General features: G+C 51.9%; 59 protein-coding genes and 8 pseudogenes (2 of these 67 cut by a window edge). 25 read left to right on the top strand and 42 right to left on the bottom strand.

Features of this window, described 5'->3' with window-relative positions; all coding sequences use genetic code 11:
- Both betB and betA read left to right on the top strand, forming a co-directional pair.
- On the top strand, window positions 1–655 hold the end of the coding sequence (betB, locus tag SP99_RS05685; RefSeq protein ID WP_047957977.1) for a betaine-aldehyde dehydrogenase. The gene continues 818 nt to the left of window position 1, outside the view; only the last 655 of its 1,473 coding nucleotides appear in the window; its start codon lies beyond the left edge, outside the window; the stop codon is at window positions 653–655.
- 13 nt (window positions 656–668) lie between these two features.
- Window positions 669–2,333, top strand: coding sequence for a choline dehydrogenase (betA, locus tag SP99_RS05680; RefSeq protein ID WP_045286420.1), 1,665 nt, complete (start codon window positions 669–671; stop codon window positions 2,331–2,333).
- Window positions 2,334–2,849: 516 nt separating this feature from the next.
- Here the strand turns inward: betA and SP99_RS05675 are convergent.
- Entirely contained in the window at window positions 2,850–3,548 is a 699-nt protein-coding gene (locus SP99_RS05675) for a GNAT family N-acetyltransferase (RefSeq protein WP_047957976.1), read from the bottom strand.
- Window positions 3,549–3,747: 199 nt separating this feature from the next.
- Between SP99_RS05675 and SP99_RS05670 the strand changes: the two genes are divergently transcribed.
- The 5 genes from SP99_RS05670 to SP99_RS05650 all read left to right on the top strand — a co-directional run bounded on the left by SP99_RS05670 (window position 3,748) and on the right by SP99_RS05650 (window position 8,781).
- The gene (locus SP99_RS05670) at window positions 3,748–5,316 is read left to right on the top strand and encodes an ABC transporter substrate-binding protein (protein WP_047957975.1); all 1,569 of its coding nucleotides are present in this window, start codon (window positions 3,748–3,750) and stop codon (window positions 5,314–5,316) included.
- Between the two features lie 98 nt (window positions 5,317–5,414).
- A complete protein-coding gene (locus SP99_RS05665; RefSeq protein WP_047957974.1) occupies window positions 5,415–6,428 on the top strand; it encodes an ABC transporter permease in 1,014 nt (337 codons plus the stop codon).
- Complete coding sequence (locus tag SP99_RS05660; RefSeq protein ID WP_047957973.1) at window positions 6,428–7,261, top strand: ABC transporter permease; 834 nt, start codon at window positions 6,428–6,430, stop codon at window positions 7,259–7,261. The genes SP99_RS05665 and SP99_RS05660 overlap by 1 nt, the downstream gene beginning before the upstream one ends.
- Window positions 7,254–8,090 carry an ABC transporter ATP-binding protein gene (locus SP99_RS05655; protein WP_047957972.1) on the top strand — a complete coding sequence of 279 codons (837 nt, stop codon included), beginning with the start codon at window positions 7,254–7,256 and terminating at the stop codon, window positions 8,088–8,090. The genes SP99_RS05660 and SP99_RS05655 overlap by 8 nt, the downstream gene beginning before the upstream one ends.
- Window positions 8,077–8,781, top strand: a complete 705-nt coding sequence (locus SP99_RS05650) for an ABC transporter ATP-binding protein (protein WP_047957971.1) — start codon at window positions 8,077–8,079, stop codon at window positions 8,779–8,781. The genes SP99_RS05655 and SP99_RS05650 overlap by 14 nt, the downstream gene beginning before the upstream one ends.
- A 69-nt stretch (window positions 8,782–8,850) precedes the next feature.
- Here SP99_RS05650 and SP99_RS05645 read toward each other — a convergent pair whose 3' ends face one another.
- The 4 genes from SP99_RS05645 to budA all read right to left on the bottom strand — a co-directional run bounded on the left by SP99_RS05645 (window position 8,851) and on the right by budA (window position 12,726).
- On the bottom strand, window positions 8,851–9,324 hold the full coding sequence (locus tag SP99_RS05645; RefSeq protein WP_008499407.1) for a cold-shock protein: 474 nt from the start codon (window positions 9,322–9,324) through the stop codon (window positions 8,851–8,853).
- Window positions 9,325–9,462: 138 nt separating this feature from the next.
- Entirely contained in the window at window positions 9,463–10,233 is a 771-nt protein-coding gene (locus SP99_RS05640) for a (S)-acetoin forming diacetyl reductase (RefSeq protein WP_023618768.1), read from the bottom strand.
- A gap of 20 nt (window positions 10,234–10,253) precedes the next feature.
- The gene (alsS, locus tag SP99_RS05635; RefSeq protein ID WP_253940393.1) at window positions 10,254–11,975 is read right to left on the bottom strand and encodes an acetolactate synthase AlsS; all 1,722 of its coding nucleotides are present in this window, start codon (window positions 11,973–11,975) and stop codon (window positions 10,254–10,256) included.
- Window positions 11,947–12,726, bottom strand: coding sequence for an acetolactate decarboxylase (gene budA, locus SP99_RS05630; RefSeq protein ID WP_156167814.1), 780 nt, complete (start codon window positions 12,724–12,726; stop codon window positions 11,947–11,949). Before budA ends, alsS begins: the two co-directional genes overlap by 29 nt.
- A 105-nt stretch (window positions 12,727–12,831) precedes the next feature.
- Between budA and SP99_RS05625 the strand changes: the two genes are divergently transcribed.
- The 11 genes from SP99_RS05625 to SP99_RS23585 all read left to right on the top strand — a co-directional run bounded on the left by SP99_RS05625 (window position 12,832) and on the right by SP99_RS23585 (window position 21,902).
- Window positions 12,832–13,713: a LysR family transcriptional regulator gene (locus tag SP99_RS05625; RefSeq protein ID WP_047957969.1), complete on the top strand. Its 882-nt coding sequence runs from the start codon at window positions 12,832–12,834 to the stop codon at window positions 13,711–13,713.
- A gap of 214 nt (window positions 13,714–13,927) precedes the next feature.
- Window positions 13,928–14,785 (top strand): MurR/RpiR family transcriptional regulator, encoded by an 858-nt coding sequence (locus tag SP99_RS05620; RefSeq protein ID WP_025759689.1) that lies wholly within the window; start codon window positions 13,928–13,930, stop codon window positions 14,783–14,785.
- Between the two features lie 127 nt (window positions 14,786–14,912).
- Window positions 14,913–16,241 (top strand): aspartate aminotransferase family protein, encoded by a 1,329-nt coding sequence (locus tag SP99_RS05615; RefSeq protein WP_047957968.1) that lies wholly within the window; start codon window positions 14,913–14,915, stop codon window positions 16,239–16,241.
- Window positions 16,238–16,792: a carboxymuconolactone decarboxylase family protein gene (locus SP99_RS05610; protein ID WP_176472018.1), complete on the top strand. Its 555-nt coding sequence runs from the start codon at window positions 16,238–16,240 to the stop codon at window positions 16,790–16,792. Before SP99_RS05615 ends, SP99_RS05610 begins: the two co-directional genes overlap by 4 nt.
- A 126-nt stretch (window positions 16,793–16,918) precedes the next feature.
- Window positions 16,919–17,671 carry a glutamine ABC transporter substrate-binding protein GlnH gene (gene glnH / locus SP99_RS05605; RefSeq protein ID WP_047957967.1) on the top strand — a complete coding sequence of 251 codons (753 nt, stop codon included), beginning with the start codon at window positions 16,919–16,921 and terminating at the stop codon, window positions 17,669–17,671.
- 51 nt (window positions 17,672–17,722) lie between these two features.
- Window positions 17,723–18,379: a glutamine ABC transporter permease GlnP gene (gene glnP / locus SP99_RS05600; RefSeq protein WP_025759694.1), complete on the top strand. Its 657-nt coding sequence runs from the start codon at window positions 17,723–17,725 to the stop codon at window positions 18,377–18,379.
- A gap of 2 nt (window positions 18,380–18,381) precedes the next feature.
- Window positions 18,382–19,104, top strand: a complete 723-nt coding sequence (gene glnQ, locus SP99_RS05595) for a glutamine ABC transporter ATP-binding protein GlnQ (protein ID WP_025759696.1) — start codon at window positions 18,382–18,384, stop codon at window positions 19,102–19,104.
- Window positions 19,105–19,125: 21 nt separating this feature from the next.
- Window positions 19,126–20,160: an acyl-CoA--6-aminopenicillanic acid acyl-transferase gene (locus tag SP99_RS05590; RefSeq protein WP_047957966.1), complete on the top strand. Its 1,035-nt coding sequence runs from the start codon at window positions 19,126–19,128 to the stop codon at window positions 20,158–20,160.
- Between the two features lie 223 nt (window positions 20,161–20,383).
- Window positions 20,384–20,839, top strand: a complete 456-nt coding sequence (locus tag SP99_RS05585) for a hypothetical protein (protein ID WP_047957965.1) — start codon at window positions 20,384–20,386, stop codon at window positions 20,837–20,839.
- A 135-nt stretch (window positions 20,840–20,974) separates the two neighbouring features.
- Entirely contained in the window at window positions 20,975–21,565 is a 591-nt protein-coding gene (locus SP99_RS05580; protein WP_047957964.1) for a hypothetical protein, read from the top strand.
- Between the two features lie 70 nt (window positions 21,566–21,635).
- Window positions 21,636–21,902 (top strand): hypothetical protein, encoded by a 267-nt coding sequence (locus SP99_RS23585; RefSeq protein WP_231584221.1) that lies wholly within the window; start codon window positions 21,636–21,638, stop codon window positions 21,900–21,902.
- A 250-nt stretch (window positions 21,903–22,152) separates the two neighbouring features.
- On the opposite strand, the gene SP99_RS05575 is transcribed toward SP99_RS23585, so the two are convergent.
- The 33 genes and pseudogenes from SP99_RS05575 to SP99_RS05445 all read right to left on the bottom strand — a co-directional run bounded on the left by SP99_RS05575 (window position 22,153) and on the right by SP99_RS05445 (window position 47,654).
- Window positions 22,153–22,539 (bottom strand): hypothetical protein, encoded by a 387-nt coding sequence (locus SP99_RS05575; protein ID WP_047957963.1) that lies wholly within the window; start codon window positions 22,537–22,539, stop codon window positions 22,153–22,155.
- 159 nt (window positions 22,540–22,698) lie between these two features.
- Entirely contained in the window at window positions 22,699–23,283 is a 585-nt protein-coding gene (locus tag SP99_RS05570; protein WP_053060140.1) for a hypothetical protein, read from the bottom strand.
- Between the two features lie 109 nt (window positions 23,284–23,392).
- Window positions 23,393–23,737, bottom strand: coding sequence for a DUF7716 domain-containing protein (locus tag SP99_RS05565; RefSeq protein ID WP_047957962.1), 345 nt, complete (start codon window positions 23,735–23,737; stop codon window positions 23,393–23,395).
- Window positions 23,738–23,887: 150 nt separating this feature from the next.
- Window positions 23,888–24,445 carry an imm11 family protein gene (locus SP99_RS23070; RefSeq protein WP_053060139.1) on the bottom strand — a complete coding sequence of 186 codons (558 nt, stop codon included), beginning with the start codon at window positions 24,443–24,445 and terminating at the stop codon, window positions 23,888–23,890.
- A 123-nt stretch (window positions 24,446–24,568) separates the two neighbouring features.
- The gene (locus SP99_RS05555) at window positions 24,569–24,925 is read right to left on the bottom strand and encodes a hypothetical protein (protein WP_047959779.1); all 357 of its coding nucleotides are present in this window, start codon (window positions 24,923–24,925) and stop codon (window positions 24,569–24,571) included.
- A 291-nt stretch (window positions 24,926–25,216) separates the two neighbouring features.
- Window positions 25,217–25,783 (bottom strand): hypothetical protein, encoded by a 567-nt coding sequence (locus SP99_RS05550; protein ID WP_047957961.1) that lies wholly within the window; start codon window positions 25,781–25,783, stop codon window positions 25,217–25,219.
- Window positions 25,784–25,969: 186 nt separating this feature from the next.
- Window positions 25,970–26,476, bottom strand: a complete 507-nt coding sequence (locus SP99_RS05545) for a hypothetical protein (RefSeq protein WP_047957960.1) — start codon at window positions 26,474–26,476, stop codon at window positions 25,970–25,972.
- Window positions 26,469–27,289 (bottom strand): annotated as a pseudogene (locus tag SP99_RS25000) (RHS repeat-associated core domain-containing protein); the annotation flags it as partial. The gene SP99_RS05545 and the pseudogene SP99_RS25000, both read right to left, overlap by 8 nt.
- Before the next feature lie 34 nt (window positions 27,290–27,323).
- Window positions 27,324–27,698, bottom strand: coding sequence for a hypothetical protein (locus tag SP99_RS05535; RefSeq protein WP_047959778.1), 375 nt, complete (start codon window positions 27,696–27,698; stop codon window positions 27,324–27,326).
- A gap of 56 nt (window positions 27,699–27,754) precedes the next feature.
- A complete protein-coding gene (locus SP99_RS05530) occupies window positions 27,755–28,276 on the bottom strand; it encodes an SMI1/KNR4 family protein (RefSeq protein ID WP_047957958.1) in 522 nt (173 codons plus the stop codon).
- 127 nt (window positions 28,277–28,403) lie between these two features.
- The gene (locus tag SP99_RS05525; protein WP_231584220.1) at window positions 28,404–28,868 is read right to left on the bottom strand and encodes an SMI1/KNR4 family protein; all 465 of its coding nucleotides are present in this window, start codon (window positions 28,866–28,868) and stop codon (window positions 28,404–28,406) included.
- A 231-nt stretch (window positions 28,869–29,099) separates the two neighbouring features.
- The gene (locus SP99_RS05520) at window positions 29,100–29,633 is read right to left on the bottom strand and encodes an SMI1/KNR4 family protein (RefSeq protein ID WP_047957956.1); all 534 of its coding nucleotides are present in this window, start codon (window positions 29,631–29,633) and stop codon (window positions 29,100–29,102) included.
- 11 nt (window positions 29,634–29,644) lie between these two features.
- Window positions 29,645–29,758 (bottom strand): hypothetical protein, encoded by a 114-nt coding sequence (locus SP99_RS24995; RefSeq protein ID WP_231584219.1) that lies wholly within the window; start codon window positions 29,756–29,758, stop codon window positions 29,645–29,647.
- Window positions 29,759–30,179: 421 nt separating this feature from the next.
- Entirely contained in the window at window positions 30,180–30,482 is a 303-nt protein-coding gene (locus tag SP99_RS05515; RefSeq protein ID WP_047957955.1) for a hypothetical protein, read from the bottom strand.
- Between the two features lie 440 nt (window positions 30,483–30,922).
- Window positions 30,923–31,300, bottom strand: coding sequence for a hypothetical protein (locus SP99_RS23580; RefSeq protein ID WP_072060259.1), 378 nt, complete (start codon window positions 31,298–31,300; stop codon window positions 30,923–30,925).
- A 214-nt stretch (window positions 31,301–31,514) separates the two neighbouring features.
- Window positions 31,515–31,997 (bottom strand): annotated as a pseudogene (locus SP99_RS23575) (immunity 26/phosphotriesterase HocA family protein).
- A complete protein-coding gene (locus SP99_RS24870; protein ID WP_197086098.1) occupies window positions 31,994–32,230 on the bottom strand; it encodes a hypothetical protein in 237 nt (78 codons plus the stop codon). The pseudogene SP99_RS23575 and the gene SP99_RS24870 overlap by 4 nt, the downstream one beginning before the upstream one ends.
- A 131-nt stretch (window positions 32,231–32,361) precedes the next feature.
- Window positions 32,362–32,500 (bottom strand): annotated as a pseudogene (locus SP99_RS25305) (RHS repeat-associated core domain-containing protein); the annotation flags it as partial.
- 160 nt (window positions 32,501–32,660) lie between these two features.
- On the bottom strand, window positions 32,661–32,981 hold the full coding sequence (locus SP99_RS05510; RefSeq protein WP_047957954.1) for a hypothetical protein: 321 nt from the start codon (window positions 32,979–32,981) through the stop codon (window positions 32,661–32,663).
- 196 nt (window positions 32,982–33,177) lie between these two features.
- Window positions 33,178–33,555, bottom strand: a complete 378-nt coding sequence (locus SP99_RS05505; protein ID WP_047957953.1) for a hypothetical protein — start codon at window positions 33,553–33,555, stop codon at window positions 33,178–33,180.
- A 256-nt stretch (window positions 33,556–33,811) separates the two neighbouring features.
- Window positions 33,812–34,357 carry an SMI1/KNR4 family protein gene (locus tag SP99_RS05500; RefSeq protein ID WP_047957952.1) on the bottom strand — a complete coding sequence of 182 codons (546 nt, stop codon included), beginning with the start codon at window positions 34,355–34,357 and terminating at the stop codon, window positions 33,812–33,814.
- Window positions 34,351–35,667, bottom strand: a pseudogene (locus SP99_RS24990) (RHS repeat-associated core domain-containing protein); the annotation flags it as partial. The gene SP99_RS05500 and the pseudogene SP99_RS24990, both read right to left, overlap by 7 nt.
- A 170-nt stretch (window positions 35,668–35,837) precedes the next feature.
- Window positions 35,838–36,170, bottom strand: a complete 333-nt coding sequence (locus SP99_RS05490) for a hypothetical protein (RefSeq protein ID WP_047957951.1) — start codon at window positions 36,168–36,170, stop codon at window positions 35,838–35,840.
- Window positions 36,163–37,884, bottom strand: a pseudogene (locus SP99_RS05485) (RHS repeat domain-containing protein); the annotation flags it as partial. The gene SP99_RS05490 and the pseudogene SP99_RS05485, both read right to left, overlap by 8 nt.
- 478 nt (window positions 37,885–38,362) lie before the next feature.
- The gene (locus tag SP99_RS05480) at window positions 38,363–38,965 is read right to left on the bottom strand and encodes a hypothetical protein (protein WP_156167786.1); all 603 of its coding nucleotides are present in this window, start codon (window positions 38,963–38,965) and stop codon (window positions 38,363–38,365) included.
- A gap of 308 nt (window positions 38,966–39,273) precedes the next feature.
- Window positions 39,274–39,672, bottom strand: coding sequence for an Imm50 family immunity protein (locus SP99_RS25300; protein ID WP_047957949.1), 399 nt, complete (start codon window positions 39,670–39,672; stop codon window positions 39,274–39,276).
- A gap of 57 nt (window positions 39,673–39,729) precedes the next feature.
- Window positions 39,730–40,542: pseudogene (locus SP99_RS25295) on the bottom strand (RHS repeat-associated core domain-containing protein); the annotation flags it as partial.
- A 361-nt stretch (window positions 40,543–40,903) separates the two neighbouring features.
- A pseudogene (locus SP99_RS25290) lies at window positions 40,904–41,182 on the bottom strand (TNT domain-containing protein); the annotation flags it as partial.
- A 78-nt stretch (window positions 41,183–41,260) separates the two neighbouring features.
- Window positions 41,261–41,584, bottom strand: a pseudogene (locus SP99_RS25285) (RHS repeat-associated core domain-containing protein); the annotation flags it as partial.
- A 60-nt stretch (window positions 41,585–41,644) separates the two neighbouring features.
- A complete protein-coding gene (locus SP99_RS05460) occupies window positions 41,645–42,019 on the bottom strand; it encodes a hypothetical protein (RefSeq protein WP_047957946.1) in 375 nt (124 codons plus the stop codon).
- A gap of 2 nt (window positions 42,020–42,021) precedes the next feature.
- Entirely contained in the window at window positions 42,022–46,191 is a 4,170-nt protein-coding gene (locus tag SP99_RS05455; RefSeq protein WP_231584218.1) for an RHS repeat-associated core domain-containing protein, read from the bottom strand.
- Between the two features lie 17 nt (window positions 46,192–46,208).
- On the bottom strand, window positions 46,209–46,646 hold the full coding sequence (locus SP99_RS05450) for a DcrB-related protein (protein WP_047957945.1): 438 nt from the start codon (window positions 46,644–46,646) through the stop codon (window positions 46,209–46,211).
- A 117-nt stretch (window positions 46,647–46,763) separates the two neighbouring features.
- Window positions 46,764–47,654: an oxidoreductase gene (locus SP99_RS05445; protein WP_047957944.1), complete on the bottom strand. Its 891-nt coding sequence runs from the start codon at window positions 47,652–47,654 to the stop codon at window positions 46,764–46,766.
- Window positions 47,655–47,759: 105 nt separating this feature from the next.
- Between SP99_RS05445 and SP99_RS05440 the strand changes: the two genes are divergently transcribed.
- Complete coding sequence (locus SP99_RS05440; RefSeq protein WP_047957943.1) at window positions 47,760–48,881, top strand: YbdK family carboxylate-amine ligase; 1,122 nt, start codon at window positions 47,760–47,762, stop codon at window positions 48,879–48,881.
- Window positions 48,882–49,002: 121 nt separating this feature from the next.
- Window positions 49,003–49,251, top strand: coding sequence for a DUF1158 domain-containing protein (locus tag SP99_RS05435; protein ID WP_025759543.1), 249 nt, complete (start codon window positions 49,003–49,005; stop codon window positions 49,249–49,251).
- Between the two features lie 50 nt (window positions 49,252–49,301).
- Here SP99_RS05435 and SP99_RS05430 read toward each other — a convergent pair whose 3' ends face one another.
- Complete coding sequence (locus tag SP99_RS05430; RefSeq protein WP_010428317.1) at window positions 49,302–49,643, bottom strand: RamA family antibiotic efflux transcriptional regulator; 342 nt, start codon at window positions 49,641–49,643, stop codon at window positions 49,302–49,304.
- 32 nt (window positions 49,644–49,675) lie between these two features.
- Window positions 49,676–50,779, bottom strand: coding sequence for an MBL fold metallo-hydrolase (locus SP99_RS05425; protein WP_047957942.1), 1,104 nt, complete (start codon window positions 50,777–50,779; stop codon window positions 49,676–49,678).
- A gap of 190 nt (window positions 50,780–50,969) precedes the next feature.
- Between SP99_RS05425 and SP99_RS05420 the strand changes: the two genes are divergently transcribed.
- From SP99_RS05420 to nfsB, 3 genes are all read left to right on the top strand, one after another.
- Window positions 50,970–51,560, top strand: a complete 591-nt coding sequence (locus SP99_RS05420) for a TetR/AcrR family transcriptional regulator (protein WP_047957941.1) — start codon at window positions 50,970–50,972, stop codon at window positions 51,558–51,560.
- Window positions 51,550–51,918 (top strand): MmcQ/YjbR family DNA-binding protein, encoded by a 369-nt coding sequence (locus tag SP99_RS05415; protein ID WP_047957940.1) that lies wholly within the window; start codon window positions 51,550–51,552, stop codon window positions 51,916–51,918. The genes SP99_RS05420 and SP99_RS05415 overlap by 11 nt, the downstream gene beginning before the upstream one ends.
- Window positions 51,919–52,038: 120 nt before the next feature.
- Window positions 52,039–52,692, top strand: coding sequence for an oxygen-insensitive NAD(P)H nitroreductase (nfsB, locus tag SP99_RS05410; protein ID WP_047957939.1), 654 nt, complete (start codon window positions 52,039–52,041; stop codon window positions 52,690–52,692).
- A 27-nt stretch (window positions 52,693–52,719) separates the two neighbouring features.
- Here nfsB and SP99_RS05405 read toward each other — a convergent pair whose 3' ends face one another.
- Entirely contained in the window at window positions 52,720–53,322 is a 603-nt protein-coding gene (locus SP99_RS05405; RefSeq protein ID WP_045286098.1) for a hypothetical protein, read from the bottom strand.
- Window positions 53,323–53,474: 152 nt separating this feature from the next.
- Entirely contained in the window at window positions 53,475–54,344 is an 870-nt protein-coding gene (locus tag SP99_RS05400; RefSeq protein ID WP_025759533.1) for a helix-turn-helix transcriptional regulator, read from the bottom strand.
- A gap of 107 nt (window positions 54,345–54,451) precedes the next feature.
- Between SP99_RS05400 and SP99_RS05395 the strand changes: the two genes are divergently transcribed.
- On the top strand, window positions 54,452–55,888 hold the full coding sequence (locus SP99_RS05395) for an MFS transporter (protein ID WP_047957938.1): 1,437 nt from the start codon (window positions 54,452–54,454) through the stop codon (window positions 55,886–55,888).
- Between the two features lie 64 nt (window positions 55,889–55,952).
- Window positions 55,953–56,454, top strand: the 5' end (the start) of a protein-coding gene (locus SP99_RS05390) for a mechanosensitive ion channel family protein (RefSeq protein WP_047957937.1). It continues 743 nt past the right edge of the window; 502 of the gene's 1,245 nt are visible here — the first part of the coding sequence; the start codon lies at window positions 55,953–55,955; its stop codon lies beyond the right edge, outside the window.

The raw sequence follows: 56,454 nt of genomic DNA, 5'->3' as shown, positions 1-56,454 counted from the left end.
CGCCATGATGGCGAACTTTTTCAGCTCCGGCCAGGTGTGCACCAACGGCACCCGCGTGTTCGTCCCCGCAAAGGCTAAGGCGGCGTTTGAGCAGAAAATCGTTGAGCGCGTGGGCCGCATCCGCGCGGGCGATCTGTTCGATGAACGCACCAACTTTGGCCCGCTGGTCAGCTTCCCGCACCGTGACAATGTGCTGCGCTACATCGCCAAAGGCAAAGCAGAAGGCGCGCGCGTGCTGTGTGGCGGCGACGTGCTGAAGGGCGAAGGTTTTGATAACGGCGCGTGGGTAGCCCCGACCGTGTTCACTGACTGCACCGACGAGATGACCATCGTGCGCGAGGAGATCTTCGGCCCGGTGATGTCCATCCTCACCTACGCGTCCGAGGAAGAAGCGATCCGCCGCGCCAACGACACCGACTACGGTCTGGCGGCGGGTATCGTCACGGCCGACCTGAACCGCGCCCACGGCGCCATTCATCAGCTCGATGCGGGCATCTGCTGGATCAACACCTGGGGGGAATCCCCGGCGGAGATGCCGGTTGGCGGCTACAAACACTCCGGCATTGGCCGCGAGAATGGGGTGATGACGCTGCAAAGCTACACCCAGGTGAAGTCCATCCAGGTTGAGATGGGTAAATTCCAGTCCATATTTTAACCGGGAGGTTTTTTTGCAATTTGACTACATCATTATCGGAGCCGGCTCTGCCGGCAACGTTCTGGCGACACGACTGACTGAAGATCCGGCTACCACCGTCCTGCTGCTTGAGGCGGGCGGCCCGGATTACCGCTTTGACTTCCGCACCCAGATGCCCGCCGCGCTGGCGTTTCCGCTGCAGGGCAAGCGCTACAACTGGGCGTACGAAACCGAACCTGAGCCGTACATGAACAACCGCCGCATGGAGTGCGGACGCGGCAAAGGGCTGGGCGGCTCGTCGCTGATCAACGGCATGTGCTACATCCGCGGTAACGCGATGGATCTGGACAACTGGGCCAAAGAGCCAGGTCTGGAACACTGGAGCTATCTCAACTGCCTGCCCTACTACCGCAAGGCAGAAACCCGCGACGTGGGGCCGAACGACTACCACGGCGGCGACGGCCCGGTGAGCGTCACCACCTCCAAACCGGGCGTGAACCCGCTGTTTGAAGCGATGGTGGAAGCGGGCGTACAGGCGGGCTATCCGCGCACCGACGACCTCAACGGCTACCAGCAGGAAGGCTTCGGCCCGATGGACCGCACGGTGACGCCGCAGGGCCGACGCGCCAGCACCGCGCGCGGCTATCTCGATCAGGCCAAACCGCGCCCGAACCTGACCATCCGCACCCACGCCATGACCGATCGCATTCTGTTTGACGGCAAACGTGCGTCAGGCGTCGAGTGGCTGGAGGGCGAAAGCACTATTCCGTCCAGAGCGACGGCGAAAAAAGAGGTGCTGCTGTGTGCAGGCGCGATTGCTTCGCCGCAGATCCTTCAGCGCTCCGGCGTGGGCAACGCGGACCTGCTGAAGCAGTTCGATATTCCGCTGGTCCACGACCTGCCCGGCGTGGGCGAAAACCTGCAGGATCACCTGGAGATGTACCTCCAGTACGAATGCAAAGAGCCGGTCTCCCTCTACCCTGCCCTGCAGTGGTGGAACCAGCCGAAGATTGGCGCCGAGTGGCTGTTTGGCGGCACCGGCGTGGGGGCGAGCAACCACTTCGAGGCGGGCGGGTTTATCCGCAGCCGCGAGGAGTTTGAATGGCCGAACATTCAGTACCACTTCCTGCCGGTAGCCATTAACTACAACGGTTCAAACGCGGTAAAAGAGCACGGCTTCCAGTGCCACGTGGGCTCCATGCGTTCGCCAAGCCGCGGGCACGTGCGTATTAAATCGCGCGATCCGCACCAGCATCCGGCGATTTTGTTCAACTATATGTCACACGAGCAGGACTGGCAGGAGTTCCGCGACGCGATCCGCATCACCCGTGAGATCATGCACCAACCGGCGCTGGACAAATACCGCGGCCGCGAAATCAGTCCCGGTATCGAATGTCAGACCGACGAGCAGTTGGACGAGTTCGTGCGTAACCACGCCGAAACCGCCTTCCACCCGTGCGGGAGCTGCAAAATGGGCTATGACGAGATGGCGGTGGTCGACGGCGAAGGCCGCGTTCACGGGCTGGAAGGGCTACGGGTGGTGGATGCGTCGATTATGCCGCAAATCATTACCGGCAACCTGAACGCCACGACCATAATGATCGGCGAGAAAATTGCCGACGCCATTCGCGGGCGCGAGCCGCTGGCGAAGAGTACGGCGGCATATTATGTGGCGAACGGGGCACCGGTTCGCCGTTGAGATGCCTGATGCCCTCACCCCGGCCCTCTCCCACAGGACTGAGGGTTCCCCACCAAATAATGTCTGCCCCGACGACCCCCTCTCCCTTGAGGGAGAGGGCTGGGGTGAGGGGGAACATACGGCTCTGGTGGACATTCCGTTCACTTTATGTTCATTGCTACTCTGTAACAACATGACCAGTGAACGTGCCAGGGCGGCTCAATCGCCACCGCCCTGGCTACCCGGGCTCCCGGCGGTAAATCGCCGCTTCGCGGTACCCTCAGCTTATTCCTCCAGGCTATCGGGTCGGGCATGAGCCTGCATCCCTGCAGGCCACGCCCTCTCGGCGCATCCCTGCGCCTCGCCCCGGCCTTACGGAAACGCCTCGGCGATTTACAGCCGGACCAGGGCATCGCTGTAATTTATTCATTTTACTGAAACAACCTTCGTCGCTTCCGGTAAAAAATTACTGGGGATCCCTCAGCCCACAGGGAGAGGGTGACAACCTATTCCCTGTGGGTGAGGGATGAGGGAAAATTACGTCCGAAACGCCTCTAACCGCGTAATCTGCCGCCCTTCCCCGTCAAAATTCTCCGCCGCCAGCCAGGCGCGCAGTTCCACGTCTCTTTGCGACCATTCGCCGTCAATAATAGAAAGCATATCGCTGTCGCGGTTACGCCCCTTGCGCACCAGCTTCTGCCGCAGCCGCCCTTCCCAGACAAACCCCAGCCGCTCCGCCGCCCTGCGCGAGGCGATGTTCATCGAATCGCACTTCCACTCCACCCGGCGGTAGCCGTGTTCGAACGCATTTTTCAGCAGCAGCCATACCGTTTCGGTGCCGATGCGGGAGCCTTTCATCTTCCGCGACCAGGTCACGTGACCGATTTCGACCGACCCCAGCAGCCGCTCGTTGGCCATATAGCTCACCAGCCCGACCGCGCGCTCCGTGCGTAAATCAATGACGGCAAACGGCACCAGCTCATCGTCCATCACCTTCGCCATGATCCAATGCGCAGTGGCTTCCACACTCATGGGCTGCGTGCTGGCAAGCCATGTCCAGTCGCTGTCGTCACCCAGCGCGTAGGCCTCGTAAAGATCGGCCGCGTGGCGATCGGCATCCAGCGGCTCCAGACGGCAATACAGGCCGAACAGCGGCGTGCGGGTCAGCACGCGCGCGCCTTTCCAGTCGGGAACAATATCGTTGACGGTTTGACCATGTTGATTAATTTCGGGCACGGCAATGACTCCCTGAAAGGTAAGGAGTTTGTTATAGCAGGTTAAAAAGCGGGCGAAAAGCAGCGTATGTTAATAGCCCGAACGCATGCATTATTCCTGGAGGGCATAAGCAAAGCAGAATTTCGACTTTGCGTATATCCTTCGCCAGCCTAACGTAGCGGAACATAAAACAAACAATATATTTTCTTCAGGGATCGCTATGACAAAAAAACTGCTGCCTTTACTGGTGCTGGCTACACTTTCCGCTGCGGCTCACGCGGCTACACCCCCCAATACGCTGGTTGTCGCCCAGGGACTTGATGACATTGTGAGCCTCGACCCGGCAGAAGCCAACGAGCTTTCCAGTATCCAGACCGTGCCCAGCCTGTATCAGCGCCTGGTGCAGCCGGACCGCAACAACCCGGAAAAAATCACCCCGATTCTGGCAGAAAGCTGGCAGGCGGACGCGGCAGCAAAAACCCTGACTATCAAACTCAGGCCCGATGCCAGATTTGCCTCCGGCAACCCGCTGCGTCCGGAAGACGTGATCTTCTCCTATACCCGCGCCGTGACGCTGAACAAATCCCCGGCCTTTATTCTCAACGTGCTGGGATGGGAGGCGGGCAACATCGCCAGCCAGCTGAAGAAAGTGGATGACCACACCGTGCAGCTGCACTGGACGGCGGACGTCAGCCCTGCCGTGGCACTCAACATTCTCTCCACGCCGATCGCCTCCATCGTCGATGAGAAGCAGGTCGCAGCGAACGTGAAGGATAACGACTTCGGCAACGCGTGGCTGAAAATGCACTCGGCGGGCAGCGGCGCGTTCAAAATGCGCGTCTACCAGCCGCATCAGGCCATTGTGCTGGAAGCCAACGACTCGGCGCCCGGTGGCGCGCCGAAGCTTAAGAGCATCATCATTAAAAACGTTCCCGATCCGGCTTCCCGCCGCCTGCTGATCCAGCAGGGCGACGCGGACGTGGCGCGCGATCTGGGTGCAGACCAGATCAGCGCGCTCGACGGCAAGCCGGGCGTGAAGGTACTGAGCATCCCGTCTGCGGAGCAGAATTACCTGGTGTTTAACACCGGCAACAGCGCCAACCCGCTGCTGAACAACCCGGCCTTCTGGGAAGCGGCGCGCTGGCTGGTGGACTATGACGGCATTACCAAAAACCTGCTGAAAGGCCAGTATTTTGTCCATCAGAGCTTCCTGCCGGTCGGTCTGCCGGGCGCGCTGGAAGATAATCCGTTTAAATTTGATCCGGCGAAAGCGAAAGCCATCCTCGCCAAAGCGGGTATTAAAGACGCCCACTTCACCCTGGACGTGGAGAACAAGCCGCCGTTTATCACCATCGCGCAGTCGATGCAGGCGAGCTTTGCGCAGGGTGGCGTGAAGGTGGATCTGTTGCCCGCCGCCGGGAGTCAGGTGTACGCCCGCGTGCGTGCGAAGCAGCATCAGGCGGCAATTCGTCTGTGGATCCCGGACTACTTTGACGCGCACTCCAACGCCAGCGCCTTCGCGTGGAACGACGGTAAATCCAGCACCGTGGCCGGACTGAACGGCTGGAAAATTCCGGAGCTGAACAAGGCCACGCTGGCGGCGGTGGCCGAGCCGGATCCGGCGAAACGTCTGGATCTGTACAAGAAAATGCAGGAACAGCTGCAGCACAACTCGCCGTACGTGTTCGTCGACCAGGGCAAAACCCAGATCGTCGTGCGCGAAAACGTGAAGGGGTATCAGCAGGGGCTGAACGCGGATATGGTCTGGTACGATCGCGTTACGAAGTAGCCCTTGTTGCCGGGTGGCGCTGCGCTTACCCGGCCTACGTTCTCGGTTTTTGTAGGCCGGGTAAGGCGAAGCCGCCACCCGGCATGAAGAGATTTCCCATGCCACATCTTTCCACCCGCGTGCTTCAGGGTCTTCTGACCCTGCTGCTGACGCTTTTCGGGCTGCTGCTCGTCACCTTTGCGCTTTCGGCGTTTTCCCCGGTCGATCGCGTGCTGCAGATCGTCGGCGATCACGCCAGCCAGTCCACGTACGATCAGGTTCGCCACCAGCTCGGGCTGGATCGGCCTCTTCCCGTGCAGTTCTGGCACTATCTGCAGAGCCTCGCCCACGGTGATTTAGGCACCGCCAGCGCCACCGGACAGCCGGTGCTGCAGGATCTGCTGCACGCCTTTCCCGCCACGCTCGAACTGGCCACCCTGGCGCTGATTATCGGCACCGTGCTCGGCGTCGTTGCCGGGATACTGTGCGCCCGCTACGCCGGTTCGCCGCTCGATTTAGCCATCAGAACGCTCACCCTGCTCGGTAACTCGGTGCCGATTTTCTGGCTCGGGCTGCTGATGCTGGCCCTGTTCTACGCGAAGCTGCAGTGGAGCGCGGGCCCCGGCAGGCTGGACGACATCTGGCAGTTTACCGTGGAGCCGCGCACCGGCTTTGCGCTGATTGATACCTGGCTTTCCGGCGACCGGGAGGCATTTCGTAATGCCGTCAGCCACCTGGTGCTGCCGGTGCTGCTGCTGGCCTACTACTCGCTGGCGAGCATTACCCGCCTGACGCGCTCCGCCTGTCTGAGCGAGATGAACAAAGAGTACATCCTGCTCGCCCGCGCCAAGGGCGCCGGGGAGATGACCATTCTGCTGCGCCACGTGCTGCCGAACATTCGCAGCACCCTGCTGACGGTGATTGCTCTGGCCTATACCAGCATGCTGGAAGGCGCGGTGTTAACGGAAACCGTCTTCTCGTGGCCGGGCATCGGGCGCTACCTCACCACCGCCCTGTTTGCCGGAGACACCACCGCGGTGATGGGCGGCACGCTGCTGATTGGTATCTGTTTTGTACTGATCAATAACCTTACCGACCTGCTTGTGCGGGCAACCGATCCCAGGGTGCGCTGATGCCGTTTTATCTTTTCTTACGCCGCCTGCGCCGCTCCCCCGCCGCCTTTTGCGGGCTGGTCGCCATCGCGCTGCTGGTGCTGACAGCCCTGTTCGCGCCGTGGCTTGCGCCGGTGGACCCGAACTGGCAGGACGCCGCCGCGCGCCTGCAGGCACCGAACGCTCAGCACTGGCTGGGCACCGACAGCTACGGGCGCGATCTGCTCTCGCGCCTGATTTACGGCACCCGCCCGGCGCTCGGGCTGGTCGCTTTAGTGACCGTTATCACCCTCCCCGCCGGTCTGCTGGTGGGCATATTATCCGGTTACTACGGCGGCTGGCTGGAGCGCATCCTGATGCGCTTTACCGACGTGGTGATGTCGATGCCGCGCCTGATCCTCGCCTTCGCGTTTGTGGCGATGCTCGGCCCGGGGCTGGTCAACGGCGCGCTGGCGCTGGCCTTAACCACCTGGCCGGCCTATGCGCGTCAGGCCCGGAGTGAAATTCAACGCCTGCGCCACAGCGATTACCTCGCCGCCGCGGAGATGATGGGTATTCGCGGCCTGCGCCTGCTGGTCGGCCATATTCTGCCCCTGTGTCTGCCCTCCGCGATTGTGCGCTTAGCGCTGGATCTGGCAGGGATTATTCTGGCTGCCGCCGGGCTGGGCTTCCTCGGCCTCGGCGCACGTCCGCCGATGGCCGAATGGGGAGCGATGATTGCTGACGGCATGCAGGTGATTTTCGACCAGTGGTGGATTGCCGCCATTCCGGGCGCGGCCATTCTGTTTGCCAGCCTGGCCTTTAACCTGCTGGGCGATGGCCTGCGCGACGTACTGGAGCCACAGCATGACTGAACACCGCGTTATCGTCGATGCGCTGAATATCGACTACCCCGCCGCCCGCGTGGTCAACGGCCTGAGCTTTACGTTAGGCAACGAGCGGCTGGCGCTGGTGGGTGAATCCGGCTCGGGGAAATCCATGTCTGCCCGCGCCCTGATGGGGCTGGTACGCCAGCCCGGCATCGTGAGCGCTAAGCAGCTTAACGTGCTGGGCAATGATGTGCTGACCCTGAACAGCCGTCGCTGGCAGGCGCTGCGCGGCAACGGCATAGCGATGGTCCTGCAGGATCCGCGCTATGCGCTTAACCCGGTGAAAAGCGTCGCCGCTCAACTGGAAGAGGCGCTGACCCTGCATCAGCGCCTGCCCCGTTCAGAACGCCTTGAACGTATTCACGACATTATCCGCGCCGTCGGGCTCAATGAGCACGTGCTTCAGCGTTACCCCGGCGAACTCTCCGGCGGCATGGGGCAGCGGGTGATGATTGCGATGGCGCTGATCAACAACCCGCAGGTGCTGATTGCCGACGAACCGACGTCGGCGCTGGACGCCCGCCTGCGTAACCAGATCCTCGAGCTGCTGGTGCAGCAGTGCGAAGCGCGACAGATGGCGATGCTGTTAATCAGCCACGACCTGCCGCTGGTGGCGGAGCACTGCGACCGGGTGCTGGTGATGTATCAGGGCGAAAAGGTCGACGAGATGGCGGCAAGCCAGCTCCCGCAGGCAACGCATCCGTACACCCGCACCCTGTGGACCTGTCGTCCGAACGCCAGTACCTATGGACAGATGCTGCCGACGCTTGACCGTTCGCAGCCGTGGAAGGAGGCCGACAATGTCGCTCGTTGAGGTGAATCAGCTCCACGTGAGCTTCGGGGAGAAAACGGCGGTATCCGCCGCCAGCTTTAGCGTCGAAAAAGGGGAAACCTTCAGCCTGATTGGCGAATCCGGCTGCGGGAAATCAACCCTTCTGCGCGTGCTGGCGGGGCTGCAGCGCGAGTGGCGCGGAAGCCTCTCGCTGCTGGGCGACGCGGTTCGGCCTGGGCAGCGTTTTACCGGCCCGCTGCGCCGCAACGTGCAGATGGTGTTTCAGGATCCGTGGGCCTCGCTGCACCCAAACCACACGATTGCACGCACCCTCTCAGAGCCGTTAACAATTCACGGCGAAACGCAGATTGCGGAAAAGGTGGCGGATGCGCTACAGCAGGTGGGGCTTTCCGCCGACGCGGGTAAACGCTACCCGCACCAGCTTTCCGGCGGCCAGCGCCAGCGCGTGGCCATTGCCCGGGCGCTGCTGCTGCGCCCGCAGCTTCTGCTGCTGGATGAACCCACCTCGGCGCTGGATATGTCGGTGCAGGCGGAAATTCTGAACCTGCTCAACCGCCTGAAGGCCGAGCACGGCATGACCTACCTGCTGGTGAGCCACGACGCGGACGTGGTTGCCCATATGTCCGACCGGGCGGCGTTTATGGCGCATGGGGAGATCCAGAAGGTGTTTGACCGGGAGGCGATGATGCGGGGCGAGCACAGAATGGGGTAAACCGTGCGGCGGCGAGTGCCACACGGATTTCGTAGGCCGGGTAAGGCGTCGCCGCCACCCGGCAACAAATCACTTGAGCAGCTTCACCGTGGCATCAATGTCGATCTCATCTTCGGTGAAGATCAGCGTCGTATTCTGGAAGGTGGTGATCGCCAGCTTCTTCACCGTGCGCATTTCGCCCGGCTTTTTGTCGGATTTCGGTTTGATGCTGTTCATCAGCAGCCCGACCGACAGCACCGCATTCTCTTTATCAATTTTGGTATCCACGGGCTCTTCTTCGCTGAACACCACGAAGGATTTGATGGAGGTGAGCTTCACGCGCTCGCCCGCAATATAGAGATGCTTGCTTTCCGGGATCACCTTCACCGCATAGGCGGAGAGACCTTTGTTGTTGGTGGTCGGCTCGAAGGTCACCGCGGCATCTTTCTTAATCAGATCAGGGTTGGCGACCTTAATCACATGAAAATAGCGGTTGTCGCCGTTTTCATCTTTGATAAATCCAAAGCCTTTATCTTTAAACCACGTCGTGATTGTTCCGTTCATCGCTGTTACCGCCTGTCAGATCGTAATGACTAAAGTTTTGCAGCGCGCAGTGTAATGCACAATGGCGGAGGAGACAAAAAAAAGCCCCTGCGCGGGGGCAGGGGAAAACTCATGTCAGAGCTTATTAGTATTGAGTATTTAGTTGAACACCATCCCACCATCAATCAACAGTGACTGGCCGGTCATGTAGTCGGAATCGGGTCCTGCCAGGTATGAGACGCAGGCAGCGACATCTTCCGGTTCGGACAGGCGGCCAAGCGTGATGCGTTTGGCAAAGGTTTCGGTCCCGTAGCCGAGCGGTTTACCCGCTGCCTCGGAGACCTGACGGTCGATCTCCGCCCACATCGGCGTTTTCACGATGCCCGGGCAGTAAGCGTTAACGGTGATCCCCAGCGGAGCGAGATCCCGTGCGGCGGTCTGGGTTAAGCCGCGCACCGCGAACTTGCTGGAACTGTAGACGGCCAGCTCCGGGTTACCGGTGTGGCCCGCCTGGGAGCAGGCGTTAATGATTTTCCCGCCGTGCCCCTCTTTACGAAACGCGTCAATCGCGGCCTGAATGCCCCAGATCACCCCTTTCACGTTAATGTTGTAGACCTTATCGACAATCTCCGGGGTGATGGATTCGATCGGGGTGGACGGCGCGATCCCGGCGTTGTTAACGATCACGTGGAAACCACCCAGCGCGGTGCGGGCTTTCTCCACCGCGGCAAATACCTGCTCGCGGTCAGAGACATCCACCTTCACGGCGACGGCGTTACCGCCGTTGCGGATGATTTCGTCGGCAACGGCTCTTGCCGTCTCAGCGTTATAGTCGGCGATGGCGACGGCAAAGCCATCTTTCACCAGGCGCAGCGCAATCGCTTTACCAATCCCCTGGCCTGAGCCTGTTACGAGAGCAACTTTTTGCATTTCTCTGTCCTTATCGTGAGTCACAAAATCTGGCTGAGATGGAGCTGGCCCATCAGCAGCGGGTTATCGCTGTAGTCGACGGGAATGGCCACCACGGCCGGGCCATTGACATCCATCGCCGCACGCAGCGTCGGCTCGAGCGCCTCGGCGCTCTCCACGGCAAAGCCCTTCGCGCCGAAGGCGTCGGCATAGGCTTTGAAATCGACCGGGCCGAACTCGACGCCGGAAAGACGCTGGTACTTTTTCTCTTCCTGAATGGCGACCATGTTGTAGCCGTTATCCACCCAGATGATGTGCAGCACGTTGGCGTTGAGACGTACCGCAGTTTCCAGCTCCATGCTCGACTGCAGGAAGCCGCCATCACCGGAGACCGAGACCACCTTGCGCCCCGGGTTGACCAGCCACGCGCCAATGGCCCACGGCAGCGCGACGCCCATGGTCTGCTGACCGTTGGAGATCATCACCTGACGCGCCCGGAAGCTGTAGAGGTAGCGGGCAATCCAGATGTGGAAGCTGCCCATATCCACGGTGAGCGTGACGTCGTTATTGACGATGTCCTGCATGGCGCGAACGATGCGCAGCGGATGCAGGGCAAACTGGTTGAGGGACGCGCCGCGGCGATCGAGCAGATCGCGCTGATGCTGGCGGTCGACCAGGATCTCTGAGGCTCGCTGGCTCAGCTCCAGCTTGTGATCGATGCGGTTTGCGAGCAGATTCAGGGTTTCGGCGATGTCCCCTACCAGCTCCAGATCCGGCACATAGTTACGCTCTTCATAGGCGGGCAGCACGTCAATGTGCACCAGCGTGGCATCACCGCTGTTCCACATCGACGGCTCGTATTCCACCGGGCTGTAGCCGATGCAGATAATCAGGTCCGCCAGATGGAGCAGCCTGTCGCCCGCCTGGTTATTGAACAGACCGACGCGTCCGGCGAAGCGGGTAAAGTGCTCCTGGTTCACCGCCCCGGCGGCCTGATAGGTGCTGGTGACCGGAATACGGCTTTTCTCCAGTAGCTTGCGCAGCGCGGCGCTGTTGGCCGGCTGGCTCGCCATCAGGCCCAGCAGGATGACCGGGTTTTTGGCCTTTTCGATAAGCTTCGCCACGTCGTTAATGGCGGATTCCGGCGCCGGGCCCATCAGCGCCGGGCCGCTGGCAGGTAAAATTGCCCCTGTAGCGGGCTGGTCGACAATATCCTGCGGCAGGCTGACGAACGCGCCCCCCGGCCTGCCGTGCTCGGCGGCGCGAAACGCGTTCGATACCACTTCGGCAATCGCATCCGGTGAACTGACTTCCACGGCGTATTTGGTGACCGGGCTGAACATGGCGACCGTATCCATGCTCTGGTGCACCAGCTTGGCTTTATCCGCCCGCTTCACCGCCCCGCCCAGCGCCACCACCGGGTCGCCTTCGCTGTTGGCGGTGGCAATGCCGGTGATCAGGTTCGAGCAGCCCGGCCCGGAGGTGACCAGTGCCACCCCGGCTTTACCGGTCAACCGCCCTACTGCCGCCGCCATAAACGCCGCGTTGGCCTCGTGACGTACGGGGATGATTTCAATGGACGAGTCCAGCAGGGAATCAAAGACTTTGTCGATTTTCGCACCCGGGATCCCGAACACCTGCTTCACGCCCTGCGCTTCCAGCTGGCCGACAACCAAATCGGCGCCGTGCGCCCACTGACGTGACTGTTTCTCACTGTTCACGGTAGTTCTCCTGTTAGTTTTCGACGGAACGGATCGCGGCATCGAGGTCGCTGGGGTGCAGGTTGGCCTGTAAAAACGCGCTGTCGGCAGGCAGGTCAATCATCAGCTTGTGAATTTCACCGAAGGTGAGCACGCCGCTCTCCAGCTGGTAGTCGAGCAGATGGCCTCCGCCCTGACGGTCATCGGTGATGAAATGTTCGTGGTAACCCGCCACGTTGATCCCCTGCATATGCTGCGGCGTGCGAAACCCGACCAGCACCCCTTCGCGCTGGTTGAAGCGGAACACCGGCTGGTCGTCCAGCACGTCGGTCATCGCGCGGTACGGCGGCGTCTGGCGCGGTACGGTGCGGGTGTGGGCGTGGCGGAAGTTGCCGTCGATGCGCAGGGCGCAGAACAGGTTGTCGGAGGGGATCTGCTGGTCAATCGCGTCGTGGATCTGCTGACGGCTGACCGGCGCATTGAAGGTTATCCGATACTGGGGCTGGAACCAGGTCATCACCGCGAACGGCGTTTTCTGCTCTGGCTTCGCGGCCCGGGCGCTGCCGTCAGCGCGCAGCTGGTACACCTGGCTGCTGAAGGCAATCATTTCGCCGTCCAGCTCGTTGAAGGTGCCCAGCCCAAAATCACCGTGCGCCAGCAGATCGGCGATGGTGGTCTCCCCCTCATACACGCCGCTTAGCAGGGCGCTCATTAGCGATGTCTGATAGATCACGCTGTCAGGATGCCGGGCGGAGAACCCGCGCAGGGTCTCGCACAAGCTGGCCTCACAGTCGCAGGCAGATGAATGCATCATCATGCTCGTCCTCTTCAACTTTATTTAGAAAGGTTAAATAAATGTTGACCCGATTCAGCAGAGAGTTCCAATATAGAATCCATGGTGGTTTGAGACGTTTTTGATATGGAACTTCGTTATCTGCGGTATTTTGTCGCGGTTGCACGAGAGCGACACTTCACCAGGGCGGCCGAAGCGCTGGGTATTTCACAGCCTCCTCTGAGTCAGCAGATCAAACGGCTCGAAGAGGAAGTGGGCACGCCGCTGTTCAGACGCCTGACGCGGGGCGTGGAGCTGACCGAGGCGGGAGAAGCCTTCTACGAGGACGCCTGTAAGATTCTGGCGCTGAGCGACGCCGCGCTGGAGAAAGCCCGCGGCATCGCCCGCGGGCTGAACGGCAATCTGTCGATTGGCATCACCAGCTCCGACGCTTTTCATCCCAAAATTTTTGCCCTGATTCGCCAGTATCAGGTGCAGAACATGGCGGTGCAGGTTCACCAGGTGGAAGCCAATATGTCGTCGCTGACGACGATGCTGGCGGAGGGTGAACTGGATATCGCCTTCGTGCGCCTGCCGTGCGAGAGCAGCAAGGCGTTCGAGTTAAAAATCCTCGACCGGGAGCCGATGGTGGTGGCGCTGCATCGCGACCATCCGCTGGCGACGTGCGGCGATCTGGCGCTGGAGCAACTCCGGGATACGCCGGTGGTGCTGTTCCCGCAGGAGGTCGCGCCCGGCCTGTACGACCGGGTTCACGGCTGCTGCGAGCGGGCCGGGATTGACGTGCAGCACGCGCTGCAGTCGTCACAGCTTTCATCCTCCCTGAGCATGGTTTCCGCGGGTGGCGGCTTCGCGCTGGTGCCGAAATCCATGGCGGCCATTTCTCCGCCGAATGTCACCTACCACGCGCTGAGCTCGCCGGAGCTTTATACCGATATCGCGCTCTGCTGGCGTCGCTTTGAACGCTCGCGGACGGTGAAGCGGTTTCTGGCGATGATGAGCGAGGGATAGCGGCCGGTTTGGTTGGTGGTTTTTGTAGACCGGGTAAGGCGTAGCCGCCACCCGGCAATGCCCTTCAGGGAGCACAACAACAGGGTTACAATACGGTTATCGAATGCTAAGGTAGATTCCCTTCTGTCTTTCGAAACCCCTGATGTAATGGAAAAGCCCCTGTCCCGTCCACTGACGCCAGCAACGCTAACCGTAAAGAGCGTAAATAGTAGCTATGAATCCAAGGGAAAATATTGTTAATACATTCAGAGAATTGTCTGCCGAATTACAGCGCGCTGCCGAGTTCTCACTACAGAATACCAATCAACTGGTCGTGCTATCGATGCGCGCCTTCGCCGCTGAAGCCGGTGTAAAACCCGCTACGTTGTTACGACTGGCGCAGCGATTAGGGTACAACGGCTGGGGGGAACTTAAGGACGCTTTCATTGATGAGCTTGGACTGCGTAATGATACATATGTCTCCAAAGCCGAGAAACTGATCGCCAAAGGCACTCAACCCCAGCTGTATGAAGAGGTGTTTCAGGCACATCAGGCCAATCTGGCGTTTACACAAAATGAAAACCATCAGGCCATGGAGCAAGCGGTATCGCTGCTGGACGCGGCGGAGAATGTCTACATTTGCGGCTTCCGTGCCAGCTTTCCTATTGCCTGGTCGCTGTTTTATGTCTATCGATTGTTCAATCGGCAGGTGTCGCTCATTGATGGTCTGGCGAGCAACATCGAGGTGTTCACCCGCGAATTAACAGCACAGGATTGCCTGTTACTCACCAGTTTTGCGCCCTATTCGCGTGAGTCGCTGGATGTTTTACGCGCGGCCCAGCAGGCGGGCGCGACCATCGTTGCCATCACGGATTCCCCCGTCTCACCATTAGCACAGGCTGCCGATTGCACGCTGCTGTTCTCCACAGACAGCCCGTCGTTTTTCCCTTCCGTGGTTTCGGGCATGGGGCTGGCCGAGTGTTTACTGGCGATGCTGGTGGCTCGCCATGGTCGGGATGCGGTGAGTAAAATCGAAAATGCTGAACGCTATCTCATCGACTCGGGTGCCTATGTCGTACCCCGGAAACCCTGAAAAATGATTCATTTGCCTCCGGCATAAGAAAAGAGAATGCATTTGAATCCAAATTGCATTGACGTGATACAAATGAATCCTGCAAGATGCGCTTTATTAACACAGCGTATTCAGGAGCAGGACCAGCATGAGTCATATTATTCACCGCAGCCTACGCAGCACGCCCGCCGTCGCGGCGCGTGCGCAAGGGGCGTACATTTTTGATGCACAGGGAAAGCAGTATCTGGATGCCTGCGGTGGCGCCGCCGTTTCCTGTTTAGGTCATGCGCATCCTGATGTGCTGGCGGCAATGCATCGCCAGATCGATCAACTGGCCTATGCCCACACCAGTTTTTTTACCAGTGACACCGTTGAACAACTTGCTGAACAGCTGACGCGCACGGCGCCTGGCGATCTTAACTACGCCTATTTCGTTTCGGGCGGTTCGGAAGCGGTCGAAACCGCACTCAAGCTGGCGCGTCAGTATTTTGTTGAGCTCGGCCAGCCGTCGCGCACCAAATTTATCGCCCGTAAACAGAGCTATCATGGCAATACCCTTGGGGCACTCGCGGTGGGAGGCAATGAATGGCGTCGCCGTCAGTTTGCTCCCCTGTTAATCGACGTTATCCGTGTTTCGGCCTGCAATGAGTATCGCGACCGCCGCGCAGACGAAACCCAGCAGCAATACACCACGCGTCTGCTCAACGAGCTGGAGCAGGCCATTATTGAGGCCGGTCCCGACACCATTATTGGTTTCTGTGCAGAAACCGTGGTGGGAGCCACCACCGGCGCCACTCCCCCTACTCCCGGCTATCTTAAAGGGGTACGCAACCTGTGCGATAAATACGGCATTCTCTACATCGCGGATGAAGTCATGTGTGGCATGGGACGCACCGGTACGCTGCATGCGTTTGAACAGGATGATGTGGTGCCGGATTTGGTGACCATCGCGAAGGGACTGGGGGGCGGCTATCAGCCGATTGGTGCAGTACTAGCAAGCGAGAAGATTGTCTCAGCGCTGCAAACCGGCAGCGGTCTGTTCCAGCACGGACACACCTACATTTGTCACGCGACTGCCGCTTCCGCAGCCCTGGCGGTGCAGCAGGTGATTGCGCGCGATAATTTGCTCCAGGCGGTCAGGCAACAGGGTGATTACCTGCACAACGCATTGCGTGAAGTGCTGGGGGAATTACCCCACGTCGGTGATACGCGTGGACGCGGCTTGTTTGCGGGTGTTGAGCTGGTCCGTGATAAAGGCAATAAAACCCCCTTCGATCCTGCTCTGAAACTGCATGCGACGATCAAAGCAAACTGTATGTCACGCGGACTGATGGTCTATCCGATGGGGGGAACCATTGACGGGCAGTATGGCGACCATATTTTGATCGCCCCACCGTTTATTATCACCCCAGCCCAGCTTGATTTTGTGGTGGACACGCTGAACACCGTGATTCGCGAAGAGACGAGTAAATTATGATCAATCGTTTACCGCCCCTGGCGGAGCATGAGTGGGACGATCGGCAGCGTTCCTTAGCCGAAGAGATCATCAATGGGCCACGCGGTGCCCTGCTGCCTCCCTTCGAGCCGCTGCTGCGCAGTCCTGAGCTGATGGCGCATGCACAACGCATGGGGGAATACCTGCGTTATCGCAGTGCCCTGGGACAGCGTTTGTCGGAGCTGGCGATTTTAATGACCGCACGGCACTGGTCGCAGCCTGTGGAATGGGCAATTCATGCGCCAATAGCTCGCGAGAAAGGCATCTCTGCGGCAGCGGTGCAGGCGATTAATGAAAAACGTCTACCTGAAGATCTGCAACCGGATGAATGGGTAATTTATCACTTCTGCAAGGAGTTACAGGAGGAGCAGAAGGTCAGCGATGCCACCTGGCAGCAGGCTGTCGCGCTGTGGGGTGAAAAAGGCGTGGTGGATCTGATCGGAATCACGGGTTATTACAGTTTTCTCTCAATGGTAATGAACGGCGCGCAGACGCCGGTACCCGACACGCGGGATGAGATTATTCCCGCATAAGCTATCGTTTTAACGTTGGCGCATGAAAGTGCGCCCTGCCTGTCACTATTTTTATTTCCCACTCCGTCGATTTTATTTCGCCGGATGATATTCATGCACGCTGTTTCACTGACGCCGAGGGTTATTATGTCTGGATTACTGACCAAATTAAAAGTTACGTTAGCGCTGGTCGCTTGTTCCGCCAGTTTTGTGGCAGGCGCACAGGATAAATTAACGGTTGGAGTTGATACCGCTTTTGTACCCTTTGAATTTAAACAAGGCGATAAATATGTCGGTTTTGATATAGATTTGTGGGATGCCATTGCCAAAAAGATGAATGTCAGCTACGAATTGCGCCCAATGGATTTCGGCGGACTGATTCCCGGTTTGCAATCACGTAATCTCGATGTTGCAATGGCGGGGATTACTATAACCGACGCGCGTAAACAGGTCGTTGATTTCAGCGAGGGTTATTATGATGCTGATTTATTAATGGCGGTTAAAAGCAGCGATAATACCATTACTAAATTCAGCGATTTAGCGGGTAAGAAAGTGGGACTGAAGCAGGGAACTGCGGCGGCCAGTTTTATGAAAAGCAAATATAAGGCGAATTATGTCGAGTTCCCGAATATCGATAACGCCTATCTTGATTTGCAGGCAGGTAATCTTGATGCCGTGGTACATGACTCACCCAACGTGCTCTATTACGTCAAAACGGCAGGTGATGGCAAAGTGAAATCTACCGGCGAGACCGACAGCATTCTGCCGCAGCACTACGGCTTTGCGATGCAGAAAAACAGCCCCCTGACGCCAAAGATCAACGCTGCACTGGAGGCCTTACGCGCGGATGGAACCTACAGCAAGATCTACGTGAAGTGGTTTGCGAAACAGCCAAAATAATCCCGCCAGGTCGGAGCGATCCGACCTCGTTGCATCTTAACGGGTAGAATGATGAATTTCGACAGTAAATATATTTGGGAGTCCCTGCCGCTGTTGTTGCAAGGACTACAGCTGACGCTGATTATTTCTTTATCAGGTTTATTGGGTGGTTTTGTTATTGGCCTGCTGGCAGGAACCTGCCGTGCGCTTGGAGGAAAGATATCAAAAACCGTCTCGTTAGTCTTTGTCGAGTTAATCCGCGGCACGCCGATTATGGTGCAAGTGATGTTTATTTACTTCGCACTTCCCATGGTGTTACCAGTTCATATTGATCCGGTAACGGCAGCCATTACGACAATTGTGATTAACTCGGGTGCTTATATTGCAGAAATCACCCGCGGGGCGATTCTCTCAATTAATAAAGGATTCAGAGAGGCCAGCCTGGCGATGGGATTATCACAACGCAGCACGCTATGGCATGTCATTATGCCACTGGCATTACGCCGTATGATCCCTGCGTTAGGTAATCAGTGGATTATTAGTATAAAAGACACCTCGCTGTTTATTGTGATTGGAGTGGCGGAATTGACGCGTCAGGGGCAGGAAATTATTGCCGGTAATTTCCGCGCGCTGGAAGTCTGGACCGCAGTGGCAATGATTTACCTGCTGGTAACGCTGTGTCTGAGTTTCCTCCTGAAGCAACTGGAGAAAAGGATCCATATTTTATGAGCATGGTTGAATTTAGCGCAGTGTCGAAGAACTTCGGTTCCACTCAGGTGCTGCACGACATCAATTTAAAAATTGAAGCCGGTGAAGTGGTGGTGATCATTGGTCCTTCCGGTTCGGGTAAATCGACGCTGCTACGCTGCATTAATAAGCTGGAGGAGATTTCCTCCGGCACGCTGCTGGTAGCGGGAATGCATATTACCGATCCTCACGCGAATGAGTGCGATATCCGCCGCGAAGCCGGGATGGTGTTTCAGCAGTTCCATCTCTTCCCCCATCTGACGGCGCTGGAGAATGTGATGTTTGGTCCGGTTCGCGTGCGCAAACAGAGCAAAGCTGCCGCGCGTGAACAGGCACTGGCGCTACTGGACCGTGTGGGCTTACGCGAACGCGCTCATCACTACCCATCAGAGCTCTCGGGCGGTCAGCAGCAGCGCGTGGCCATTGCCAGAGCTCTGGCAGTGAAACCGAAAATGATGCTGTTCGATGAGCCGACCTCAGCGCTGGATCCCGAATTACGGCATGAGGTCCTGAAAGTGATGCGCTCGCTGGCCGAAGAAGGCATGACCATGGTGATAGTGACCCATGAAATCGGCTTCGCCCGCGATGTGGCATCACGGCTCATCTTTATTGATGGCGGCACCATTGCCGAAGATGGTCCACCTGATATGCTGCTGAACAGCAGCGCTAATCCTCGCCTGAAAGAATTTTTGCAGCATGTATCCTGAACAGAAGTGAATGATAACACCATGAAAAAATTAGAAATTAGTGGTTCCGCTTTTGCGGTGGGTCAGGAACTTGGCGCATTCGGCCGCGAGGCCTGGCATGCAAAACTGACGCAAACGGCGTTGTGGCAAACCGTTACCGCCATGAAAGACGCAGAACAGACCCGGCGAATGCGCTCTCGCGTCCAGTCTCAGTTTCCCCTGATTTGGCAGGAGCTGGAGGGACTCGCCAGGGGGCTGGAGGCACCGCTTGATGAGGTGTTTGCCTGGAACTGTCGCGGCGATTTGGTGCGCTCTACCTCTGACGGTTGTACCACCGTAGCGGGAAGCACTGCGGAGGGGGAGCTGATTATTGCGCATAACGAAGACGGTTTCCCTCAGCTTCGCAGTGACTGCGCCATCGTCAGTATCACCCCTGATGACGGCCTGGCGTTCACCAGTTTTGCCTATCCGGGATCGATTTGCGGACATACCTTTGCCGTAAACGAAAAAGGTGTGGTGAATACGGTGAATAACATTCGCGCTGTACACCGTCCGGACGGAATGCCGCGCCAGATACTCGCCCGCGCAGCGCTGAATGCCGCCACCCTGGATGAAGCCATCACCATACTGACCTCAGAGCCACGCGCCGGAGCCTTTCATCACACGCTGGGGCAACGGGGAGACCGTCGTCTGTTTAGCGTAGAAGCCACGGGAACAGGCTGTTCCATCATGCCGTCGCGGGAGGTTTTCGCCCATGCTAATCACCTTATCCACCCTCAGCTTGCTGCGGTTGAGCAGGTGATCACGGACAGTTCCCGTTCACGGCAAACACGGCTAAACGCCTGGCTTGAGACGCAATCTCAGCTTGATGGTGCGGCGGCACTGGATATTCTTTCTGACCAGCACGACTCCGCGCTCCCGATTTATCGTCTCTCGCCACACGATCCGGATGAAGAGAACACGCTAGCCACGGCCATTTTTACCCTGAGTACGTCGGCAATAAAATGGCAGATATTCACCCACGATCGGCAAAAAACCGTTTTACAGTCTTGTTCTGTCGGCCATAAATGTGGATGACCCAATCTGCAGTTTTCGTAGGCCGGGTAAGGCGTAACCGCCACCCGGCAATGGCCTTCTGGAAGCCGCCTCGCAAACCTGCAAGCAACCTTATGTAATTCAGGGGCATCCCTTTTCATCCCTTCATCACGGCCGTAAAGTGCCTGCGTTGCGGCATATTCGTAACCGGGCGTAGGAACCCGTTAGCATAACATGTCATTTTTTTGCCCGAAGAGGATGCTAAATGGCGACTATCCCTGCATTTTCTTACCCGCTCTCTGAAGAAAGCGCTGTTCATCACCTTATTAACCTTCAGCTCCCCGATTCTGCGGATCTTTTCGAGCTGGCTGATACCTGCGCAGCCTATGTCAGCGTGCTGGTGGAAACTGACGATGCAGTAACGTTTGCCACACTCTGCAGACGATTGCTGGCCGTGCTCAAACGGCTGCGGGAGTGCTGTGACGCCGAGCTTCCGCCGTATCTGGTTGAACAGCTGATTGCGGGAGAAAAGCTGACCTCCTGCGTACCGGACTGCTGGCAGGAGACGGCGTTTCAGGTGGATTATGCTGTCGCGTTGACGCTGGCGGTAATGGGCGGGACACTGCCTGCAAGCGTGGCGAGAGAGCTCACCGGGCTATTGCATGATATGGTCTGGCTGTTGGCGGAATTTGTGAAGGAGCCGTATCTCACAGCACACTGAGGCCGGCGAAGAGAGGCCGGAATGCTACCGAAGCAAGGTACGGTTTCGGCCAGATACCCCTCTCTTTTCCTGGTAATTGTCTGCGGCAAGCCATCTGTTACTCTGGCTGAGCTCAAAGGATGACAAGGAAGAGAGATGCTAAACCCAGGATTCGTTACCCGCAAAGCGCTTGCTCACTGGCGGGACGTACCCGCTTTTCTACCCCAGTTTCAATTCCATGAGAAACATCGAACGGTTATACATACTGCTCATCCAGAAACTATTCTGCCGTTGATTGCACATTTTGACGTCCGGCAAGACCCCGTGATTCGGCGACTAATGTCTTTGCGCCAAATACCGCAGAAATTACTGCGCAACACTGAGTCTAACGCGATCGGCAACTTTGGTTTGCACAGCTTTACCCTGTTGAAAAGTTCACCCTCTGAGCTGTGCTATGGCTTAAGAGGGCAATTCTGGCGTACGGATTTCGGTCTGGAAAACGTGCCGGACGCGAATACTTTTCAGACGCCCGCTGCGCCGGGCAGCGCGAAACTGCTGCTGCGCTATCAGGTAACGGAACTGGCGCCAGGCCAACATGAGCTCTCTACGGAAACCTTCGTCTATTGTCCGGACAGAAGCACCAGGATAAGGATGACAGCTTACTGGCTGGTAATACGGGCGGGCAGCGGCTGGATCCGTAAGAGGACGCTGGAGGCTGTTAAAGTGAATATTGAAAGTCAGGAGTGAGGTTCGCCTGTGAAATGTTCCGCATGGGACCCTCGCGGGAATATTTTCCCGCACGTAAATGGATTGAACAATGGAGATTTTAATGAATAAGCGCACTATTGCCTGTTTGCTTTTACTCAGTGCATTTGCCGTAAATGCTGCTGATGGCGGTAAGGGTGGTGATGGAGGAAATGGGTCTGATGGCGGAAACGGTTCTGATGGCACCGTCTCATCTGATGGCCGGGCGGGTTGTCCGGGCGGAACAGATCCGGACCCATCAGGGAATTTTTATCTTCCCGGAACAAAACAGCAATGCAACCCGGGGAAGCAGGATGCAATGAAAAACGCCAGGCAATAAGATAAAGCGTGGCAATACGCTTACTCATCCTGATTCCATTTCCTCACCAGCCCCCTGCTCCCGGAAAAAAATTTAGCAAGGAAACAGACAGGCATCCGCCAAACTGAACGAAGACACAGACAGATAAGCGTTTATTGAAAGCTTCTCACGAAAAATCAATTTGAACTCTTCGGGTTGCATGAGGTTGAAAAGCGCTATCGGCCCAGTGTGATTTTAAAAATAAAATTGGCCTTATCTGGGATCGGTATATTCATCCTTTGTTTATGCGCCTGTTCACGATGTCATTCACATAATGTTCAATCGAAATATTGTGCTCCCGATTAATCTGAGAAATGAATGCGCTGAGATGCTCTTGCGATGCATGAAGGACAGTGGCAATAAGGTTATCAAAATCGTTCTGCGTAAATCTGTTATGTCCCTTCAACGTCGAACGCTGGAGCAAAGTGTGAGCGGTCACTTCCAGGACGGCCCGCCGGTAATGATCGGAAAGCAGGACGTCAAGATCGGTCTGACGAATATCAAACTCAAAATGAAAGCTGACAAATCCCGATTCGACAGGTATTGAATAAATCAGTTTGTCACCTAATTGCTCAACGTACGGTTCATATCCCTCGCCCATTACTCGCGTCGTCTGCATGTAATCCCTCTCCTTTCATGTATTAGATTAATTCCACCTGAATAAATACACAGCATTACTCTTTTAAATCTTGCTTAAGATACCTGTAAAAATCACAGAGAACATCTCCTCGTTAAAAATAACATTTTCGCCATACTGGTTTACATTGAAAGAAAACACTTACCCATAAAAATAATTATAAAACGCATTGAAATTTTCATTACCGATAAGTGGTACAATCCTTTTCCGCAACTCATCAATGAAATTATCTTTTACTTCGTCATTATCATCTGCTATATCAAAGATATCGTAGTGACCATATACCAAATCAATTAGCTCAGCTAGAGAAAATATGAACCCAGAGAGACTACTGGCTATCTGAAACGGTTCAATTACATCATAACTTGCATAAACAGAGGAATTCCCTTCATCGATAACCGCAATTATAGGTTTACCTCCACCTAAATCATCACCAATAACAAGATAATTATCTGGTAAGTATTCATAACCACTTTGAGCCTTCGTGAGCTCACTGACAGAGTGAATTTTAATTGGTGTGAAACCTGTTTCAATCTTTAACTTTTCAGGATTAAAATTTTTATATAAGAAATCGATATCTGTTGAACGAGGTAAGTTGGACGGGAATGTATTATCCAGGTCACTGACGGTGCTGAAACTCCCTGACAGCGAGTATTTATTGCAAATAATAATAAATTGTTTTAATGCTTTTTCAATCTCATTCACCATGATCTCAGACTCATCCATAAATATAGCCCTCAGTAATAACCCATTAATTTAGCACAACATTTGCAGAATGCATTATCTTCTGACAAGCTAAGTAAAACAATTTTCGATTACTCTCTCGTTCTTTAAATCAAAGCTCTATGAAGTTATCGTTCTCGAGGTAAAAATTCAAACCTGATACGAAATCCTCAACAGATGGTTTTTCTCTTTGGACAGAGATGTTATGTAATACATCTATAAATTGGTCTCCATAGAAAAAAAGCTCTAGCGAATTTGCGATAACAAAATCGGGGTATACTTCCTCATCGTCATCACTAATGACAGGATAGTTATCTAAATAACAAACAAGATCTTCTTTCGCAGAGGATTCATATTCTTTTGTATACACACAAAAATTATCCAATGCGTACCCATTCATAATCCCAAATATTAAATCATATAAACTATAAGCTTCTCTGTATTCTAAATGATTCATACACATAATCGTTACTTGTCTATCTTTTAAGATTTGTAAAGAAAGTTGATAATGACAGGATAATAAACCCATTGAATTATACTTTAAACAATTTTTATAATCTGGAAATCATTTCATGGACCATATTTACTTACTTAAATCATAGTTATATTAATAAAGAGGGTCAACAAACTCTATTCCTTTCATGTTATTCTCAAAAAGGAACTCTTTAAATTCATTTGAAATAATTGTGCAAGCTTTATACTCACTACATCTTGCCATACTAAAATTTTCAATAACATTTTCTTTGAAGACTATTTTACTAAACTTCCTTGGACCATTAGGCAAATAACTTAATATAGGTTGACTTTCCGAAGCTTCCATATCGATGCATGAAACCTCTCTTAGTATATTAATTATTTTATACCCTTGGTGTTTGTTTTCATTTACAGATACAGTTGCATCAATAAGTTGAACATCAGTCCGAAAAACATCGTGACAAGAAATTAGCGATGCTAGTCTGGGGGATATGAATATAGGCCCATCACTATAATAAAAATCATATGCAAGCAGTGCCTTCTCACTCACCTTTGATTTTAATGTAAAAAAATGCCCCTCGTAAGTTTCAATTAATTTACATTGAGAAAAATCACTTCCAGATATGTCAGGGTGCTGGTATTCAAACCAATAATTATTGGGATAATCACAAGCAATTCTTAACCAATACATATTTAACGCCCTCTATTTCAAAACATATTTATGAATGCTATATTCATTTTTTTAATTCTAGCTGTATAGCTTTTATACTCATTTTACTAACCGGGGTGAGTACGATACACCCCGTAACTTTATTTAAAGATAATTAATCTCACATTTTCCAATAATATCGAAAACGTGGTCGTATGTGCATAGAACTACTCGTTGCAGATCATCTTCCCTTTCAGTTTCGATTAAATCAAAGCTCGACTGTAAATTCCCATCATAAGGATAATCATCTATTTTATACACAGACATCATTTCGATGTCACTGAATAAAAACTCAATACGAACATCAGGAGCATCTTTTATACATGGCTTACAAGAAGATAAACTTAAAGAAGCTTTCACCAAAAAATTAAAGGGGTAAAGTTTTAGCTCGGTGCCAGATACTATCAAAGCATCACGACCGTAAATCAAACCATACTTTGTTTCTATTGCCTTTATATTCATATCAACGATACTCTGTTGTTCATATCGAATTAAATTCTTAACCATTTGAAACTATGTAGCTTTAAATACTAACATTTAGGCGGAGTTAGTATTTAAAACACGGGTGCGTAATCATTTTTAAATTATATAAAAAATTCTTCCCCTGATGCCTGATATTAACACCATTATTAATTAGAGGAATTTTATAGACGTAAGTAAAAAATCAAAAAAATCATTCCGCATAAAAATATCATCTGTATTATAAAAGTCGGAATAATTAATATTAATCCAGATTTTATTAATCAGTTATCTTTACGAGTACTGCCAAAAACCAGCTATAATATTTCCGCCGGATATTTTTTTATACAAATACAAAGCACCGTAACCAAAGATATAATCACCATCAAGCAATGCATCTGGATAATAGTCTTCATCTATCTGCATGAAAAATTTATAACCATCCTTTTGTAAAGCATCAAAATAATAATCTTCAGATTGTATTAACCTTGCTTCTTCGGTTTTAGTGATAAAATCAAACTCTTCACTTTCAACTTTATCATACCCAACAATAGCTGCCTTATTAATGTGTTTTATCGTAAATGCATCATTATTGCTTTCATCAGAAAAAATATGCGTAAAAACTTTTACCGAACAATTAGGGTAGATATTGTTATCAATCATATCGTCATATCTTTCCGGAATAATTATCGTAATATACTCATGTCCATCATCAGGATTCTGAACTGTCAAATAAAACTTATACCCCTGAATCTCATCTAGTTTATCTAAAAAGAATTCAGGGATATTTCCACCTATCCGCCCAATGACATTACTATCAGAAAAGATACTGATTTTAGAAATTAGATTACATTTAATCATTTCTTAAACTCACTCCCATAAAAGGTACATTCTCTCTATCCTAATTCACATAAACATTTCTGCGAACAAATTCTTCGCATCTTTAAGTCACATTATGATTAACTACAATGCACGTCTCTTCATGTATGATTAAAAAATAAACTAATAAAAGCCAGAAAAATTTATTTTCTTTGCCAACTAATAGATTTAATAAAGCCTGGAGTCTGAGCGTGGTTCAACATCTCTTGTGCCAAGTTGATTCGTTTTTTCAAGAATCAAATCATAGCAATAGATAGTCTCTTCCCCCTTTAATAAATGAACACCTTCAAGGCTCACTTTATATATTCCTTTAGGAACATCAGCGTTAACCCAACCAGTATAATCTTCCCACTCCCAAAATACTGCCATATCAGCAACATATAAATCACCAGTTACATTAAGATAGAAATATTTATCCGTGAATATAACCTCTCTGTCTTCATTGTCGGGGAATTCATTTAAAAAGAGCCTAACAACATAGCCACCATCATCAAGGCCCATAATAGGTAAGGCAATACCTTCATTAAGCCCAAGCTCCCCTTTGTCTGTGGTGGTGAATTCCTGGAGAATGTTTTCTCCATCATCTATCTTCCCACCAAATGGGGCCAGTATTCCTGGATAATCGAAAATTATTATCCCGTTAAAATCCACATCAATGTCAATTGTTTTAACCACATCTGCCTCCTGATGCCTTACCTGCTTGTTTATTATTGAACCACTCCAACAGTTTTGAATGTGCTTCTTTAGGAGTGACATTTCTTGCTAAGATTTCACCCGTCGAAGAAATCTTTAAATCGCCTCTTATATGTGAAACGGAATCTAAATTACGGCTAGACGCATTGAATAAATCTTCCGCGGCCCCCTGCCACGGCCACTGAATTTTTCCAATATCGTTTTTAATAGCTCTATGTAGTTCTTCATGCATTCCAGCACTATAAGGATCCGGGAAAAACGTTGGCGTATTTTTCATAGTACCAGGATCGGTTAGCCAAATGCTGTTGGCCTTGTTTCGTGGGATTAAATGGTGTCCCATTCCATTTGGGTTCCATGCCCATGGCATTAACCCTAATGGATCTATCCAGGTAAGTGGATTAGGAACGTATGAATATGAATTAAAAACGCCATTCAACCCAATCGGATCCTGCACAATAAACCGCCCGACCTGCGGGTCGTAGTAGCGGAACAGGTTATAGTGCAGCCCCGTTTCACCGTCAGCGTACTGCCCGGTATAGCGAAGCGGCTGGTGTGCCATCGCCGTCCGGTTCACAAGCCTTGAGAACCCTTCGCTCTGGTGGCGCACCGCGCCACGCTCGTCGGTCACTTCCAGCGGCGCGCCGTTCAGGTCGTTGTTGAACCAGTGAATGTCGCAGCTGCTTTGGTCATGAAGATGATCCCCTGTGCCTGCGGGATCCAGGTTTCATTCAGGCCGTAAATATAAGTACGGCACAGGCCGGCATCCTGCAGCAGGCGGTAACCCTGCCACAGGAATGGATCTACCCAATCGGATAGACATAATTAAATTTTATAAGAATGCTGTTTCGCCACTACCAATTTTCTTCACTGCAAGCCCTTTAAATTTGATACCAATCCCATGTTCCTCATCTAAATCGGTCGAGAACATGAACCCATATTCATTGTCTTCATCTGGAGAAAGATAAACTTTCAGCAAAATCAAGTCTTTTGCATCCGTACCGTAAATACGCTTGCTATATGCCTGGGTTTCAATTGCGATTTTCTCGGAAAATTTTTTCTGTTTCTTAATAAGAAAATCGATGTCTTTTTTCATTTTTTCATCGACCGAATCAGATTCAAGGTTTATACACTGGACGATTGAAGGCCCAAATACTGTTAAGATTAAATCGACTGAAACACCTTCATCATCTTCATAAAATCCCATATTCACTGACCTCGAAACCTCTTTTATTATGAACTCTATGATTTTTAAAATAAAAATCATAGATCAACATTTACTTTCACTCCTGCATCAAGGGTAGACTCACAAATTCTCTCGTAAAATTCAGTAAAGCTATTACTAATTTTAAAGATATTGCCGCACTCATTTTTCTCAGCAATGTCAAACTTTTGGATATCATCCTCGGCATGTAGATGAGTTCTATCCCAATAATACACACCCTGGTTTTTACTTCCATTTAATATAAGATAAAAGTTACCTCCAGGATCACCGCCAATGATTAATTTATCATCAATAAAATCAAGTTCATTTAAAAAACACTCATTTTGGCGAAAAATGTCGTGATTAGGATTTTTCATGTTTATTCCAAAAAGGGCATAAAAAGCTATAACCCCTTCATCTACACCTTCGTACTCCAGCTCACAAAAATCTGGAGCTTTTACAACAAAACCATTTTTCAACCTGAGGAATTCTTTATAATCTTCTGGAAAACCGACTTTAAATTTTTCCTCCAAAATTCTAAGTTCATCTTTTGTTTTGGGTTTACCGCATGAAATAGGCATAAGCTATCCTTAGTATATAACTCCTTAATGTTAGATAATCCACCTCAAAAAAACAAACTACAATTAATTTTTACATACACAATTAATTGTAGTAATAAAGTCGGGAAAACTATCCCGACGTCTTATTTCAAATGCTTTCGAACTTGATAACAGGTGGGGGAAAATCATCAGGAAATGATTTACATCTAATTTTATTTTTTAATAATCCTTCAAGAAAATCAGTTAATCCGCCATCAAAATACTCAACTTCTGGTGATCTTGCTGCAATAATAGCAACAGTCCATAACTCGCTATTATCTTTAGAATTTACGACCCAGAATAGATAATCCCCATTATCGGTAACTCCTAACGGAATCAACCCATTATCCTTGGGATGCAGTTGATAATTATAATAGTCTTTATCTGACTCAATCAGATAATTAATGTCTTCCAAAATAAATTTACACTGTTTAAAAAAATTGACATTTTCATTTTTACTAAATGGGTTAAAAATAACAATAAAGTCCGCAATACGACCTGAACCATACTCATTTATAATTTCAATATAATCAGAGGGGAAAGGTAAACCATCCTCAATCAGTGGCCATTTCATTCCGTTCCCCGAATCCGAAGGGGCTACAGGTGTTGCTAATATTGTAATCAGTTTATTTATCAACATAGCATGCGTTCCAATATTGATATGAGCAGCATTTAATCGGGCCTGAACGTCTACCAAAATAACCAATTTAGAAATTAATTTTCATTCCAAAGTATTTTTATTACTACATGCTGTTTATGAATGAAAATAGGGAAATATCCAAGAGATAGTCCCCTTAAAAATAGATTATATGCTATTCCAGAAAGAAATATCATTTGTCCCTGTTGAATTTATAATTTCCGTTAGCGGGCATGCTTTTAAAAAATGCGAACCAACACCTCTGATAAATAGCTCAAAAGTATCAGCTATCGATTCCCACCCATCCATCGTTTGTTCACTTGTAATAGCATAAACTTTGTCATCGTGAGTATTAAGCAAGATAGTATAAGGGTCTGATATTGCAATACATATCACACCATCTGGTCTATGCTCGCCAATCCACCAATGGTTAAACTCATCACTGTTAATCCTGACTACTTTCTCCAAATAATCATCATCATGACCGAAAGATATATTCCCCAAAGAGAAGTTATCAATATCATAATTATTGACGATCTCAATAAAATCCTTTGGGAAATCTACACCAAGTCTTTCCTCCGACTGCTTAATATTATTTACAGGCGCCATTCTTTTTTTCAAAATCAAATCATCCATCTCTCCATCAAAAGGAGAGAACTTCTCATGCAACTTAACTTCAATTTCATTTATTGTTAATAACATAATTATTACCCTCATTCCGTATACCAAACACCGCCACTGCCAACATGAGTACGTCCAGGTGCGGATATAGCATATGATCCAAAATCGACTTGATAATGTATTATTGCATCTCCTTTACAATTCACATATTCAGGAAATACTTTAATCTAGGCGTCATCTATTTTCGGTAACTGTCTCATTTCTTTTATTGTATATAACTTGCTTTTACTTAAGGAACCCGATGCATATTAGACTATTAACTCCCAAATTCTTAGTATTTTCTTATATCGCAGTTTGAAGTAAGTATTCCTGATATTAATGTTCTGGTATCTATTGAGAATGCATGCTGAGGTCTTACGGGGTAATGAGGAGCGAGCAGCATCTGGTATGGATTGTTACCTCTGACTTCATATCCCCTACATAACCCAAGCGGATTCTGCACAATAAACCGCACGATCTGCGAGTCGTAGTAGAGGATGGATTATTAAGTATATCTTTGTTAATGGTTCAAGAAAGGGTTATATCATATCAAAACCGGGCGAATTTCTCACCCGGCCTTCACTTTTTTTAGCTTAAACAGTTTATTACTAACGAGTCTAACTCTATCCATGCATCTTCTAATTTAAAAGCCAAATCTGGTTTGTTTTCCACTTTATCAAAACTAGCATATGCATTTCTAATCATTTGAGGTATTGTATATAAATACAAAGCTAATTCTTTATCTATGGACTGATTATTTTTCAATAGGTTAGCAAGCTCATCTAAACCAGAAACCAAGTCATTATACTGTTCATCATTGAAAATAAAATTAATTCTAACATTATTAACAAAATCATTATCAATTATTTTTCTCTTGACATCACTTAACATAAATCACCTATTTAAATATTATGGCTTCGTGAGGAACCTCACCAAAAATTAATACTTCCTTATGCGCCGCAGCAGCATATCGATTAAACGGTGTTTATAAATTCTCTGCTGATGCCTGGCTTCTGGTGGAGGAAATCCAAGAGTCATGCGAATGCGGAGCACCTGCAATATGTTAGGCCGGTGTTATTTTATGCTAAAATATTGTTCTTATTGTTCTTATTGTTCTTATCCGCTCACATACACTCCCGTTTCCAGACGTCACCTCTCTTATGACAGTATTACTATTAGATAACCCCACGGAGCAAATCACCCCAGCGGATTCAGCGCATTCTGATAAAGATTCCACCCAGCATTCAACCCAAGCGGATCCTGCACGACTAACTGTCCAACCAGTGTGTGGGTCGTAGTAACGGAACAGGTAAGGTCTTCTTAGTTTCCATCTACACTACAAAAGGATACAGTGAGATATTTTTTATAGCTGTTGAAAACGAAACATATTTACAACCACCTGGGTAGGCCTCAACATCTAAAAAAATAATCTGACCACCTAATGAAACAGTTAAAACCCCGTCACTCTCATAAGAGATGACCTGAGAAACAAATAATATTCCTTCATCATCCATCTTGATTTCAGGTGTCTCCTGACAAACATCATTAATATTCAAGCCCCATTTAAAAATGTCATCCACATCAAATTCGACATTATAACAACTATTTACTTTCGGTGGTTCACCACACCAAACAGCCACTCCATTGCCTAAAACTGAGGTGAACTCAACTTTATTTCCATCAAATTTAGATACTGTTATTTTTGGCATTTTAGTGTCGGTATACTCACCACAATATTATTGACATTCATTACATTGCTTACAGGATCGCGCATTATTCTTTTTCATGGCAATTATGCATTCAATGCTATTAAAGACCAATAGAGTTTTGTATTTCTCTCATTCCTGCATATCTCATTTACTAAACCATCAGGTAATTATTAATCATAAACCAACTGGGAGTTTTTTTATCCCGGCTTCACACCTAAACTTTACTTAATAAATTCTTTATATCAAAATCACTTTTAGGTGATAGTTTAGGAAGAGCATTCTATTCACTTTCATCGATTGGGAAAACATTTCCATAAAAATCTTTCTTTTTGCAAGAATCACCAATACCGAATGCAAAATAAATCTCATCAACATTTTCAGGAGAATAATTATCCTGATGCCCAATTATTCTCCAGTCACTTTCTGGCTCAATTTTTTTATCCATTAGAGAATAGGTATCTATAATCAGTGGAGGAATAATTCTTTTAGCATTCTCAATACCAGCCTCGGTTATTTTAGGTGCATCAGATAAAATATCAAAAATTTAAGCTATATGCCCTACCGACATTAATGACATAATACGACCAAAACGATATCTTCCTCCATCAACCTTAAAGCAAAATATATCGCCAGGCTTAACATAGCAAAGCATGGTTCTTGGTTTTTTCTCCCATGCCCAAAATTTAAAGTTACTCATCCGCACCTCTTTCCTTTTCCGCCTGAACCATTTTTCTTGATGCTGTATTCTGCTTCAAAAGCCTGTCTTCTTCCGTCAGTACGTTTATGGTCAAATGAATTGTTTTTATTCCCGCGATTAGTAGCTGAAATATCTTCACCTATTGTTCCGGTACGAGTTTTATATTCCTCTATGTAATATTGTTCGTAACCTCTAGCTTGTGCATAGGTCACATTCTCATCTAAAGGAAGCAACTGAGCACCCGGAGTTAATCACCCAGAGCCTCTATGTTCTCCCGCTCTCCTGAGAAGATCATCAGTTATACCAACGTAATAAGATTTTGTTTCTCCCGGATCAAATAATCCATAAACATTGTATCCTGTAGTATCTAGGGCGGTTAATCCAAGAGGATCAATCCATAACAACGGATTCGGCGCATAATGATAAAGGTTCCACCCGCCATTCAGCCCAATCGGATCCTGCACAATAAACCGCCCGACCTGTGAGTCGTAGTTGCGGAATAATGGACATACTGAATTATTGGATAGAACATGTATTAAATAATAAGGAGTCAGGAGAGCTGAATATCATCCTGACATCTATTATCCAATGAATTAAATATTATTCATTTCAAAACCAGTCGCAATAACCACCCAGTGAAAAATTTAAATATCCATCACTAGGTTAATTCTTACTGTTTTTCAACATCTCTAATATCTCTCCTTCACTTTTATCATAAGGGGGCTTCCATAAAGATGAATCGTTTTCTATCCATTCATCAAATTCCTCTGCAGATATTTTTGACTCTAACTCACGATAAAGATACTTTCTAGTTTTAGATAATTTTTCTAAAACATTGCATTGATTAAAAAAAAGCAGAAGGGCTGATGCTGTTCTATTTGCTTCAATAAACCCAGATCCGATCTTATCTATTACGATAACAATTTCCTCCATAGAGGTCAGGATCTCTTTTAATTCATCTATATTTTGTGTGTCTTTATTCATAATTTCAGCATCCCTTATTAAACTTAGTGGTCCTTTTATCTAGTACAACATCCCCTTTAATTTTATATTCTTCGATACCTAAATCATTTTCCCTGAATTCTACACGACTTTCATCAATATCTAAGTCGATATAAAATGGCACGCCTGAATCATTTTAAAGAACGGGTGCTAAGATAGCTATGTAGTGGCTAAAACCTTACGGCAATTGTAGCGGTACATCACTGCCATCAAACATTTCCCTCAAATACTGTCCAAGCGTTTTAGAATCTTTTGCTGTAGGAATGACCACGTGATATTCCCTGATGCCATTTTTTTTTGCGGCATCATCATTAAGCACAATCACAAGTTTGTCTTCAGTGAGCTGAACAGAACGAATAGAGTCTGTTAACTCATATTCCGTTGACTCACTCTGGAATCCAATGCATTCATTAACGGGTAATTCATCTTCGTCGAATCGTCCGATAATGATAAAATTTTTTGGATCATGATTGTCATCCCCTATTCCGATGGTGAAGACATCATTTTCTTCATAGCAGTTAATACACGCTGCAATAAGATTTTTAACATTACTCATCAGTTCTCCTTATCTTGCACCATTTTGCTCCTGACAGATTTTATCGGAAGTCTGGCGTTCATTAAGATGGCTTGTATCCTAAGAGTAACCTAAGATAGTACCCGCACCAATTTTTTATAGATTGCTACTTTTAAAAGGCAAAGTATATATTTCCGGCATAGCGAAGCGGCTGTTGATGCTGTGATATGCCGCACCAGCTACACCCACCTTACGGCAATAGATGGGCTTCGCCAGGATCACTGCAAGTACACTTTTATTAAAAATCAAGATCGACTTTAACTACCCCTGATGCATCTATTTTATCATCCTGAGCGGTAAGCATATCAACAAACTCGTCGAAGGAGTTTGCTATTTTCGTAAACCCGGAGGTCACTACCGAATCATTGAATATTGGATCAGACTCGTGATCCCAAAACCAGATCTCTCCCGACATACCTCCCTTGAGGCAAAGACAGATTTGATTATCACCAGACGAGGCTCCTATCGGTAACCATTGATCGCGAAAATCATTCCGGTATGTATCAGCCATTTCAAAGACAGTATATTCTTTACCCGATTCTGCAAGGCCGTACAAAGACTCAAGCGTATCGTTTCCTTGCTCATCAGACCACGGAGATGGTTGTAACGCCTTGAAAACAACATTTACATCAAAAAGAACAGAAACGCCAAAATGAAGTAAATAGGCACGATAACTTTCAGGAATTGGCCCTATTGATGTTTCTAATGTATTTAAACTCTTTTTCAGTTCATCTAATGGTAATGGTGTCGGTTTCGCTCCAAAGCGCTCTAATTTTTTCAACATTTTCCTTTCCTCCTCATATCTGATGCGGAGCCAATATGTGGCACATTGCCATGAAGATCTCTTGGGACAAGAATTATAGTATTCGCACTCAGATGATGTGGAGTAAGCATTTTTTCCCTTAACAAATTCTGAGCCGCTTTCTGTGTAATGCCTTTTTTCTCTGCAATGGCACTATATACTTTTGAAAAATCTTTATCCGTCCCATTCAGCACACCATCTTCGAAAGTAAGTGTACCTTTTGACCACGCAGAAAAATCAGGCCTTCCTTCATTGAAAGGTATAGGCTGGTTCGATGTAACTGCATTAACTTTGTCATTATATGAATACCAGTTACTTTCTCCTGGTATTCCGTCCCAATGGCCATTATTTCTTGGGAGCCTTACACCTGCTAACCCCCACGGATCAATCCACCCCAACGGATTCGGCGCATACTGATAAAGGTTCCACCCGCCATTCAGCCCAATCGGATCCTGCACAATAAACCGCCCGACCTGCGGGTCGTAGTAGCGGAACAGGTTATAGTGCAGCCCCGTTTCCCCGTCAGCGTACTGCCCGGCATAGCGAAGCGGTTGGTGTGCCATTGCCGTGCGATTCACAACCCGTGAGAACCCTTCGCTCTGATGGCGCACTTCGCCAAAGCTGCCGTACTGGCCGCTCCAGCGCACCGCGCCACGCTCGTCGGTCACTTCCAGCGGCGCGCCATTCAGGTCGGTGTTGAACCAGTAAATCTCACCGCTGCTCTGGTCACGAAGGTGATCCACCCGAGCCAGCGGGCTCCAGGCTTCATTCGGGTCGTATACATACGTGCTGCACAGCCCGCTCTCCTGCTGCTCCTGCAGCAGGCGGTAGCCCTGCCACAGGAAGCGGGTGTCGGTTGTGCCGTGCGTCGTGGTGACGATTTTGCGCGTGCGGCGGCCCAGCGCGTCATAGTGATAGCGCGCCTCAAAGCGCCCTTCCGGCCCGGTTCCCCGGGCGGACACCAGCCGGTTCTCGGCATCATAGGCATAATGCTGTTCATACACCCCGTTGCGGCGGTTGACCAGGTTGCCCCAGTGGTCGTATTTCATAAACAGCGCCTGCCAGTGCTGCAGACGGTTATCCGTGACCAGTACCGCATCGTCATTGGCCGCGAGGTTATCCGCGGCGTCGTAGCTGAACTGCGCGCGGCTGTGTCCCTGTCGGGCCTCGTAGTGCTTCAGCAGACGCCCTTCGGCGTCGTAGCCGTAGTCCACCTCACCGCGCAGGGTGTCGCTGACGCCGGAAAGCTCACCGCGCGCGGTGTAGCGATACAGGCGTTCCAGTAGCGCCTTAAAGAGAATAACACTTAACCCATTGATATATTTCGAATTAACTTATATAACCTCAGAAAAAGACACAACGAAGTGCAGTAATTTTGACTCCAATGGAACATTCACCATTAGCGGATTAAAAGAAGAGCCGGTAAGGAGTATTTCCCAACCGACCGTTTACAATACGGAAGTTACTTTCTTGAGAACGGAAAAAGGCATTCCCTAAAAGAACTTTCCTTCACTTCGCTTTGAAATTGCCGACCATTTTCAATTTCCAACTTATCTAATTTAGCCAAAACAAATCTTTCGTTCTCAGCATGACCTTTATTATAAAAATCAATAGATTGTTGCCCTAAATCATCAATCTCTATTAGTTTAGAAAAAATTGAATTAATTAGAGGACTACCTGCGTACATTACAGATTCGGTTTCCTCACAAGAAAATTTCAAATACATTATCGCTTTTTTCAAGGCGACTATCTCACTTTGACTTAAAGTCAAAGATTTTTCTTGGTAATCAGCCACACCTACCTCCTCTAGACTTTATTTGCTCCTGATTCATCTTCAGTCGTTGCTCATAAGGCAAATGGGATACAATATCATAAGGATTTTTACCTGCATGAAGTACCTCACCTAATTTCAACCGGCCTGAATGAATGTATTCTAATTCGGAACTCTGGATAATGTTACCCATTTGAGAATTATCAGCTTTGAATATAATTGAATAGTCACCACGCCCTGTATGTAATGGATCGTTAATGAAAATATCTCTCATTGCATCCTGAGGTGACATTAATATATCAGTAACATAAACCTTACCTTTTGAGTTAGGTTCAATAACTCCGGTATTCATTATGCGTTCTAATCCAGCCTTATCCGTATAATGGATAAATACATCTTCCCCGCTTAAGCCCCACGGATCGATCCAAGATAGTGGATTCGGCGCATACTGATAAAGGTTCCACCCGCCATTCAGCCCAATCGGATCCTGCACAATAAACCGCCCGACCTGCGGGTCGTAGTAGCGGAACAGGTTATAATGCAACCCCGTTTCACCATCAGCGTACTGCCCGGCATAGCGAAGCGGCTGGCGCGCCATCGCCGTGCGATTCACAACCCGTGAGAACCCTTCGCTCTGATGGCGTACCTCGCCAAAGCTGCCGTACTGGCCGCTCCAGCTCACCGCGCCGCGCTCGTCGGTCACTTCCAGCGGCGCGCCGTTCAGATCGGTATTGAACCAGTAAATCTCACCGCTGCGCTGGTCACGAAGGTGATCCACCCGCGCCAGCGGGCTCCAGGCCTCATTCGGGTCGTATACATAGGTGCTGCACAACCCGCTCTCCTGCTGCTCCTGCAGCAGGCGGTAGCCCTGCCACAGGAAGCGCGTTTCTGTGGTGCCGTGCGTCGTGGTGACGGTTTTGCGCGTGCGGCGGCCCAGTGCGTCGTAGTGATAGCGCGCCTCAAACCGCCCTTCCGGGCCGGTTCCCCGGGCGGACACCAGCCGGTTCTCGGCATCATAGGCATAATGCTGTTCATACAGCCCGTTGCGGCGGCTGACCAGGTTGCCCCAGTGGTCGTATTTCATGAAAAGCGCCTGCCAGTGCTGCAGGCGGTTATCCGTGACCGGTACCGGATCGTCACTGGCGGCGAGGTTATCCGCGGCGTCGTAGCTGAACTGCGCGCGGCTGTGCCCCTGGCGGGCCTCGTAGTGCTTCAGCAGACGCCCTTCAGCGTCGTAGCCGTAGTCCACCTCACCGCGCAGGGTGTCGCTGACGCCGGAAAGCTCGCCGCGTGCGGTGTAGCGATACAGGCGTTCCAGTAGCGCCTGCTCCGGCAGGGTCACGTCCGTGCTCAGCTCGCTGCGCTGCAGGGTGCGTCTGCCGAGGCTGTCATACTGGCGGAGCTGCTCGCGCGCGCCCTGGGTGCGGCGCACCTCGCGGTGCAGGCGGTCGCGGGTGAACTCGGTCACCAGCTGCTGTCCGAAGCGGATGGCGCTGACGTGGCCGGAGCCGTAGTGCAGCCAGGCCAGCGTTTGCTCGCCGGGCAGGGTCAGACCGGTCAGGTTGCTCAGGGCATCCCATTCGTAGCCCACCTCGCCGTTAATGCCGGACTCGCTCAGCACGCGCCCGGCGGCGTCGTGACGGTAAGCGATCTCATCGCTTTCGATACCCAGGGCAACGCCTTCGGCCGTCGGCGTGCAGCGGATGCGGGTAATCTGGCCGCTCAGATCGCGGGCGTAGCGGTTTGCATAAGACAATCATGCTACCGCCACACCCTGATAAATTAAGCTATCTGCACGATGCTTATTTTACTTTCTAAAAAGTAGGTTAAATAGAAAAAACTTATTCAAAGTATCCTGCTCTTTAAGGTCGACTTGGTCGGCATTACTTATTCCAACCGTAAACCAAAATCTCTGCCGGACATACACGCAATCCCAACTTGCCCCCTCATGAGAAACTGACTCGCAGAGAAGGGATTTGAGACCGGGCGCAGCGTCACCATGAATATTTCGAACAGCTATATTTTTCTGATGGCGGATAATTATGTTGCGCAGGAGCTATCCAAGTAACATTATCTGGCTAGACATATGGACAATGGAATTAAGTGTACGCCTATGTAGCACTTCCCCAAAATGAGAATAATAAAAAAGCCGGAAAGATAAGAAGATCTTTCCAGTCCTTTTTATTAATAAGTTAGCTAATTTATAAAAAACAACCTTACCATTCTTTCAGATTATCAACTGAATCAACCTCTTGAAAATCAATTCCATTTTTTTTACAATATTCAACAACTCTATCCCATAAATTACCATCAAAAACAATTACACTCCCCCCAGCGACAGGAGTCAAAAACCAGTAAAAAAGAAATTGATAACCTTTTTTTATTAAAGAATTTATTACACTTACATCAACACCACCATAATCATCATAAAGATTAAGTAGTTTAGGTTTCTCAGGAAAAACCTCTTCAGGCAATCCTTTATTAGTTCTTAACTTATTTTTCAGAAGCATCTTGCGATACTCCGCCAGTTGCTTATTCACTTTTTCATTATTGTTGCCATAAAAATAAAGCCCATTTCTACTTAGGGCTGAGCAAGCATCAAGACTTTGTCCCTCTTTATTAAAACACATAAGATTAGTAAATAAAAAGGACAATAGCCCCTCCGATTTTTCAGTTAAAAAACCATAAGGACCATATCCATTACTATCTATATTGTATTGATAACAAATACAATAAGCCTCCGATGGTAAATCAGTTTTGAAATGACCTGATTGAACTATCCATTCGGAAATAGGAAATTTAATTAATTTCTCAGGCATATAATTTACCATGTAAAAATTACCTCATTACCTTTAGGGTCAACCGCATGCACATTACCACTAGAATCATGCTCGGGAATAACAGTTTGACCAGCATCCGGGTGGCCGTCGGGATGCTCAAACCAATGATTTTTCCCATTAGGATTACGCCTACCTAGTGATTGCTTACCATTGGCTTTCATTTTCCCCCAATTTGCACCACGACTGGTTACATTTAAATCATCCAGACTAATATTTTCACCACCTCGCGAAATTCGAGGTACTTGCGCATGTTGTTGAGGGAGGATTTATTACCCTCCCATTCTTTATTATTTTAAAATTGTATAAGCTGTTATTGAAGAAATATCAATAAATTTTGCTTTTATTGAGAGAGAGAATATATCATCTTGAGCTAAAATGATGATAAACCCATTTTCTTTAGATATGTTAATATCTAAAGAAAAGTGTGTTTTATTCCAGCCAAATAAGCTAACTTCCGCTATATCAATAGCAGTCAATTGCAATTGTACGACATTACACTTCTGCATTATCCATTTTTTTGGTGGTTGCGAAGGATAACTTTTAATATCGAATCTTAGTGTGATTTTTGGCCCATCCCTATGGAAAATCACATCATGAAGTTCAACATTACGTAATGAAGGTTCTTCATCGGTGAAGATAGAAGAAATGCTTCTTTTATCAATTAATAAATCAACCCATGAGTTCATTTTCCCTCCTTGAAATGGATTATGTTCTAGCGCTCCAGATATAGTACCATTTTGGGTATCACTGATCGGTCTAACATTTAAATGTGGCCCTTGGTTACCAGGTGTTCCTGGAGGTCCATAGATATGCCCTGGTGAATAGTCCTGGATTACAATGGATTCACCATCTGGACGAGAGAAAGTATATTCTCGTGTCTTTATAGGTAAATGATCGTCTCCTAAAATAGATTTCCCGTTTCGATCTGTTAAAGGTACTAGCTCAACTTTTGATGGTTGCTGGCTCACTGGTATCCCGACATCTCTTTTCGCTGCCCTAAATGCTGCATTTCTCGATTTAAATTTAGTAGTACAGCTAGCAAGACCCAGCGGATCAATCCACCCCCAACGGATTCGGCGCATACTGACAAAGATCCCACCCAGCATTCAACCCAATCGGATCCTGCACGATAAACCGCCCGACCTGCGGGTCGTAGTAGCGGAACAGGTTATAGTGCAGCCCCGTTTCACCGTCAGCGTACTGCCCGGTATAGCGAAGCGGCTGGTGTGCCATCGCCGAGCGATTCACAAGCCGTGAGAACTCTTCGCTCTGATGGCGCACTTCGCCAAAGCTGCCGTACTGGCCGCTCCAGCGCACAGCGCCGCGCTCGTCGGTCACCTCAAGCGGCGCGCCGTTCAGGTCGGTATTGACCAGTAAATCTCACAGCTCTTCTGGTCACGAAGGTGATCCACCCGCGCCAGCGGGCTCCAGGCTTCATTCGGGTCGTAAATATAGGTGCTGTACAGCCCGCTAGTCTCCTGCTCCAGCAGCAGGCGGTAGCCCTGCCACAAGAAGCGGGTGTTGGTGGTGCCGTGCGACGTGGTGACGATTTTCCGATTAGAAAACAGTACTTACCAGACTAAAAAAGGTTGATGCGGCAGAATTACACTCACATTCTTTGATTATTATTACCAAAGCATGAAAATTAGTACCAGCCTAAGAAACACCAAAAACTGGCACCTAATTTTACATACTTTTTGAAACTAGAACCATTTGGTGATTCTGGCAAGGAAGGATTGACAGGCATCACTTTCAGTTGCAAAAAACTCAACCTCTGTGCGTTTTCCATGTTCACTATAAAAAACACACCATAGCCCTCCATCGAGGATCAAACATAATGTCTCATCCTTAACACCATCAATAGAGTAGCTATTTCTGGGTATGTTTAATTTATTTAACTCACTTTGTAACTCTACTCTATCCACAGGTTTTGCCTTCTGTTTGCTTAATTACTTTCAAATGTCCGGAATCAATATAACTCTGTACAGACTGTTGGAGCTTATATTGAGTGCCCATACCCATTTCACCAAACCAAGGGGCAATTTTACTTTCCTGTACGTTTGGTATTGGCTTCATAACTTCATAAATAGTATAAGGTTTTGCATCAGTTCCTGGAGGCAAAGCACGCATCGGATATGGGGTTCCGACAGGTGATGTATAAGTACCACCCGGATATCCATAACGATCAATTTGTGTTCCTGGTTTCAATAAAGTTATCTTGGTTTCACCATAGGCACCATCATTTGGAGGCCAATAAGTGACCAGGTCTGTGCCACTTAAGCCCCAAGGATCAATCCACCCCAACGGATTCGGCGCATACTGATAAAGATTCCACCCACCATTCAGCCCAATCGGATCCTGCACAATAAACCGCCCGACCTGCGGGTCGTAGTAGCGGAACAGGTTATAGTGCAGCCCCGTTTCCCCGTCAGCGTACTGCCCGGCATAGCGAAGCGGTTGGTGTGCCATTGCCGTGCGATTCACAACCCGTGAGAACCCTTCGCTCTGATGGCGTACCTCGCCAAAGCTGCCGTACTGGCCGCTCCAGCGCACCGCGCCGCGCTCGTCGGTCACTTCCAGCGGCGCACCGTTCAGGTCAGGTCAGGTTTGATAATAAAGCCGGGAAGATTTAATTTCTTATCCGGCTTTTTTATTAACTTAAAGAAATGAAACACTAATTCTATCAGGTTTTATTAAGACATATTCATGATTGATATAACCATACTCTTGAATATATAAACCATCACTGAAAACTAGTCCATTGGTGATTATTTTATCGTCAATCTTAAATCCTCTAATTTCATATGAAAAATCATCTCCTTGCCTGATTATTGATAAATCGCTTTCAGATTGCGGTTCGATAATTTCAGAATCTAAAAAGGAAAGTTCCACTTCAACAAGATAGACATTCCCTTTAATAATTTCATATGGACAAGAAGCAATAAAACAATAAATATCATTTTCACCAAAAGATAACAAAACCTCTTCATCTATATCGTCATTGATTTCAATGACTTTAGCATAATATTTCATATCTACAACCCATCCTCATCTCTTAGAACTAATTTAATAGTTGTATCTTTGGCGTCCCCATTAAGTGTTTTCCAGATATCTTTGCCACTCTTCGTGTGAATAGTTGTTATATTTCCACTAGAGTTTGTTCCAACGAAACCTACCTTTGTTGCTCCTTTGGATGTATTTCCCATATACATTACATAGCCAGTCCTTATTTCTCCTTTATAGAGATACTGGACTTTATGACCATTTTTTATAATATCATCCCCGATAGCCAGATATTCAGCCTCAGATTTTGCTCTAAACTCCCCACCATGTTTTTTAAAATGTGAAGTTAATTTTTCATTATCAGCAAATTCTAAACACTTAAGGCCTAACGGATCGATCCATGTGAGGGGGTTTGGACCGTAAGCATAGAGGTTGATACCTCCATTCAGCCCAATCGGATCCTGCACAATAAACCGCCCGACCTGCGGGTCGTAGTACCGGAACAGGTTATAGTGCAGCCCAGTTTCACCGTCAGCGTACTGCCCGGCATAGCGAAGCGGCTGGTGTGCCATCGCCGTGCGATTCACAAGCCGTGAGAACCCTTCGCTCTGATGGCGCACCTCGCCAAAGCTGCCGTACTGACCGCTCCAGCGCACCGCGCCACGCTCGTCGGTCACTTCCAGCGACGCGCCGTTCAGATCGGTATTGAACCAGTAAATCTCACCGCTGCGCTGGTCACGAAGATGGTCCACCCGCGCCAGCGGGCTCCAGGCTTCATTCGGGTCGTATACATAGGTGCTGCACAGCCCGCTCTCCTGCTGCTCCTGCAGCAGGCGGTAGCCCTGCCACAGGAAGCGGGTGTCGGTGGTGCCGTGCGTCGTGGTGACGGTTTTGCGCGTGCGGCGGCCCAGTGCGTCATAGTGATAGCGCGCCTCAAACCGCCCTTCCGGGCCGGTTCCCCGGGCGGACACCAGACGGTTCTCGGCGTCATACGCATAATGCTGTTCATACAGCCCGTTGCGGCGGCTGACCAGGTTGCCCCAGTGGTCGTATTTCATAAACAGCGCCTGCCAGTGCTGCAGACGGTTATCCGTGACCGGTACCGGATCGTCACTGGCGGCGAGGTTATCCGCAGCGTCGTAGCTGAACTGCGCGCGGCTGTGCCCCTGTCGGGCCTCGTAGTGCTTCAGCAGACGCCCTTCGGCGTCGTAGCCGTAGTCCACCTCACCGCGCAGGGTGTCGCTGACGCCGGAAAGCTCACCGCGTGCGGTGTAGCGATAGAGGCGTTCCAGTAGCGCCTGCTCCGGCAGGGTCACGTCCGTACTTAGCTCACTGCGCTGCAGGGTGCGTCTGCCGAGGCTGTCATACTGACGGAGCTGCTCGCGCGCGCCCTGGGTGCGGCGCACCTCGCGGTGCAGACGGTCGCGGGTGAACTCAGTCACCAGCTGCTGCCCGAAGCGGATGGCGCTGACGTGGCCGGAGCCGTAGTGCAGCCACGCCAGCTTTTGTTCGCCGGGCAGGGTCAGGCCGGTCAGGTTGCTCAGGGCATCCCATTCGTAGCCCACCTTGCCGTTAATGCCGGATTCGCTCAGCACGCGCCCGGCGGCGTCGTGGCGGTAAGCGATCTCATCGCTTTCGATACCCAGGGCAACGCCTTCGGCGGTTGGCGTGCGGCGGATGCGGGTAATCTGGCCGCTCAGGTCGCGGAAATAGCGGTACTCCGCGTGGCGCTGAGTGCGCCCGATCAGCAGCCCGCTGTCGTCATAGCTGAACTGCTGGACGCGACGGGCGATGCCGCCGTCGGCGGCAGGTCGGCCGTTTTCTTCGAGCGCGCAGAGGAACCCTCGCGCGTCCCATTCCATATGGCGCACGGTCTCGTCCGGGCGCGTTTCGCTGAGCGGGCGGCCCACGGCGTCGTAGGTGAAGCGGTATTCCGCCCCGTTGCCGTTATCGAGTCGCAGCAGGTTACCGCGCGGGTCGTAGCGCCACTGGCGCACGCGGCCAATACGGTCGGTAAGGCTGACCGGGAGGCCGAGCGCGTTATAGGCCCAGGTCACTTCACTTTCCAGCGGGTCGCGCCAGCCCGTGAGCTGGCCGCGTTCGTTCCACACCAGCGACTCGCGGCTGCCGTCAGGATGGATCACAGCGCTCAGCAGCCCGGCGCGGCTCCACTCCCGGCGCGTAATGTTCCCTTCCGCATCCTCGCTGGCAACCAGTTGCCCGAAACGGTCGTAGGTGAAACGGGTGACGCTGCCGGAGCAGTCGGTGCGCTGCGTCAGCAGCCCCTGGTGGTTCCAGACCAGGCGCACCACGCCGCCAATGGCGTCGGTGATGCTCTCCGGCAGGTTTTCTTCATCATCGGGATAGCGATACGCGGTGGTGCTTCCGGCCGGGTCGGTATCCGCCAGCAGGCGACCGCGAAGGTCGTAGATGGCCTGCGATGAGGTGCCGTCCGGGTATACCGTGCGGGTGATGCGGTCGGTCAGGCGATGCCAGTGATACTCCGTTCGGCGGCCCGCCGGGTCCGTCTCGCTGGTCATGCGGCCGTATTTGTCCCACGTGCTGCGGCGCATCGCACCGCCGGGCAGAATAACATCGCAGAGCTCGCCGTCGCGGTAGACAAACGTTGTCTGGCGACCGTCGTAATCCGTGAAGCGGGCGACGTTGTCGTCGTCATCCACCAGCCAGTGCGCCTGCGCGCCGTCATCGCGAGTCGCACGGCGGGTGCCGTTATCAAAATCATATTCGAACGTCAGCTGTTCGCCGCCGCTGTGGCGGAAGCCGACCACGCGCGGCAGGCCGTCAATCTCCCGCCAGCGGTATTCGCTCAGCAGGCCGTTGGCGTCCTCGTGGGCGCTCATCAGCCCGTCCTGCCAGCTAAAGCGTCGGCGCACGCTACCGCCCCGGCCGGTCACACAGACCAGCTGGCGCTGTTCATCATAATCGTAACTGACCAGACAGATCTCGTCATCCAGCCAGGCGCCGAGGAGCCTGTCACGATCGTAGCGGCAGACCACGCGCTGGCCCGCGCTGTCGGTCAGGGCATGCAGGGTATTATCCGCATTCCACTCGAAGAGGATATCGTTGCCGCAGGGTTCAGAGATGCGCTGGAGCAGCGACGGAGCATCATCCTTAAGCGGCGCATAGTGCCAGCGCTCACCGCTGACGTCATACACCGACCAGCTGTCGTCCTGGTGATGTTCAAGCCAGTTTTTTTCGCTTTCGCAGTAGGAGCGCAGCCCTTTCGGGACCTTCGGGAAGGCGACGTAATCGCCGGACGGCGCGCGCCACACCAGGCCGTCCTGATACGCCTCCAGGCGGCTTTCCCAGAACAGGCTCCAGCCGCGGCCCAGCACGCTGTCGCCGGGGTTGCCGCTGCGCCAGTAGCGCTGCCAGCGCACCGGCAGACGGGAAGGCAGGACGAAGTCCAGCTCGTCATCCCCGCTGAGAAACTTCTGTCCGCTGACGATATCCACCGGGCGAGCGATAATCCCCGCGGCCGCCACGCCGGTCATCAGCGTGCCGGCGCGACAGGCGATACGGGCCAGCTTGTTGATGCCGGGTATTTTGCCCAGCAGCTTAGAGAGCGCCCCGACTTTGCCAGCGGCCCCGCCCCAGCCGCCGATAAGCCCGGCGAACAGCAGGGTCAGATCGGAGACCTTATAGAGCCACTCGGGCACTTCAGACTGAATGGGCAGGGTTTGCTGCGGGTCGCCGCCGATAATGACGTTATTCGAACCGGTCATGACCTTCGCGTCGCAGGTGGTGCGATCCCCGATGCGGGAGGCTGGCTGGCTGTTAATGGAGACGCGCTTAGAGCCTTCGGCCATCTGCTGCGAGCCGTCGTCAGAACAGTCGACGGTGCTATCGGTGGCAAGCGCGGCGGGTTTACCGTTGATAAACACGTTCGGCGAGCCGGAGGTGATGACGCCTTTCTTCGTCATGCTGGATGCCCCGGCATCCGCGATGCTGTCCCGGGCGGCGGTCGCCAGCTCCCCGGTATAATACCCCACGGCCAGGCTGGCGCCGACGAGCAGGACGCCCACGCCAAGACAGGATGCGCCGAGACCGGCAATAAACATGGCCCCCGCCAGAATGCCCCCGGCGGCGGCAATCAGGCCACCGACAATCGTTCCGGCAATCATCCCGGCCAGCGCACCGGAGTGGCCGATATCATCACCTACGCGTGCTGCTTCAAACATAACAACGGTCCCTGAAGTTAATGGTGGAAGCGGAAGCTCCTGAGAAGTTCGCCAAACAGCGCGCTGTCGGCATCGCCCGGCGCGCGGGTGCAGGTCATGGTGAAGACCAGGACTTTATCGCTGTTGGTATTAAAGACGGCCTGCTGCTGCCAGATGCGTTTCCCGTCGCGCAGGTAGCTGGCATGGACAATTTCACCCTGTGAAAGGTTGTCGCCAAGCGTAGCGGCGATGCGCTCACCCTGCTTCCAGGCCTTGATGTGTTTTGCCATCAGCGCGAGCTGGCGATCGATATACGCGGCAAGCGCTTCGCCGGGGTTGAGGGCGTCGCGGGAGATGTTGAACGCCGGCGCATCCGCCGCAGGCGGCGCGAAGACGTTGACGGTACGATCCTGATAACCCTCAGGAAAGGTGATCTGTCCTTCACTGAACAGGCACTGCGAATGTTGTTCTGACATTGAGCGGGTCCCACCACATTTTTTCAGAAGCGGTAAGTTTCGCATATGTGTTTAAGGCTGACTATCCCCAGATTATTGCCACACGCCAGCCCTCACCGAATGCAAAAACTGCGGCCGTTAGCCCGGCCCCTCGCTTCCCGCCGCCAGCAGCGGGACCACCACGTCGCTGATGGGCACCGCAATACCGTGTTTGCGGCCGTAGCGCTGGATCACGCCGTTGCGAATATCCCACTCCAGCGGGCGATCCGCCTGGCGGTCGGCGAGGATCGAGGTGCCCAAATCCGCGGGCGCACGCTGGAAGTTCGCCAGGATCTCTTGTGCGACCTCATCCTCCAGCGTCGCCCCTTCGGCGCGGGCGACGGCAAGCCCCTCGCGCAGATAGGCCAGCGAAAGTTCGCTGACATCCTCGCGTCTGAACATCCCGGCGCGGCGGTTAGCCAGCACCATCAGCCCGGCAACGGCGTTTTGCAGCAGCTTGCGCCAGGCCACCGTTGAGAAGTCTGCCGAGAGTTCAACCGCGCAGCGTGTCCCCTGCAACGCATCCACCACCCGTTTTGCCTGCGGCACGTCCGGCAGAGTCAGTCGCGGCCTGGCGCGCAGCCATACGGAGGCATCCGGCTCGCGCTGTGCCGGGAACCAGACCACCGACGGCAGCACCGTGGCGCCGTTGACCCACGGCTCAAGCTGGGCTTTTTGCTCAACGCCGTTTTGCAGGGCGCAGACCACCGTGTTTTCATCACACAGCGCGCGCAGCCATCCGGCGCTGTCGGCATTTTGCGTCGTTTTTACCGCCACAAAAACCAGATCGACCGGGCGCGCGATGACGCTCGGATCGGTTAATACCGGACCGGGCACAACCGTTTCCCCCTCATCGTCGCGCAAGCGCAGTTCAGGATGCGCGGTGCGTCCGCACAGCAGCGGCGTGCGGCCCGCGTCATGCAGCACCGCGGCAATGGTGGTACCAATTGCGCCAGGCCCCAGTAGCGCAATCACTGGATTGTCAGACATGGTGAACTCCCCTTTTCGCTAAGCCTGCTAACAGTTATACCACCCTGAACAGTGAGCGCCACGTCGTTGTCTATACTCATCACTCTACTGACAACGGAGTGCGCCATGCCTTTACCCGATTTCAAATCCTCTGAACCCTATACCCTTGGCATCGAACTGGAACTGCAGGTGGTGAATCCGCCAGGCTACGATCTGAGCCAGGACTCCTCCGCGCTTATTTCCGCCGTCAAAGACGACATCAAAGGCGGGGAAGTGAAGCACGATATCACCGAAAGCATGCTCGAAATTGCTACCGGCGTGTGTCAGAACATCGACCAGGCGGCGGCGCAGTTCTCGATGATGCAGCAGAGCATCCTGCGCGCGGCGGCGGAGCAGCACATCCAGATTTGCGGCGGCGGGACGCATCCGTTCCAGAAGTGGCAACGTCAGGAGGTGTGCGACGACGAGCGCTATAACATCACGCTGGAGCGCTTTGGCTATCTGATTTTGCAGGCCACGGTGTTCGGCCAGCACGTGCATGTCGGCTGTCGGACCGGGGATGACGCGATTTATCTGCTGCACGGCCTGTCGCGCTTTGTGCCACACTTTATCGCCCTGGCGGCGGCATCGCCGTATATGCAGGGCACTGATACGAAATTTGCCTCGTCGCGGCTCAATATCTTTTCGGGTTTTCCGGATAACGGTCAGATGCCGTGGGTCAACAGCTGGCAGGAGTTCGAAGGGCTGTTCCGCCGCCTGAGTTCCACGAGCATGATCGACAGCATTAAAGATCTGCACTGGGACATTCGCCCCAGCCCGCATTTTGGCACCGTGGAGGTGCGGGTGATGGATACGCCGCTGACCCTCGGCCACGCGATTAATATCGCCGGGCTGATTCAGGCGACATCCCACTGGCTGCTGACCACGCGGCCTTATAAGCATCAGGAAAAGGATTTTCTGCTCTATCGCTTTAACCGTTTCCAGGCCTGTCGCTATGGGCTGGAAGGTATCCTGACGGATGTGCATACCGGCGAGCATAAAACCGTAGCGGAGGATATCGCCTGGCTGCTGGAGCAGGTTGCGCCGTCGGCCGAGAAGCTCGGCGCGACAAGCGCAATCAATGAAATTGCCCTGCTGTTAAAGCAGGGCAAGAGCGAGGCGCAGCGCATGCGCGACTTTATCGCCGACGGCGGATCGCTTATTTCACTGGTGCAGAAACACTGCGAGCTGTGGGCGACGAGTCCGTAAGCGACCCGACTGCGGACCGTACACCCTAAAGAGGCGAGGGACAAACCGGGTGACGGGTTTAAATTGCTTAACGTGCCGGGATGCCGGACAATGACATTTTTAACTGACGATTAACATTACGATGAAACACCCGTTAGAATCGCTGCTCACGGCAGGCGGCATTTTATTACTGGCCCTGCTTTCGTGTCTGCTGCTCCCTGCGCCCTCGCTTGGGCTGGTGCTGGCGCAGAAGCTGGTGACCACCTTTCATATGGTCGACCTTAACCAGCTTTACACCATTCTGTTCTGCGTGTGGTTTTTACTGCTCGGGGCGATCGAATTCTTCGTGTTGCGTTTCGTCTGGCGCCGCTGGTTTTCACTGGCGTCGTAAGCAAAAAAGCCGGGTGGCGGCTACGCCTTACCCGGCCTACACACGACAGGTTAATGTGTCTGGCTATGGTTCTCTTTGCGGTACGCGCCAGGCGGCTGGTTGAAGGTGCGGGTGAAGATGCGGGTAAACGTCTGCTGCGAATCAAACCCGTAACGCAGGCAGATATCGTATACCCGGGCGTCGGATTCACGCAGATCGCGTGCAGCCAGCAGCAGCTTGCGTTCACGGATATAGCGTCCCAGACTCTCCCCTTTGTACTGCATAAACAACCGCTGCAGATGCCATTTCGAGTAGCCCGCGTGACGGGCAATCTCTTCTATACGTAATGGCTGGTGCAGGTTGTCGTCGATCCATTCGACGATAGTGTCGATGACTTGAGCGGAAATGGTCATACTGCTCTCCCCCTCTGCTTCTCGCTTAAACATTATTCCCACCACGTACGGAATGTTTGCGTGGTGTCACTCACCCGGACGGGCTCGCCCAGTTCCGGTGTCAGCAGCCGATAATTTTGATCCTTGCTGGCGTTGGCCAGCTGGATCAGCGGGTCATTCCAGGCGTGTTTCGCCAGCACGAAGCGTCCGTTATGTCCGGGCACCACGGCTTTGGCGCCAAGATCCGCCGACGCCTGCGCCGTCTCCTCCGGCAGCATGTGGATGTACTTCCAGTCCTGGTCGTACTGGCCGTTTTCCATGATGGCCAGATCCACCTCGCCAAACTGCTCGCCGATGGCCTTAAAGTGCGGGCCGTAGCCGGAATCACCGCTGTAGTAAACCTTCTGTTCCGGCGTGACGAACATAAAGCTGCCCCACAGGGTGCGATCGCGTTTGATACCCCGCCCGGAGAAGTGACGCGCCGGCAGAACGTGCACCGTCAGCTCATCGCTGATGCGCACCGACTGGTTCCAGTCGCGCTCGTCGATAATCTCGGGGTTCATTCCCCAGTAACGCAGGTGGGAACCGACGCCCAGCGGCGTGACCACGCGCTTCACCTTCGGCAGTAACGCCCTGATGGTGGCGTAATCCAGATGATCGTAGTGATCGTGCGAGATAATCAGCAGGTCGATCTCCGGCATGCTTTCTGCCCGCCACGGATACTCGCCGGCAAACGCTTTATTGAGGAACGAGAACGGTGCGGCATAGTTGCCGAGTACCGGGTCAATCAGAATGCGTTTGCCCGCCAGCTGCAGGTACCACGAGGAGTGGCCAAGCCACACCAGGGTATCCTGCTCCAGCGGCAAGCTCGCGAGATCGGTTTTTACCAGCGGCAGCGGCCGGGCCGGGCGTGCGTTTTCGGTTGTTTTGGTCAGGAAATCCCACATCGCGACCAGCATATTTTTGTCGCCGTTATACCCCGGCGTCGGCAGCGTGTTGTGGAATTTCCCCTCACGATACTGGGGAGAGGCCTCCACTGCTGTCAGTTGCTCACCCTGCGGCGGCTGGCCAAATCCGGCATTCAGAACACACGGTAAACTCGCAGCTGAAGCTAAAATCATGATTAACACCACGCAGATGAAGAGAGGTTTTTTCATATCCTGACCCGAAAACGCGCCCCATCCGATAGTTTGCGCGGGGTAAACTTGATTATGAGTGAGTAAGCACTCATTATAGATGTGATGAGAAAGTCGTCAAGACGTTTTCGATCTTTGACATTCCGCGTTGCAGCGGGTCAAAGCACGTGTTTCAATCAGGGTTTTTATCATTGACAGGGGGAAAAATTTAGTGGCACGTCCGAAGAGTGAAGATAAAAAACAGGCCTTACTGGAAGCCGCAACGGTGGCATTTGCACAGTCAGGTATTGCCGCCTCAACGGCGCTCATTGCCCGTAAGGCGGGTGTCGCCGAAGGCACCCTGTTCCGCTACTTTGCTACAAAAGACGATCTGCTGAATGCCCTCTATCTGCACCTGAAACAGGATCTCTGCCAGACCATGCTGGCGAACCTCGATCGCACCATCACCCTGCCAAAAGAACATACCCGCAATATCTGGAACAGCTATGTGGACTGGGGAATTCGTAACCCGGTTGCCCATGCGGCTATCCGCCAGATTGGCGTCAGTGAAAAGCTGAGCGCCGAAACGGAACACGCGGTGAAAGAGATGTTCCCGGAGCTGCATGAACTTTGCCGTCGCTCGGTGCGTCAGGTGTTTATGTCTGATGAGTTCAAAACGTTCGGCGATGCGCTGTTCTTATCGCTGGCCGAATCCACGATGGAATTTGCCACCCGCGATCCTTCCCGCGCCGTCGAATTTAAAGCGCTCGGCTTTGAGGTGATGTGGCGCGGGCTTGCCCAGGAAGAGAGCGATGGAGAGTAAATCGTTGCAGGAGCACGCCAAACGCGTGGCGCTGGAGTTGCCCTTTACCGAACACTGTTGGCCGTTTGGGCCAGAATTTGACGTGTTTAAAGTGGGCGGAAAAATTTTTATGATTGTGGCGGTCGCGCACGGGCGGCCGCACGTCAGCCTGAAGTCAGCCCCGGAAAAATCGCTGTTAAATCAGCAGATCTATCGCGGCGTTGAACCGGGCTATCACCTCAACAAAAAGCACTGGATCTCCCTCTACGGTACGGACGACGTCACGCCAGAGCTGGTGACTGACCTGATTACGGATTCCTGGCATCTGGTGGTGGATAAACTGCCAAAAAAAGACCAGAAGTGGATCAGGCCGGCCTGATTGTTCGTCTGAGACGAACAGATTAAGCGCTCGAAATGCACTTATCTTTTTCCACGTCCCGCTGTAATCTGCTCATCTTTCGCGCCCGCACGCGGGCGAATTTCATCACCAGGAGTTGTTATGGATATCATTTCTGTCGCCCTGAAACGCCACTCCACTAAGGCGTTCGACCCAGCCAAAAAACTGACCGCTGAAGAAGCGGAAAAAATCAAAACCCTGCTGCAGTACAGCCCGTCCAGCACCAACTCCCAGCCGTGGCACTTTATTGTGGCCAGCACCGAGGAAGGAAAAGCGCGCGTGGCGAAATCTGCCGCGGGTACCTATGTGTTCAACGAACGCAAAATGCTCGATGCTTCTCACGTGGTGGTGTTCTGCGCGAAAACCGCGATGGATGACGCCTGGCTGGAACGCGTTGTGGATCAGGAAGAGGCCGATGGTCGCTTTGCCACGCCGGAAGCGAAAGCAGCCAATAACAAAGGCCGTCACTACTTTGCCGATATGCACCGCGTGGATCTGAAAGATGACGACCAGTGGATGGCGAGACAGGTCTACCTGAACGTCGGTAACTTCCTGCTGGGCGTGGCTGCGCTGGGCCTGGACGCGGTACCGATTGAAGGTTTCGACGCGGCGATCCTCGATGAAGAGTTTGGTCTGAAAGAAAAAGGCTTTACCAGCCTGGTGGTGGTGCCGGTTGGACACCACAGCGTGGAAGATTTCAACGCCACGCTGCCAAAATCTCGCCTGCCGCTGAGCACGATTGTGACAGAGTGCTAATTAACACGGGCCGCGCTATGCGGCCCGTTACGCTTTACTGATGACTAACCTGCGATGTGGATGGACATCGCGATCGTATCCCCAGGCAAACGCAATCCAGCGCTCTTCCAGCTCGGCGTATGAACTCACCGGTGTTAAATGCCACTCTTCTCCTACCGTACCGTCCGCCACGCTTATCCGATAATTCATGCTGAACGCCCAGTCGATCATGCGTAACCAAAACCGCTGACCGTCTCCGGTTTGCTCACTGTCAGACACAACAATGTCGTATTCGCTTAACACCCATTGAAAGAAGGATTGTGGTAATCCACTGATGACACGCTGATGGACAGCGCGCGGCGTACGCCAGACCATAACCTGTGTCGCTGCGCCGTGAGGAAACGTAATTTCTTTATGGAACGTTAACTTCACCGCATACGCGGTATACGGTTTTCCATCGTCAGTGGTCACGAGACGGTATTCATCGCCGTAGCGCGATTTTAACAGGCGATATCCCTCAGGCAGCATAAATCCGGGCAGATGAAAATCCACCGTGCCTCGCGCAAGAAACGCTTCAGTATGTTCGACGTTTCGGGAGATAAGGCCTAATTTTTGGCTGAAATCTGCGGAATCAATCATCAGTGGCGACATGGTGGTTTCTCATGGCGTGAGTATAGACGACTTAACACCTCATCGAAATGATGTCGATTCAGTCGATTGGTTTAAGTTAACCCCCACATTACACCGGTCTCCTCCACTCAGCAGATTCGGCTCTTATTCCCTGAAAGCCTCTCGCAAAAAACTTATTTACCCTGCGCCGCCAGCCATTCCATTGCCCGCTCCCCCGCCTCATCCACCGGCAGATACACCAGCAGCCGTGACCCGTTTCGCGGCGCGGAGTACCAGTACATCTGCTGCAGCGTAAAGTCCCCCAGCTCCGGATGGGTAAACAACTTGAGCTGGTTCTCTACGCCGCGCACGTCGTTGCGCTGGTGCCACAACGTTTTAAACTCCTCCGACACTGCAAAGAAGCGCGCCAGTTTGGCCTCCCACAGCGGATCGCCCCGGTGTTCGGCCATCGCCGCGCGGAAGTAGGAGACAAAGATGGGCAGCACATCGTCGCGTCTGCCAAGACGTGCGCGCCACGCCGGATGGGTGAGGAACAGGTAGATGCAGTTGCGGTCTTCCGGCGGAATGTCATTGAAATCGACGCCCATCAGATGTCCGAAACTGTCATTCCACGCCACGATATCGAAGTTCGGTTTCTGAATACTGGCGGGTTTCGGCATCAGCGTATCCAGCAGGCGGCGCGTGCCTTCACTGATACCCTCGCAGCAGACCGCCTGCGGCGCTTCACCCGGCGGCAGCCCTGCCAGCACAAACAGGTGCCGGGCTTCAGTTGGGGTACACTGCAGCGCTTTTGCGATAGCGGCCATCACCGCGCTGGAGGGATTGACGTCCCGCCCCTGCTCCAGCCAGGTGTACCAGGTCACCCCCACGTCCGCGAGCATTGCCACCTCTTCCCGGCGCAGACCCGGCGTACGGCGTCGACCGCTGCGCGGCAGGCCAAGACGCTGTGGATCGAGGCTTTCACGACGGGCACGTAAAAATGCCCCCAGCTGTTTTCGGGTGTCATCCTGATGTGAGGCGACGGGTTCAGACATCAAGGCCATAGATCCCCCTGCATGGTAGTGCCAGTACCAGTATAAGCAAGAACTGGTACCCGTTTATCAGATGGTTGATGCTACGACCATCTGTTGAATGACGCAATGGAGTTACCATGAATACGTCAGTAGTTTCACCGGGTCGCGCGGGCCTGATATTGCTGTTAACCGGCCAGATGCTGCCGATGATAGATACCTCAATCACCAACGTGGCGCTGGACGCCATCACCCATTCACTGCATGCGACCGCCACCGAGCTGGAGCTGATTGTCGCCCTCTACGGCGTGGCCTTTGCCGTTTGCCTCGCCCTCGGCAGCAAGCTCGGGGATAACTTTGGCCGCCGTCGCCTGTTTATGTGGGGCGTGGCAGGCTTTGGCCTGGCCTCGCTGCTGTGCGGGATGGCGGGGAATATTGAACAGCTGCTGGCAGCGCGCATTGTTCAGGGCGCGGGGGCCGCGCTTATCATGCCGCAAATTCTTGCCACGCTGCACGTCACGCTGAAAGGCACCGCCCACGCCAAAGCTATCAGCCTGTTTGGCGGTATCGGCGGGATTGCGTTTATCGTCGGGCAGATGGGCGGCGGCTGGCTGGTGTCGGCGGATATCGCCGGGCTGGGTTGGCGTAACGCCTTCTTTATCAACGTCCCGATTTGTCTGGTGGTGCTGGCGCTGAGCCGCCGTTTCGTGCCGGAAACCCGTCGCGAGACGCCTTCGCGCATTGACTGGGCGGGCACTGTCCTGCTGGCGGTCATTCTCTGCTGCCTGCTGTTCCCGATGGCGCTTGGCCCCCAATGGCACTGGTCCTGGCCGCTGAAGGCCGCACTGTTTGCCATCCTCCCGCTGGGCTATCTGATGGTATTGAATGCCCGTAAGAAGGAGCGTGAGAATGCCCATCCGCTGATCCCGCCGCGCCTGCTTTCGCTTCGCAGCGTTCGCTTTGGCGTCCTGATTGCGATGCTCTTTTTCAGCGTCTGGTCCGGGTTTATGTTCTGTATGGCGCTTACCATGCAAACCGGTCTGGGGATGGCGCCGTGGCAATCGGGGAACAGCTTTATCGCCCTGGGCGTGACCTATTTTATTTCCGCGTGGTTCGCGCCGCGTCTGATTGCCCGCTACAGCACAAGCACCATTCTGCTGACGGGTCTGGCGATCCAGATTACCGGCCTGCTGGCGCTGATGGCGACGTTCCACCTGTGGGGTATGAATAACACCGCGCTGACGATGGCGCCCGCCACCGGTCTGGTGGGCTACGGGCAGGCGCTGATCGTAAACAGCTTCTACCGCATCGGGATGCGCGATATTCAGCCTGACGATGCGGGGGCGGCGAGCGCCATTTTGAGCACGCTGCAGCAGGCCGCGCTGGGGCTGGGTCCGGCCATTTTTGGGGCGATTTTGCTGCACGCGCTGCAACACCATCACGGGGATTACACCCAGGCGATTAATGTCTTCCTGGCTGTGGAAACCGTCATGATGATCGTTCTGGGGCTGGCAACGTTACGTATGCGCCATCGCCTGTCTCTGCCCGTAGTGAAAACCTGCCAGGCCACCAAATAAGCCGCGAATTTGCATAATAGATCCGCAGCCGCCATTATGGGGCTGCATCAATACAGGAGACGTTATGCAGGAATTAATTGCTCAGGTAGAAGAGTTAGGGATCGAAATTACCCCCACCACATCATTAGTTATCATCTTTGGTATTATTTTACTTACCGCCATTATCATACATTTTATTCTGCACAAAGTTGTCTTGCGGGCCTTTGAGAAGCGCGCGCAGGCCAGCAGCCATTTGTGGCTGCAGATCATCACCCAGAATAAATTATTTCACCGTCTGGCCTTTACCCTTCAGGGGATAATCGTCAACGTCCAGGCGGTACTGTGGCTGCAAAAAGGCAGCGAAGCGGCGGAAATATTAACCACCTGCGCAAAGCTGTGGGTGATGGTGTATGCCCTCCTCGCCTTCTTCTCGCTGCTGGACGTGATTTTCAATCTGTCGCAGAAAATGGCCACCGCGTCGCAACTGCCGCTGAAGGGGATCTTCCAGGGCATCAAGCTGGTGAGCGCTATTCTGGTGGGGATCTTAATTATCTCCCTGCTCATCGGCCAGTCTCCGGCGATTCTGA

This window comes from Enterobacter sp. BIDMC92 (assembly GCF_001030225.1).
Taxonomy (GTDB): domain Bacteria; phylum Pseudomonadota; class Gammaproteobacteria; order Enterobacterales; family Enterobacteriaceae; genus Enterobacter; species Enterobacter sichuanensis.
The sequence above is the reverse complement of the archived record's forward strand: the minus strand, read 5'-3'. Positions and strand labels throughout refer to the sequence as shown.

What these genes read in the sequence shown, in the direction of transcription:
- SP99_RS05620 (WP_025759689.1), top strand. Translation starts at nt 13,928, where the DNA reads ATGAATCCAAGGGAAAATATTGTTAATACATTCAGAGAATTGTCTGCC.
- SP99_RS05655 (WP_047957972.1), top strand. Translation starts at nt 7,254, where the DNA reads ATGACTGAACACCGCGTTATCGTCGATGCGCTGAATATCGACTACCCC.
- SP99_RS05435 (WP_025759543.1), top strand. Translation starts at nt 49,003, where the DNA reads ATGAAACACCCGTTAGAATCGCTGCTCACGGCAGGCGGCATTTTATTA.
- SP99_RS05460 (WP_047957946.1), bottom strand. Translation starts at nt 42,019, where the DNA reads ATGAAATATTATGCTAAAGTCATTGAAATCAATGACGATATAGATGAA.
- SP99_RS05440 (WP_047957943.1), top strand. Translation starts at nt 47,760, where the DNA reads ATGCCTTTACCCGATTTCAAATCCTCTGAACCCTATACCCTTGGCATC.
- SP99_RS05395 (WP_047957938.1), top strand. Translation starts at nt 54,452, where the DNA reads ATGAATACGTCAGTAGTTTCACCGGGTCGCGCGGGCCTGATATTGCTG.
- SP99_RS05580 (WP_047957964.1), top strand. Translation starts at nt 20,975, where the DNA reads ATGCTAAACCCAGGATTCGTTACCCGCAAAGCGCTTGCTCACTGGCGG.
- SP99_RS05415 (WP_047957940.1), top strand. Translation starts at nt 51,550, where the DNA reads ATGGAGAGTAAATCGTTGCAGGAGCACGCCAAACGCGTGGCGCTGGAG.
- SP99_RS05650 (WP_047957971.1), top strand. Translation starts at nt 8,077, where the DNA reads ATGTCGCTCGTTGAGGTGAATCAGCTCCACGTGAGCTTCGGGGAGAAA.
- SP99_RS05425 (WP_047957942.1), bottom strand. Translation starts at nt 50,779, where the DNA reads ATGAAAAAACCTCTCTTCATCTGCGTGGTGTTAATCATGATTTTAGCT.
- SP99_RS05450 (WP_047957945.1), bottom strand. Translation starts at nt 46,646, where the DNA reads ATGTCAGAACAACATTCGCAGTGCCTGTTCAGTGAAGGACAGATCACC.
- SP99_RS05590 (WP_047957966.1), top strand. Translation starts at nt 19,126, where the DNA reads ATGAAAAAATTAGAAATTAGTGGTTCCGCTTTTGCGGTGGGTCAGGAA.
- SP99_RS05510 (WP_047957954.1), bottom strand. Translation starts at nt 32,981, where the DNA reads ATGAATAAAGACACACAAAATATAGATGAATTAAAAGAGATCCTGACC.
- SP99_RS23585 (WP_231584221.1), top strand. Translation starts at nt 21,636, where the DNA reads ATGGAGATTTTAATGAATAAGCGCACTATTGCCTGTTTGCTTTTACTC.
- SP99_RS25300 (WP_047957949.1), bottom strand. Translation starts at nt 39,672, where the DNA reads ATGAACTCATGGGTTGATTTATTAATTGATAAAAGAAGCATTTCTTCT.
- SP99_RS05550 (WP_047957961.1), bottom strand. Translation starts at nt 25,783, where the DNA reads ATGATTAAATGTAATCTAATTTCTAAAATCAGTATCTTTTCTGATAGT.
- SP99_RS05625 (WP_047957969.1), top strand. Translation starts at nt 12,832, where the DNA reads ATGGAACTTCGTTATCTGCGGTATTTTGTCGCGGTTGCACGAGAGCGA.
- budA (WP_156167814.1), bottom strand. Translation starts at nt 12,726, where the DNA reads ATGATGCATTCATCTGCCTGCGACTGTGAGGCCAGCTTGTGCGAGACC.
- SP99_RS05525 (WP_231584220.1), bottom strand. Translation starts at nt 28,868, where the DNA reads ATGAAATGGCCACTGATTGAGGATGGTTTACCTTTCCCCTCTGATTAT.
- SP99_RS05430 (WP_010428317.1), bottom strand. Translation starts at nt 49,643, where the DNA reads ATGACCATTTCCGCTCAAGTCATCGACACTATCGTCGAATGGATCGAC.
- SP99_RS05405 (WP_045286098.1), bottom strand. Translation starts at nt 53,322, where the DNA reads ATGTCGCCACTGATGATTGATTCCGCAGATTTCAGCCAAAAATTAGGC.
- glnH (WP_047957967.1), top strand. Translation starts at nt 16,919, where the DNA reads ATGTCTGGATTACTGACCAAATTAAAAGTTACGTTAGCGCTGGTCGCT.
- SP99_RS05535 (WP_047959778.1), bottom strand. Translation starts at nt 27,698, where the DNA reads ATGGGATTTTATGAAGATGATGAAGGTGTTTCAGTCGATTTAATCTTA.
- SP99_RS05585 (WP_047957965.1), top strand. Translation starts at nt 20,384, where the DNA reads ATGGCGACTATCCCTGCATTTTCTTACCCGCTCTCTGAAGAAAGCGCT.
- SP99_RS05570 (WP_053060140.1), bottom strand. Translation starts at nt 23,283, where the DNA reads ATGGATGAGTCTGAGATCATGGTGAATGAGATTGAAAAAGCATTAAAA.
- SP99_RS05445 (WP_047957944.1), bottom strand. Translation starts at nt 47,654, where the DNA reads ATGTCTGACAATCCAGTGATTGCGCTACTGGGGCCTGGCGCAATTGGT.
- glnQ (WP_025759696.1), top strand. Translation starts at nt 18,382, where the DNA reads ATGGTTGAATTTAGCGCAGTGTCGAAGAACTTCGGTTCCACTCAGGTG.
- SP99_RS05515 (WP_047957955.1), bottom strand. Translation starts at nt 30,482, where the DNA reads ATGTTAAGTGATGTCAAGAGAAAAATAATTGATAATGATTTTGTTAAT.
- SP99_RS05665 (WP_047957974.1), top strand. Translation starts at nt 5,415, where the DNA reads ATGCCACATCTTTCCACCCGCGTGCTTCAGGGTCTTCTGACCCTGCTG.
- SP99_RS05520 (WP_047957956.1), bottom strand. Translation starts at nt 29,633, where the DNA reads ATGTTATTAACAATAAATGAAATTGAAGTTAAGTTGCATGAGAAGTTC.
- SP99_RS05505 (WP_047957953.1), bottom strand. Translation starts at nt 33,555, where the DNA reads ATGAGTAATGTTAAAAATCTTATTGCAGCGTGTATTAACTGCTATGAA.
- SP99_RS05640 (WP_023618768.1), bottom strand. Translation starts at nt 10,233, where the DNA reads ATGCAAAAAGTTGCTCTCGTAACAGGCTCAGGCCAGGGGATTGGTAAA.
- SP99_RS05670 (WP_047957975.1), top strand. Translation starts at nt 3,748, where the DNA reads ATGACAAAAAAACTGCTGCCTTTACTGGTGCTGGCTACACTTTCCGCT.
- SP99_RS05500 (WP_047957952.1), bottom strand. Translation starts at nt 34,357, where the DNA reads ATGTTGAAAAAATTAGAGCGCTTTGGAGCGAAACCGACACCATTACCA.
- SP99_RS05480 (WP_156167786.1), bottom strand. Translation starts at nt 38,965, where the DNA reads ATGCCTGAGAAATTAATTAAATTTCCTATTTCCGAATGGATAGTTCAA.
- SP99_RS05400 (WP_025759533.1), bottom strand. Translation starts at nt 54,344, where the DNA reads ATGGCCTTGATGTCTGAACCCGTCGCCTCACATCAGGATGACACCCGA.
- SP99_RS05455 (WP_231584218.1), bottom strand. Translation starts at nt 46,191, where the DNA reads ATGTTTGAAGCAGCACGCGTAGGTGATGATATCGGCCACTCCGGTGCG.
- SP99_RS05530 (WP_047957958.1), bottom strand. Translation starts at nt 28,276, where the DNA reads ATGCCTATTTCATGCGGTAAACCCAAAACAAAAGATGAACTTAGAATT.
- SP99_RS05660 (WP_047957973.1), top strand. Translation starts at nt 6,428, where the DNA reads ATGCCGTTTTATCTTTTCTTACGCCGCCTGCGCCGCTCCCCCGCCGCC.
- SP99_RS05555 (WP_047959779.1), bottom strand. Translation starts at nt 24,925, where the DNA reads ATGAATATAAAGGCAATAGAAACAAAGTATGGTTTGATTTACGGTCGT.
- SP99_RS05615 (WP_047957968.1), top strand. Translation starts at nt 14,913, where the DNA reads ATGAGTCATATTATTCACCGCAGCCTACGCAGCACGCCCGCCGTCGCG.
- SP99_RS05575 (WP_047957963.1), bottom strand. Translation starts at nt 22,539, where the DNA reads ATGCAGACGACGCGAGTAATGGGCGAGGGATATGAACCGTACGTTGAG.
- nfsB (WP_047957939.1), top strand. Translation starts at nt 52,039, where the DNA reads ATGGATATCATTTCTGTCGCCCTGAAACGCCACTCCACTAAGGCGTTC.
- alsS (WP_253940393.1), bottom strand. Translation starts at nt 11,975, where the DNA reads ATGCCGCGATCCGTTCCGTCGAAAACTAACAGGAGAACTACCGTGAAC.
- SP99_RS05565 (WP_047957962.1), bottom strand. Translation starts at nt 23,737, where the DNA reads ATGAATCATTTAGAATACAGAGAAGCTTATAGTTTATATGATTTAATA.
- SP99_RS23580 (WP_072060259.1), bottom strand. Translation starts at nt 31,300, where the DNA reads ATGCCAAAAATAACAGTATCTAAATTTGATGGAAATAAAGTTGAGTTC.
- glnP (WP_025759694.1), top strand. Translation starts at nt 17,723, where the DNA reads ATGAATTTCGACAGTAAATATATTTGGGAGTCCCTGCCGCTGTTGTTG.
- SP99_RS05610 (WP_176472018.1), top strand. Translation starts at nt 16,238, where the DNA reads ATGATCAATCGTTTACCGCCCCTGGCGGAGCATGAGTGGGACGATCGG.
- SP99_RS05645 (WP_008499407.1), bottom strand. Translation starts at nt 9,324, where the DNA reads ATGAACGGAACAATCACGACGTGGTTTAAAGATAAAGGCTTTGGATTT.
- SP99_RS23070 (WP_053060139.1), bottom strand. Translation starts at nt 24,445, where the DNA reads ATGTATTGGTTAAGAATTGCTTGTGATTATCCCAATAATTATTGGTTT.